Annotated in this window: 51 protein-coding genes and 1 tRNA gene (1 of these 52 running past the window's edge); 24 read left to right on the top strand and 28 right to left on the bottom strand. The window is 71.9% G+C overall.

Features of this window, described 5'->3' with window-relative positions; all coding sequences use genetic code 11:
- From KBI5_RS08550 to KBI5_RS08530, 5 genes are all read left to right on the top strand, one after another.
- Nucleotides 1-256: the end of a methyltransferase domain-containing protein gene (locus tag KBI5_RS08550; RefSeq protein ID WP_085014917.1), read on the top strand. 533 nt of this gene lie to the left of the window's left edge; only the last 256 of its 789 coding nucleotides appear in the window; the start codon falls outside the window, past its left edge; the stop codon is at nucleotides 254-256.
- Between the two features lie 182 nt (nucleotides 257-438).
- A complete protein-coding gene (aroA, locus tag KBI5_RS08545; protein WP_085014916.1) occupies nucleotides 439-1,779 on the top strand; it encodes a 3-phosphoshikimate 1-carboxyvinyltransferase in 1,341 nt (446 codons plus the stop codon).
- Between the two features lie 75 nt (nucleotides 1,780-1,854).
- Nucleotides 1,855-2,841, top strand: a complete 987-nt coding sequence (gene rsgA, locus KBI5_RS08540; protein WP_085014915.1) for a ribosome small subunit-dependent GTPase A — start codon at nucleotides 1,855-1,857, stop codon at nucleotides 2,839-2,841.
- Between the two features lie 101 nt (nucleotides 2,842-2,942).
- On the top strand, nucleotides 2,943-3,788 hold the full coding sequence (gene hisN / locus KBI5_RS08535; protein WP_035729794.1) for a histidinol-phosphatase: 846 nt from the start codon (nucleotides 2,943-2,945) through the stop codon (nucleotides 3,786-3,788).
- Entirely contained in the window at nucleotides 3,785-4,504 is a 720-nt protein-coding gene (locus KBI5_RS08530) for a glycerophosphodiester phosphodiesterase (RefSeq protein ID WP_011438149.1), read from the top strand. Before hisN ends, KBI5_RS08530 begins: the two co-directional genes overlap by 4 nt.
- 308 nt (nucleotides 4,505-4,812) lie before the next feature.
- On the opposite strand, the gene KBI5_RS08525 is transcribed toward KBI5_RS08530, so the two are convergent.
- The 4 genes from KBI5_RS08525 to KBI5_RS08510 all read right to left on the bottom strand — a co-directional run bounded on the left by KBI5_RS08525 (nucleotide 4,813) and on the right by KBI5_RS08510 (nucleotide 9,559).
- The gene (locus KBI5_RS08525) at nucleotides 4,813-5,010 is read right to left on the bottom strand and encodes a hypothetical protein (RefSeq protein ID WP_085014914.1); all 198 of its coding nucleotides are present in this window, start codon (nucleotides 5,008-5,010) and stop codon (nucleotides 4,813-4,815) included.
- 418 nt (nucleotides 5,011-5,428) lie between these two features.
- The gene (locus KBI5_RS08520; RefSeq protein ID WP_347272485.1) at nucleotides 5,429-6,442 is read right to left on the bottom strand and encodes an alpha/beta fold hydrolase; all 1,014 of its coding nucleotides are present in this window, start codon (nucleotides 6,440-6,442) and stop codon (nucleotides 5,429-5,431) included.
- A gap of 251 nt (nucleotides 6,443-6,693) precedes the next feature.
- Entirely contained in the window at nucleotides 6,694-8,124 is a 1,431-nt protein-coding gene (locus tag KBI5_RS08515; RefSeq protein WP_011438152.1) for a gamma-aminobutyraldehyde dehydrogenase, read from the bottom strand.
- Nucleotides 8,125-8,155: 31 nt separating this feature from the next.
- The gene (locus tag KBI5_RS08510; protein ID WP_085014912.1) at nucleotides 8,156-9,559 is read right to left on the bottom strand and encodes an aspartate aminotransferase family protein; all 1,404 of its coding nucleotides are present in this window, start codon (nucleotides 9,557-9,559) and stop codon (nucleotides 8,156-8,158) included.
- A gap of 195 nt (nucleotides 9,560-9,754) precedes the next feature.
- Between KBI5_RS08510 and KBI5_RS08505 the strand changes: the two genes are divergently transcribed.
- Together KBI5_RS08505 and KBI5_RS08500 are read left to right on the top strand one after the other, a co-directional pair.
- The gene (locus KBI5_RS08505; protein ID WP_085014911.1) at nucleotides 9,755-10,243 is read left to right on the top strand and encodes an Lrp/AsnC family transcriptional regulator; all 489 of its coding nucleotides are present in this window, start codon (nucleotides 9,755-9,757) and stop codon (nucleotides 10,241-10,243) included.
- Nucleotides 10,244-10,481: 238 nt separating this feature from the next.
- Nucleotides 10,482-10,748, top strand: a complete 267-nt coding sequence (locus tag KBI5_RS08500) for a hypothetical protein (protein WP_085014920.1) — start codon at nucleotides 10,482-10,484, stop codon at nucleotides 10,746-10,748.
- Nucleotides 10,749-11,030: 282 nt separating this feature from the next.
- On the opposite strand, the gene KBI5_RS08495 is transcribed toward KBI5_RS08500, so the two are convergent.
- Together KBI5_RS08495 and KBI5_RS08490 are read right to left on the bottom strand one after the other, a co-directional pair.
- A tRNA-Met gene (locus KBI5_RS08495) sits at nucleotides 11,031-11,107 on the bottom strand.
- Between the two features lie 78 nt (nucleotides 11,108-11,185).
- Nucleotides 11,186-14,242, bottom strand: coding sequence for a UPF0182 family protein (locus KBI5_RS08490; protein ID WP_085014910.1), 3,057 nt, complete (start codon nucleotides 14,240-14,242; stop codon nucleotides 11,186-11,188).
- Nucleotides 14,243-14,344: 102 nt separating this feature from the next.
- Between KBI5_RS08490 and KBI5_RS08485 the strand changes: the two genes are divergently transcribed.
- Nucleotides 14,345-14,851 (top strand): PPA1309 family protein, encoded by a 507-nt coding sequence (locus tag KBI5_RS08485; protein ID WP_011438157.1) that lies wholly within the window; start codon nucleotides 14,345-14,347, stop codon nucleotides 14,849-14,851.
- Between the two features lie 160 nt (nucleotides 14,852-15,011).
- Here the strand turns inward: KBI5_RS08485 and KBI5_RS08480 are convergent, their stop codons facing one another.
- From KBI5_RS08480 to KBI5_RS08470, 3 genes are all read right to left on the bottom strand, one after another.
- Nucleotides 15,012-16,049 (bottom strand): PDZ domain-containing protein, encoded by a 1,038-nt coding sequence (locus KBI5_RS08480; protein WP_023841368.1) that lies wholly within the window; start codon nucleotides 16,047-16,049, stop codon nucleotides 15,012-15,014.
- Nucleotides 16,050-16,367: 318 nt separating this feature from the next.
- Entirely contained in the window at nucleotides 16,368-16,643 is a 276-nt protein-coding gene (locus KBI5_RS08475) for a hypothetical protein (protein WP_011438159.1), read from the bottom strand.
- 60 nt (nucleotides 16,644-16,703) lie between these two features.
- Nucleotides 16,704-17,144: a molybdenum cofactor biosynthesis protein MoaE gene (locus KBI5_RS08470; protein WP_198537594.1), complete on the bottom strand. Its 441-nt coding sequence runs from the start codon at nucleotides 17,142-17,144 to the stop codon at nucleotides 16,704-16,706.
- 246 nt (nucleotides 17,145-17,390) lie between these two features.
- Here KBI5_RS08470 and KBI5_RS08465 point away from each other — a divergent pair, with 246 nt between their 5' ends.
- The 3 genes from KBI5_RS08465 to KBI5_RS08455 all read left to right on the top strand — a co-directional run bounded on the left by KBI5_RS08465 (nucleotide 17,391) and on the right by KBI5_RS08455 (nucleotide 22,015).
- Nucleotides 17,391-18,758, top strand: coding sequence for a zinc-dependent metalloprotease (locus KBI5_RS08465; protein ID WP_023841366.1), 1,368 nt, complete (start codon nucleotides 17,391-17,393; stop codon nucleotides 18,756-18,758).
- A 177-nt stretch (nucleotides 18,759-18,935) separates the two neighbouring features.
- The gene (locus KBI5_RS08460) at nucleotides 18,936-20,198 is read left to right on the top strand and encodes a ThiF family adenylyltransferase (RefSeq protein ID WP_085014908.1); all 1,263 of its coding nucleotides are present in this window, start codon (nucleotides 18,936-18,938) and stop codon (nucleotides 20,196-20,198) included.
- A 95-nt stretch (nucleotides 20,199-20,293) separates the two neighbouring features.
- On the top strand, nucleotides 20,294-22,015 hold the full coding sequence (locus KBI5_RS08455) for an AarF/ABC1/UbiB kinase family protein (RefSeq protein WP_085014907.1): 1,722 nt from the start codon (nucleotides 20,294-20,296) through the stop codon (nucleotides 22,013-22,015).
- A 27-nt stretch (nucleotides 22,016-22,042) separates the two neighbouring features.
- Here the strand turns inward: KBI5_RS08455 and KBI5_RS28685 are convergent, their stop codons facing one another.
- Nucleotides 22,043-22,996, bottom strand: a complete 954-nt coding sequence (locus tag KBI5_RS28685) for an alkaline phosphatase family protein (RefSeq protein ID WP_347272484.1) — start codon at nucleotides 22,994-22,996, stop codon at nucleotides 22,043-22,045.
- Nucleotides 22,997-23,039: 43 nt separating this feature from the next.
- Here KBI5_RS28685 and KBI5_RS28680 point away from each other — a divergent pair, with 43 nt between their 5' ends.
- Entirely contained in the window at nucleotides 23,040-23,174 is a 135-nt protein-coding gene (locus KBI5_RS28680; protein ID WP_023841362.1) for a hypothetical protein, read from the top strand.
- A 527-nt stretch (nucleotides 23,175-23,701) separates the two neighbouring features.
- On the opposite strand, the gene KBI5_RS08445 is transcribed toward KBI5_RS28680, so the two are convergent.
- The 3 genes from KBI5_RS08445 to KBI5_RS08435 form a co-directional block, all read right to left on the bottom strand.
- Nucleotides 23,702-23,992, bottom strand: coding sequence for a WhiB family transcriptional regulator (locus KBI5_RS08445; RefSeq protein WP_198537592.1), 291 nt, complete (start codon nucleotides 23,990-23,992; stop codon nucleotides 23,702-23,704).
- Nucleotides 23,993-24,102: 110 nt separating this feature from the next.
- Nucleotides 24,103-24,366: a hypothetical protein gene (locus tag KBI5_RS08440; protein ID WP_085014905.1), complete on the bottom strand. Its 264-nt coding sequence runs from the start codon at nucleotides 24,364-24,366 to the stop codon at nucleotides 24,103-24,105.
- Between the two features lie 168 nt (nucleotides 24,367-24,534).
- Nucleotides 24,535-26,748, bottom strand: coding sequence for an ATP-dependent DNA helicase UvrD2 (locus KBI5_RS08435; RefSeq protein WP_241882750.1), 2,214 nt, complete (start codon nucleotides 26,746-26,748; stop codon nucleotides 24,535-24,537).
- Between the two features lie 97 nt (nucleotides 26,749-26,845).
- Here KBI5_RS08435 and KBI5_RS08430 point away from each other — a divergent pair, with 97 nt between their 5' ends.
- Nucleotides 26,846-27,085, top strand: a complete 240-nt coding sequence (locus KBI5_RS08430; protein WP_011438167.1) for a mycoredoxin — start codon at nucleotides 26,846-26,848, stop codon at nucleotides 27,083-27,085.
- Between the two features lie 113 nt (nucleotides 27,086-27,198).
- Nucleotides 27,199-28,362, top strand: a complete 1,164-nt coding sequence (locus tag KBI5_RS08425; protein WP_085014903.1) for a GAF and ANTAR domain-containing protein — start codon at nucleotides 27,199-27,201, stop codon at nucleotides 28,360-28,362.
- Nucleotides 28,363-28,411: 49 nt separating this feature from the next.
- Here KBI5_RS08425 and KBI5_RS08420 read toward each other — a convergent pair whose 3' ends face one another.
- Together KBI5_RS08420 and KBI5_RS08415 are read right to left on the bottom strand one after the other, a co-directional pair.
- Nucleotides 28,412-29,758, bottom strand: a complete 1,347-nt coding sequence (locus tag KBI5_RS08420; RefSeq protein WP_085014902.1) for a pitrilysin family protein — start codon at nucleotides 29,756-29,758, stop codon at nucleotides 28,412-28,414.
- A complete protein-coding gene (locus KBI5_RS08415; protein WP_085014901.1) occupies nucleotides 29,755-31,056 on the bottom strand; it encodes a pitrilysin family protein in 1,302 nt (433 codons plus the stop codon). Before KBI5_RS08415 ends, KBI5_RS08420 begins: the two co-directional genes overlap by 4 nt.
- Nucleotides 31,057-31,262: 206 nt before the next feature.
- On the opposite strand from KBI5_RS08415, the gene KBI5_RS08410 reads away from it, so the two are divergent.
- On the top strand, nucleotides 31,263-32,651 hold the full coding sequence (locus KBI5_RS08410; protein ID WP_241882754.1) for a helix-turn-helix domain-containing protein: 1,389 nt from the start codon (nucleotides 31,263-31,265) through the stop codon (nucleotides 32,649-32,651).
- 28 nt (nucleotides 32,652-32,679) lie between these two features.
- Entirely contained in the window at nucleotides 32,680-33,471 is a 792-nt protein-coding gene (locus KBI5_RS08405; RefSeq protein ID WP_085014899.1) for an endonuclease/exonuclease/phosphatase family protein, read from the top strand.
- Here the strand turns inward: KBI5_RS08405 and KBI5_RS08400 are convergent.
- Both KBI5_RS08400 and KBI5_RS08395 read right to left on the bottom strand, forming a co-directional pair.
- A complete protein-coding gene (locus KBI5_RS08400) occupies nucleotides 33,429-36,848 on the bottom strand; it encodes an ATP-dependent DNA helicase (RefSeq protein WP_085014898.1) in 3,420 nt (1,139 codons plus the stop codon). The two genes, KBI5_RS08405 and KBI5_RS08400, sit on opposite strands and share 43 nt — an antisense overlap.
- The gene (locus KBI5_RS08395; RefSeq protein WP_085014897.1) at nucleotides 36,845-40,156 is read right to left on the bottom strand and encodes an ATP-dependent DNA helicase; all 3,312 of its coding nucleotides are present in this window, start codon (nucleotides 40,154-40,156) and stop codon (nucleotides 36,845-36,847) included. Before KBI5_RS08395 ends, KBI5_RS08400 begins: the two co-directional genes overlap by 4 nt.
- Before the next feature lie 181 nt (nucleotides 40,157-40,337).
- On the opposite strand from KBI5_RS08395, the gene KBI5_RS08390 reads away from it, so the two are divergent.
- The gene (locus KBI5_RS08390) at nucleotides 40,338-41,084 is read left to right on the top strand and encodes an SDR family oxidoreductase (protein WP_085014896.1); all 747 of its coding nucleotides are present in this window, start codon (nucleotides 40,338-40,340) and stop codon (nucleotides 41,082-41,084) included.
- A gap of 15 nt (nucleotides 41,085-41,099) precedes the next feature.
- On the opposite strand, the gene KBI5_RS08385 is transcribed toward KBI5_RS08390, so the two are convergent.
- Entirely contained in the window at nucleotides 41,100-41,486 is a 387-nt protein-coding gene (locus KBI5_RS08385; protein ID WP_085014895.1) for an MGMT family protein, read from the bottom strand.
- A gap of 80 nt (nucleotides 41,487-41,566) precedes the next feature.
- Nucleotides 41,567-42,739, bottom strand: coding sequence for an adenylyltransferase/sulfurtransferase MoeZ (moeZ, locus tag KBI5_RS08380; RefSeq protein ID WP_085014894.1), 1,173 nt, complete (start codon nucleotides 42,737-42,739; stop codon nucleotides 41,567-41,569).
- A gap of 221 nt (nucleotides 42,740-42,960) precedes the next feature.
- Between moeZ and KBI5_RS08375 the strand changes: the two genes are divergently transcribed.
- The gene (locus KBI5_RS08375) at nucleotides 42,961-43,134 is read left to right on the top strand and encodes a CsbD family protein (protein WP_085014893.1); all 174 of its coding nucleotides are present in this window, start codon (nucleotides 42,961-42,963) and stop codon (nucleotides 43,132-43,134) included.
- Nucleotides 43,135-43,247: 113 nt separating this feature from the next.
- Here KBI5_RS08375 and KBI5_RS08370 read toward each other — a convergent pair whose 3' ends face one another.
- Nucleotides 43,248-44,393, bottom strand: a complete 1,146-nt coding sequence (locus KBI5_RS08370) for a Ku protein (protein ID WP_085014892.1) — start codon at nucleotides 44,391-44,393, stop codon at nucleotides 43,248-43,250.
- A gap of 419 nt (nucleotides 44,394-44,812) precedes the next feature.
- Between KBI5_RS08370 and KBI5_RS08365 the strand changes: the two genes are divergently transcribed.
- From KBI5_RS08365 to KBI5_RS08355, 3 genes are all read left to right on the top strand, one after another.
- Nucleotides 44,813-45,016 carry a hypothetical protein gene (locus tag KBI5_RS08365; protein ID WP_023841356.1) on the top strand — a complete coding sequence of 68 codons (204 nt, stop codon included), beginning with the start codon at nucleotides 44,813-44,815 and terminating at the stop codon, nucleotides 45,014-45,016.
- Nucleotides 45,017-45,192: 176 nt separating this feature from the next.
- A complete protein-coding gene (locus KBI5_RS08360; protein WP_023841355.1) occupies nucleotides 45,193-45,882 on the top strand; it encodes a TetR/AcrR family transcriptional regulator in 690 nt (229 codons plus the stop codon).
- 188 nt (nucleotides 45,883-46,070) lie between these two features.
- Nucleotides 46,071-46,298: a DUF3107 domain-containing protein gene (locus tag KBI5_RS08355; protein ID WP_011438181.1), complete on the top strand. Its 228-nt coding sequence runs from the start codon at nucleotides 46,071-46,073 to the stop codon at nucleotides 46,296-46,298.
- A gap of 84 nt (nucleotides 46,299-46,382) precedes the next feature.
- Here KBI5_RS08355 and KBI5_RS08350 read toward each other — a convergent pair whose 3' ends face one another.
- Complete coding sequence (locus KBI5_RS08350) at nucleotides 46,383-47,048, bottom strand: ferritin-like fold-containing protein (RefSeq protein ID WP_116289872.1); 666 nt, start codon at nucleotides 47,046-47,048, stop codon at nucleotides 46,383-46,385.
- A gap of 228 nt (nucleotides 47,049-47,276) precedes the next feature.
- Here KBI5_RS08350 and KBI5_RS08345 point away from each other — a divergent pair, with 228 nt between their 5' ends.
- Complete coding sequence (locus KBI5_RS08345; RefSeq protein ID WP_241882749.1) at nucleotides 47,277-49,244, top strand: DEAD/DEAH box helicase; 1,968 nt, start codon at nucleotides 47,277-47,279, stop codon at nucleotides 49,242-49,244.
- A gap of 457 nt (nucleotides 49,245-49,701) precedes the next feature.
- Here KBI5_RS08345 and KBI5_RS08335 read toward each other — a convergent pair whose 3' ends face one another.
- A complete protein-coding gene (locus KBI5_RS08335; protein ID WP_085014889.1) occupies nucleotides 49,702-50,691 on the bottom strand; it encodes a ParA family protein in 990 nt (329 codons plus the stop codon).
- Nucleotides 50,692-50,866: 175 nt separating this feature from the next.
- Nucleotides 50,867-51,241 carry an antibiotic biosynthesis monooxygenase gene (locus KBI5_RS08330; protein WP_011438185.1) on the bottom strand — a complete coding sequence of 125 codons (375 nt, stop codon included), beginning with the start codon at nucleotides 51,239-51,241 and terminating at the stop codon, nucleotides 50,867-50,869.
- A 53-nt stretch (nucleotides 51,242-51,294) separates the two neighbouring features.
- Between KBI5_RS08330 and KBI5_RS08325 the strand changes: the two genes are divergently transcribed.
- Nucleotides 51,295-51,927, top strand: coding sequence for a hypothetical protein (locus KBI5_RS08325; protein WP_085014888.1), 633 nt, complete (start codon nucleotides 51,295-51,297; stop codon nucleotides 51,925-51,927).
- Here the strand turns inward: KBI5_RS08325 and KBI5_RS08320 are convergent.
- On the bottom strand, nucleotides 51,914-53,119 hold the full coding sequence (locus tag KBI5_RS08320) for an aminotransferase class I/II-fold pyridoxal phosphate-dependent enzyme (protein WP_085014887.1): 1,206 nt from the start codon (nucleotides 53,117-53,119) through the stop codon (nucleotides 51,914-51,916). The genes KBI5_RS08325 and KBI5_RS08320 overlap by 14 nt on opposite strands.
- 92 nt (nucleotides 53,120-53,211) lie before the next feature.
- Nucleotides 53,212-54,057 carry a PD-(D/E)XK nuclease family protein gene (locus tag KBI5_RS08315; RefSeq protein WP_085014886.1) on the bottom strand — a complete coding sequence of 282 codons (846 nt, stop codon included), beginning with the start codon at nucleotides 54,055-54,057 and terminating at the stop codon, nucleotides 53,212-53,214.
- 386 nt (nucleotides 54,058-54,443) lie between these two features.
- Here KBI5_RS08315 and KBI5_RS08310 point away from each other — a divergent pair, with 386 nt between their 5' ends.
- Entirely contained in the window at nucleotides 54,444-54,725 is a 282-nt protein-coding gene (locus KBI5_RS08310; protein ID WP_011438189.1) for a chorismate mutase, read from the top strand.
- A 68-nt stretch (nucleotides 54,726-54,793) separates the two neighbouring features.
- Here the strand turns inward: KBI5_RS08310 and KBI5_RS08305 are convergent, their stop codons facing one another.
- The 3 genes from KBI5_RS08305 to KBI5_RS08295 all read right to left on the bottom strand — a co-directional run.
- Complete coding sequence (locus tag KBI5_RS08305; RefSeq protein ID WP_085014885.1) at nucleotides 54,794-55,396, bottom strand: DUF1003 domain-containing protein; 603 nt, start codon at nucleotides 55,394-55,396, stop codon at nucleotides 54,794-54,796.
- The gene (locus KBI5_RS08300) at nucleotides 55,393-56,736 is read right to left on the bottom strand and encodes a CBS domain-containing protein (RefSeq protein ID WP_011438191.1); all 1,344 of its coding nucleotides are present in this window, start codon (nucleotides 56,734-56,736) and stop codon (nucleotides 55,393-55,395) included. The genes KBI5_RS08305 and KBI5_RS08300 overlap by 4 nt, the downstream gene beginning before the upstream one ends.
- A gap of 193 nt (nucleotides 56,737-56,929) precedes the next feature.
- Nucleotides 56,930-57,671 (bottom strand): TerD family protein (locus tag KBI5_RS08295; RefSeq protein ID WP_133056976.1); only part of this gene is annotated, 742 nt, incomplete at its 5' end.

Here is a 57,671-nt window from a genome sequence, read left to right as displayed (position 1 = left end):
CGTGCCGGCGGAAGACGGAACGATCACCCGGTGTTTCTGGCCCGAGGAACTTCGGGCACTGCTGACCAGCGCAGGGCTCGACGTGGACTGGATCCGCCCGCGCACCGTGCTCTCCGCGGAGGCGGTCAAGCGCGCGGTCGCCGAGGACGTCTCGTGCTTCCCCACCCTGGTACGCACGGAGGTGGAACTCTCCGCCGAGCGTGAGGGTGAGTCCATCGGCATCCATCTCATCGCCTCGGCCCGCCGGTCCGCCTAAGATCCGGCGCGGCGGTCGGTCCACGCGGGCCAGGGGGCGAGGCGTTCGAGGACGGCCGCGATTCCCAGAAGCCGGGCCTCGTCCCCGTGCCGGCCGGCGGGAATCAGGTGTCGGGAATCAGGTGTCGGCCGGCGCATGTCACGAGGACGCGGTTGACCCGGGCCGTCGTCCGGCATGCTGTCATGGTGAGCATCCTGACGGGTAGCGAAGCCACCGGAACGCAGTCCGATCCGTGGCCGGCTCCACTCGCACGGCAACCGGTCGAGGCCGTCGTCGCGGTGCCCGGCTCGAAGTCCGGCACAAACCGGGCACTCGTGCTCGCCGCGCTGGCGAACGGAACCTCCCGGCTGCGGGGTGCGCTGCGCTCCCGCGACACCCTGCTGATGGCCGGGGTGCTGAGGACGTTGGGTATCGAAGTATCCACCGAGGGTCCCGACTGGGTCGTCCACGGYCACCCGACACCGAGCGCCGCACCCACCGCGCGCGCGGAGTGCGGAAACGCGGGCACCGTGGCGCGCTTCACCCCGGCACTGGCCACGCTGACCCGCGGCGACGTCGTCTTTGACGGAGACGCGCGGATGCGCGAGCGTCCGCTCACCCCGCTGCTCGGCGCGCTGCGCGAGCTCGGCGCCGAGATCGACGGCGACCGAATGCCCTTCACCGTGCACGGCCGAGGGCGGCTGCGTGGCGGCGAGGTGATCGTGGATGCCTCCCACTCCAGCCAGCTTGTCTCGGGGCTGCTCCTCGCCTCCCCGCACTACGACACCGGGGTGACGGTCGTCCACCGCGGGTCCCGGCTGCCATCGGCTCCCTACCTGGACATGACCGTCGCGGATCTACGGGCCGCCGGTGCCACGGTCGAGGTCGACGCCGTGTGCTCCCCCGCGGCCGGCCCGGTGGCGGACACCCGGCGCTGGCGCGTCGAACCGGGCCGGCCGACCGCCGCGGACCGGACCATCGAACCGGACATGAACAGCGCGGCGGCCTTCCTCGCGGCGGCGGTCGCCACCGGCGGGCGGGTGATGATCCCGGACTGGCCGGAGTCGACCGAGCAGCCCGGCCGGCTGCTGCCCGATCTGCTGGTGGCGATGGGAGGCACGGCCCGGCGCACGTCGGCGGGCCTGGAGATCACCGGCGGCGGTGCCGTCCACGGGATCGACGTCGATCTGTCCGACTTCGGGGAGGCCGCTCCGATACTGACCGCCCTCGCCGTGCTCGCCGACTCGCCGTCACGGCTACGGGGCATCGCGCACCTGCGGCTGCAGGAGACCGACCGGCTGGCCGCCCTGGCCCTCGAACTCGGTCGCCTGGGCGCACGGATCACCGTCGCCGACGACGGGCTGGCGATCAGTCCGGCGCCCCTGCACGGCGCCCGGCTCGACCCGCACGCCGATCATCGGCTGGCGATGGCCTACGCGGTGGTCGGCCTCGTGGTGCCCGGGATCGTCATCGACGACATCGCGACGACCGGCAAGACGGTGCCGGACTTCCCCGAGATGTGGACGGCGATGCTGGACCAATGAGCGGCGCGACGCGACGCCCCCCGGGCCAGGCCGGCTGCCCCCCGGGTCCGACCGACGGCGCCGGCGGCTAGTCCGATGGCCCGCGAGCTGGACGAGGACGACGTCCGGGTCCGGCCGAGCCGGGGATCGCGCCCCCGGACCCGGGACCGGCCCGACCATGCCGAGGCGGTCGCGGCGGTGGTAGTGGGTGTCGACCGCGGCCGGTACACCTGCCGGCTCGACGCGATGGCCGACCGCCTGGTCGCGGCCGTGCGCGGTGGGTCGATGCGCCGGACCTCCGTGATAGTCGGTGACCGGGTGGCCCTCGTGGGAGATGTCTCCGGGGCGGCGGGCCTCTTGGCGCRCATCGTCCGCCGCGAGGAACGCACGAGCGTCCTGCGGCGCACCCCCGACGACAGCGATCCGGTGGAACGCCCGATCGTCGCGAACGCCGACGTCCTGGTCATCGTCTGCGCGGTCACCGATCCGCCGCCGCGGCCCGGCCTGATCGACCGATGCCTGGTCGCCGCCTACGACGGCGGGCTCTCCCCGGTCCTGTGCCTGACCAAGACGGATCTCGCGGATCCGGCAGCGCTGGTGGACCTGTACCGCCCACTCGGACTCTCCGTCGTGACCACGCGCCCCGGTGGGGACCTGCGCGCGCTGCTGGAGCTGCTGACCAATCGGGTCAGTGTGCTGTTCGGGCACAGCGGGGTCGGCAAGTCCACCCTGGTGAACCGGCTGGTGCCGGCGGCGGACCGGGCGATCGGCGAGGTCAACGCCGTGACCGGCCGCGGCCGGCACACCTCGTCGGCCGCTGTCGCACTGCGGCTGCCCCAGGGGGGCACTGTCGTGGACACCCCGGGTGTCCGGTCGTTCGGGCTCGGCGCGGTGTCCCCGGACCGCGTGCTGCGCGCCTTCGAGGACCTCGCCGCGGCCGCCGCGCACTGTCAGCCCGGATGCCAGCACCTGGCGCCGTCCCCCGACTGCGCCCTGGACTCGGCGGTGCGGGACGGCCATGCCGACGCCGCCCGGCTGGCGAGCCTGCGCCGGCTGCTCGGCACCCGCGGAGCCTCACCTTGATCGCAATAGATCGGGAGATTGGTCACACTAACCCCGCCACCTGGTGTCCGGCGCCCGGGACCACCGACGCGCGGTGGGGCTCGGCTCGTAGTCTCGCAGGCGTGACCCCGCCTAACCCCGCATCCGTGAGCATCGAACCGACCGCGGACTCCGACACCGTCGCCATCGCCGACGATCTGGCCCTCGCGCTCAGCCTCGCGGACGCCGCCGACCGGATCACTCTTTCCCGATTCCAGGCAGTAGACCTGCACGTCGAGTCGAAGCCGGACAACACCCCGGTCTCCGACGCCGACACCGCCGTCGAGTCCATGATCCGCAAACGGCTCGCCGTGGCCCGGCCGGGCGACGCCGTGCTCGGCGAGGAGGAGGGTCTCGTCGGATCGGGCGCCCGCCGGCGCTGGATCCTGGACCCCGTTGACGGCACCAAGAACTTCGTGCGCGGCGTGCCCGTCTGGGGCACCCTGCTCGGACTCGAGGTGGACGGCGAGATGGTCGTCGGGGTCGCGAGCGCCCCGGCGATGAGCCGACGGTGGTGGGGAGCCCGGGGCACCGGCGCCTTCACTCGCGACGCCACCGGCGACACCCGTGCCCTGAAGGTCTCCTCGGTCACCAGCCTGGGTGACGCCTTCTTGTCCTTCGCCTCCGTCGAGGGCTGGCAGACCGCCGACCGGCTGGAGGAGTTCCTCCACCTCGCCGGCCAGGTCTGGCGGACCCGCGCCTACGGCGACTTCTGGTCGCACATGATGGTCGCCGAGGGCGCCGTGGACCTCGCCTGCGAGCCCGAGGTGTCGCTCTGGGACATGGCCGCGCTCCAGGTCATCGTCGAGGAGGCCGGTGGCCGGTTCACCGACCTGGGCGGGCGCCGGGGGCCGGGACACGGCACGGTGCTCACCACCAACGGGCATCTCCACAACGTCGCGCTGCAGTCGTTCAACGGCTCTTCATGATCGGTTTTGCGCATCGTGGTTCTCCCGCCCCCGGCCAGCGGGAGAACTCCCTGCCCGCGTTCCGTCGCGCTCTGGCCGGCGGGGCGAGTGGGCTGGAGTCGGACGTCTGGCTCGCCGCCGACGGCGTTCCGGTCCTGCATCATGACGGTGTGTTCGGCCCGCCCGGGCGGCGTCGGCGGATTCCCGACCTGACCGCCGACCGCCTGCCGGGGTGGCTGCCAACCCTCGCGGAGTTCTACGCGCAGCTGGGTACGTCCTTCGAGTTCAGTCTTGATCTGAAGGGCCCGCCGGGCAGCTGGGCGGACGCGGCGGCGGCCGTCGTCACCGTCGCCCGCGAGGCCGGTGGCGGCGAGGCCGCGAGGCGGCTGTGGCTGTGCGGCGGGCTCACGGACCTCGCGAAATACCGACCGCTGGATGACGACGTCCGGCTGGTGAACTCGACGTCGATCCGCGACATCGTCACCGGCGGCGGAATGACCGCGTACGGCGATGAACTCCGGGCCGTCGGAGTCACCGCCCTCAACCTGCGCGCGCGTGAATGGACCCCACCACGGGCCGGCATCGTCGGTGTTCTCCACGACCTGGGTATCGCCGTGTTCGGGTGGGATGCGCAACGAACAACCACACTGACCCGGCTAGCCGGCTACGGGCTCGATGCGGTCTACAGTGACCATCTACGCCGGCTGGTACGCGTGACGGGTGCCACCCGGGCATAGCCAGCAGAGGTGCCCGGTGACGCGACTGTCGTAGGTGCGCCAAGGTCAGACGAATTGGGTAGTCAACCAGGCGAAGTCGTTGATTCAGTTGTGCGCAGCGTGACGCGACTCCGGCACACCGTCATATCACTGCTGGTTAGGATAGCGCCGTGCAAGCTATAGCCGGCGTCGCCCTCGATCACCAGGGAAAGATCGGTTCCCCGAACCTGCGGATTGACCACGAAAGGGATAACACTCACTCCCGCGCAGGCGGCCGACGATGGCGCATCGTGGCACTTTCTTGACACCGGGATGGCGGGAGGCTGCACTCAGTCCTCCTCGGCGACTTTCAGCATCTGCTCCGGAAACCCGGTGCGTTCCGCCACATGCTCGACGGAGTATCCCTGTCGTAGCAGGTCACGAGCCTGTTCCAGGGTCCAGCCCCGACYGGGGTCGACCCGACGGACAACTACCTCACTCGCCTGGCGCCGTTCCTGGGGCCAGCTGAGTCGTGCACGGCGTGCCAAGGGTCGACCTCCGAGATTTGAGAGGACTTTGGTGTTACGCCACCAAGGATAGGCCATATTGACGTCGGCCTGCCCGTTGAACTCCACGATAGCGGGTGCCGACCAGTTAATGCAGACCCGCGCCGGAAGACAGCGCATCACGCGAAGACTCTGGCCCGAACAGGCGGCACGCCAAGAGGTACGAGAGTCCTTGATCCTCGGCTGGCCGGATCCATCGGTGACCGGGAAGACCTTCCGCGAGAGCGGTTCAGCCGAGAACGGCACCGACGCATCTCGCCGGGTGACTTCCCGCAAGGCATGGCTATGGATGGCCAACCGGGTCGTGGATGCATAGCGGGTCCACTCCGATGCGACGGGTCACCTCGGTAAACGTATAACGGCGGATCCCGGCCCCGCGGTGGCCGGCAGCCGTGCCCGTTTATCGGCTCCGGGTGAGGCCACGACCGAGGCCACGACCCGCGGCTTCCGCCGGGGCCGAACGCGCGCCCGACGGCTGGGCGGCGGGCGCGGACACTTCCGTGGTCCTGGTCGAGCGGCCGTGCTCACGCAGCATCGTCCGCCACTGCTGCGGGGAGTGACTCGCCGGCCGGGTGGTCGCCAGAAAATCCTCGAGAACCGCCCGGAAGCGTTCGGGGTCAGTGTGATGGGGGAAATGCCCGGCACCGGAAAAGATCTCCAAGCGGCTCCCCGGCATCGCCTCGTGCGCCATCCACGCGTGCTCAACCGGGATGACGGCATCCCGGTCACCCCAGACGATCAGCGAGGGCATCCCGGCGGCGAGGTAGCACCGGTCCAGCATCGTGATGGACTGCCCACGCCCGTCCACCGCCGACCGTAGCGTGCGCAGGAACGCCGCCCGCGCGGTGGGTACGCCCAGCGAGTCGAAGACGTTCAGGAGATCGTCGGCGTCCCGCCCGAGATCGGTGTGCAGCAGGCGCAGCGCGTGCATTCCGGCCCAGCCGGCGACCCGCACCGGCGGCATGCCGATCAGGGAAAGCACCGCCCCGGCTCCGGGCACGGCCGCCGCCCGCAGCGCGGGATGCAGGTGCGGCCCGACCCCGCCGGTGGCGACCAGCACCAACCGCTCGCAGCGCTCCGGGAACTGGTAGGCGAACTGCATGGCCACCCCGCCGCCCAGCGAGTGTCCGACGACCGTGGCGCGCTCGACCCCGAGGATGGTGAGCAGGTCACGCATGCCGCACGCGTAGCCGGCCACCGAGTAGTCACCGCGCGGTTTGTCCGACTCGCCGTGTCCCAGCAGGTCGGGAGCGATGACGGTGTGCCGGCGGGCCAACTTCGGGATGATCGAGGCCCAGGTGCGCGCGTTGTCCCCGATGCCGTGGATGAGCAGCAGAACCGGCCCGCGCCCGGCCCGCAGATAGCACCGCCGGTACCCGTGGACCGTGACGAAGCGGGAGGTCAGCGGGCCCACCCGGGGCACGCCATGGGCACGGCCGCCTCCGGTGCTCGTCGTCCCGTCTGCCGATGCCACGACCGAGGCTGGATTCTTCCTCACTCGCCACCACCCACCCGCGACTCGCCGCCACCCACCTGCCCCCGCTCGAAGCACACCATCCTACTTCCACGGCCTACCCCGGGAGCCCGCCCGGGACTCGCACCCGGCTCCCCGCGCCCGACCGCTTCTGACCTGGTGGTCAGAACCTGATGGTCAGAACCTGGTGGTCAGAATTCGATGTTGCTCATCACATGCTTGATCCTGGTGTAGTCCTCCAGGCCGTAGACCGACAGATCCTTGCCGTACCCGCTCTTCTTGAACCCACCGTGYGGCATCTCCGCCACCAGCCGGATGTGCGTGTTGATCCATACGCAGCCGAAGTCCAGCCGGCGGGCGACCCGCAGGGCCCGGCCGTGATCGCGGGTCCAGACGCTGGAGGCCAGGCCGTATTCGACCCCGTTGGCCCAGGCGACCGCGGTGTCCTCCGAGTCAAACCGCTGCACCGTGATGATCGGGCCGAACACCTCGGACTGGATGAGCTCGTCGTCCTGGCGCAGACCCGAGACGACCGTGGCCGGGTAGAAGTAGCCCGCCCGGTCCAGCGGAGCACCGCCGGCGAGCACCTCGGCATGTTCAGGTGCCCGCTCCACGAAACCGCTCACCCGGGCCAGTTGGCCCGCGTTGTTGAGGGGCCCGTAGTCGACGTCGGGCTCCTCCGGCGATCCAGTCGCGGTCTTCCCGGCCGCCTCGGCCAGGGCGGCTGCGAGCTCGTCGTGGACGCCCGGCGCGGCCAGCACCCTGGTCGCCGCCGTGCAGTCCTGGCCGGCGTTGAAGTACGCGGCCTCGGCGATCTGCCGCGCCACCACCGCCGGATCCACGTCGTCGAAGACGATGACCGGCGCCTTGCCCCCGAGTTCGAGGTGCACCCTCTTCAAGGAGTCCGCCGCGGCCCGGGCGATCTCCATCCCGGCCCGCACGCTGCCGGTCACCGAGACCATCGCCGGGCCCGGATGGGCCACCAGCGCGCGTCCGGTGTCACGATCGCCACACACCACGTTGAGCACGCCGGGCGGGAGGAACTCCGCGGCGATCTCGGCAAGCAGCAGGCTGGACGCCGGGGTGGTGTCGGAGGGCTTGAGCACGACGGTGTTGCCCGCCGCGATCGCCGGCGCGACCTTCCAGACCGCCATCATCAGCGGGTAGTTCCAGGGCGTGACCTGGGCACAGACCCCGATGGGCTCGCGGCGGACATAACTGGTGTACCCCGCCAGGTACTCGCCGGCCGACCGGCCCTCGAGCAGCCGCGCGGCCCCGGCGAAGAACCGGATCTGGTCGGCGGACGGCCCGACCTCCTCGTCCACGGTGAGCCGCAGCGGTTTGCCGGTGTTCGCGCTCTCCACCGCCGCGACCTCGTCGGCCCGGTCCTCCAGCGCGTCGGCCACCCGCAGCAATGCCCGGGACCGCTGCGCGGGCGTGGTGTCCCGCCAGCCCTCGAACGCCGCGCTCGCGGCCGCCACGGCCGCGTCGACGTCGGCCGGCCCCGACCGGGGTGCCTGCGCCAGCAGGTCCGCCGTCGACGGGTTCAGGATGGACATTGTCTCGCCATCGACGGCCGGGGTGGAGACGCCACCGATGAGATTGGCGAAGATCGCATCCATGTCTCTGTCCCTCCTGGGGGATCGGGCCGGCTCAGCCGACGAGGTCCCGGGCCATCTGGTCGAGGCTGTCGAGGTAGCGGTCGACATCGGCGTCGGTGTGCTGCACCGACAACGTCCACTCCTCCTCGCGCCCGGGCGCCATGAGGACGTTGCGGTTGGCGTTGTAGAGCCAGGCCAGTTCGGGCAACTCGGCGTTCTGGTGCGCCATGAACGAGGTGTAGTCACGGATCGGGGCATCGGTGAAGTGCACGCATCCCTTCGAGCTGATGCCGACGGTGTAGCCGGGAATGCCGTGCCGGGTCAGGATCTCGTCGCAGCCGGCGGTCAACCGGCCACCCAGCCGATCGAGGTGGGTGTAGGCGTCGGGAGTGAGCACCTCGAACAGGCTCGCCCGGGCGGCGGCCATGGTCAGCGGGTTGCCGTTGTACGTGCCGACCTGTTTCACCCGGTCCGAGGCCACGGCCTCCATCRGTTCCGCCGTCGCGCCGATCGCCCCGGACGGCAGCCCGCCACCGAGCGCCTTGGCCAGGGTCACCAGGTCCGGACGCACGCCGAACCTCTCGGTGGCCCCACCGGCCGCCACGCACAGCCCCGTCTTGACCTCGTCGAAGATCAGGATAACCCCGTACCGGGAGGTGATCTCCCGGACCGCCGCCAGGTAACCGGGCTCCGGCAGGACGACGCCGAGGTTCATCATCGCCGGCTCCATGATCACACAGGCGGGCAGGCGTCCCTCGGCGGCGAGCGCGGCGATCCGCCGCTCCATCGCCGGAGCGTCGTTGAAGGGGACCGGCACCGTGAGGTCGACGACCACCCGGGGGATCCCGGCACCGTAACCCAACGAGTTCATGTTCTCGGCCGGACCGATGTCGTCGTACGGGGTCCCGATCGACACCATCACGTAGTCGTGGTGCCCGTGGTACGAACCGAAGATCTTGACGATCGTGTCGCGGCCGGTGACGCCGCGGGCGATGCGGATCGCGTCCATCGTCGCCTCGGAGCCGGAGTTGACGTAGCGCCACTGCGGCAGGCCGAAGCGGCGGGCCAACTCCTCGCTGACCACCACGCAGTCCTCGGTGGGCATCGCGAAGTGCGTACCGAGCGCCACCCGCTCGGTCACGGCCCGCACGATCGCCGGGTGGGCGTGCCCCTGCACCATCGAACCGAACCCATTGTGGAAGTCGGAGTATTCGTTGCCGTCGACGTCCCAGACCTTCGACCCGAGACCGCGGGTGAGGTAGATCGGCCAGGGATCACGCACCTGGTAGGACGACGGCACCCCGGAGGTCATCGACCGCACCGCCCGCGCATGCAGCGCCTCCGAGCCCCGGGTGCGGACGTCGAGGCGGGCGGACTCGCGCGCGGCCAGCTCCGCGACCCTGGCCCGCGGAACGACCCGGGTCACACCGCTCCCGGAGGCAGTCACATTCGACACTAGCCACGCATCCTTTCCACCGATCAGCCACTGAAAGCGTAGCCTGATCGGCAGCTTGACGATGGAATCCGTCGAAGATTGCGTGGATAAGGATCGCTTCCCAGTTCACTCATCGACGGCCATACGATGGCAGCAGGGGCAGGCCAGCGTGAACGGGCGTGGGGAACCGCCACGGAGGACCGAGGAGGACGCCGGGTGCAGTCGCGACGGTCGCCCGGCCAGYGACTTAGCTCCGATACCCTGCTGGACGATGTCAACAAGGCCATCATCGAGCAGCTGCAGCAGGACGGCCGGCGGTCCTACGCGGCCATGGCGGCGGYGGTCGGGCTCTCCGAGGCGGCCGTGCGCCAACGGGTGCAGCGTCTACTCGACGCCGGCATCATGCAGATCGTCGCCGTCACCGACCCGCTCCGGGTGGGCTTCCACCGGGAGGCGATGATCGGGGTGCGGGTCACCGGGGACACCCGCGTCGTCGCCGACACGATTGCCGCGCTGCCCGAGGTCGATTACGTCGTCCTGACGGCCGGATCCTTCGATCTCATCGTGGAGATCGTCGCCGAGAACGACGAGCACCTGCTCGAACTGATCAACGAGCAGATCCGCGCCCTGCCACAGGTCCTCGCCACCGAGACGTTCGTCTACCTGCGGCTGGTCAAGCAGACCTACACGTGGGGAGCACGCTGAAACGTCCGGACGCCGACAGCGCGGGCCRCCGGGCGCGGAGGGGAAGCCGGGCCGGGTCGAACATCGATAGGGCGCAGAACCTGCCGACGGGCCGACGGGCGCGGCGACGCGGGCGGGCATGCGGTTCGGGGGTGTCACCGTTTGTACCGCCGACGGGAACAACCAAGCGGCCACAACAAGAGTCCAACATATGCAACGAACGTCAAATATCTCGGCCCGGACACACGATGGGGTGAACATGGCGCTGGTCCACCATGACCCGCAGGACGGCATTATGGTTACCCGGATCGGGCAGGCGGAGATAACGGTACGTCCCGAGCCACCGGCGAGCGCCGGGAAGGCTCCGGTCATCCTGCTCCGGTTGGATGCGCCCATGCTCGACACCCTTGCCGCGGCCTACCTGGATCCGGACGAGGCCCGCCGGCTGGCCCAAGCGCTGATGCGGGCGGCCGAGGCGGTGCGTCCGKCAAGCCCGTGGCGAACCCCGGGAACCACCCCCCGCTGATCCCGGGACGGGCCCCGCCGCGGGAGAACCCGCCGCCGACGGCCGCCATGCCGGGGCGGCTCCCGGGCCACCACTGTGCGTCCCGGGCTCGGACGACCGCCAATCCGGGCCCCGCGCCGCCGGGCGTCGGCGCGCATCCCGGCCGGGCACCCGGGTCGCCAACCGGCGGAAGGAGCGGACGGATTCCGATGAAAACGGCCCGTGATACGGCCCGTGATAATGATGCATGCCTGCCTAAATGCGAAAGTACCCTCGGAAAAACTTTCCGAGGGTACTTTCGACTGGTAGCGGGGACAGGATTTGAACCTGTGACCTCTGGGTTATGAGCCCAGCGAGCTACCGAGCTGCTCCACCCCGCGTCGGTGTGTCTTCACTATACAGGGCCGCCATCGGCGGCTGTCAAATCGATGGCGGCCCCAATTTCGGAACTTTCGGGACTAGCCGGGCGCCGGGGCGGCCCGGGCCCCCGGTGGACCGGGAGTGTCGCCGCCGGCCACGGTCGCCGAAGGAGACGGAGCCGGTGGTTTGGCTGCCGGTGACGCGGGGACCGGTGACGCGGACACYGACGCACCGGCCCRTGTCGCCGTGGCAGCGGGCGGTGTCGCCGCCGGACTCGACAGAGTACGCAGGCGACCCAGCGCATCAGCCAGCTCGCTCTGGGCCTTCCCGTAGGCGGTGAAGTCCGGCGGGCTCTTGCGCAGGGCGTCCTGCCCCGCCTGGTAGGCGCGGTCGGCGTCGCCCACGGCGTCCTGCAGCGCGGTCTGCCCCGGCGGCGGGACGCCGGCCCCGCCCTGCCCGGATCCGGGAGCCGGCGTGCCGTCCTGACCGGCGTCCGTGGTCGTGGCCCCGATGCCGGCCCCGGCCGCCGCGGCACCGGCACCGGCACCGAAGACCTTGTCCAGGGCCTCACCCAGCGAGGCACCGAAACCGATGCGGTCGCCGAAGGCCGTGGCGACCCCCTGCAGGGTCGGGTAGCCGGTGCTCCCTCTGGCCTGGACGTAGTAGGGCTCGACGTAGAGCAGGCCGCCGGCCAGGGGCAGGGTCAGCAGGTTGCCCTCGATCGTGGTCGCTCCCCCGCTGCGCCATAGCGACAGCTGTTTGGCCACGTCGCCGTTGCCCTCGATGGCGTTCTGCACCTGGACCGGACCGTTGATCGTGTTCCCCGCCGGCAGTTTGAGCAGGGTGAACCGGCCGTAGTTGGCGGGGTCACTGGACACCGCCATGTACGCCGCGAGCTTCGAGGACCGGGCGGAGATCAACGGTGAGGTGAGGTTGTAGGACGGGTCTTTGCGCCCGGGAAGCTGGCTGTAGACGTAGAACGGCGGCTGGGGTTGCCCGCTTCCATCCGGCGAGTCGGACACATCCCAGAAGTCCTCCTGGGAGTAGAAGTCCCGCGGGTTGGAGATGTGGTACTGCCCGATCAGATCGCGCTGGACCTTGAACAGGTCCTCCGGATAACGCAAGTGTGCTCGGAGGGACGGCGGGATGTCACTCTTCGGCTTCACCGTGTCCGGGAACGCCTTCATCCAGGTCCGTAGCACCGGGTCGGACTCGTCCCAGGCGTAGAGGGTGACGGTGCCGTTGTAGGCGTCCACCGTCGCCTTCACCGAGTTACGGATGTAGTTGACCTGGTTCGAGGCCTGCCGGGTGCGGTTGCCACTCTGGGTGGTCACCGAGTCGGCGGTCACGTCACCCAGGGTGCGCCGGGCGGAGTAGGGATAGCCGTCGGAGGTTGTGTAACCATCGAGAATCCAGGTCACCCGGCCATTGACGATCGCCGGGTACGGGTCTCCGTCGAGGGTGAGCCAGGGCGCTGCCTTGCTCACCCGGTCCCGCGGGTTTCGCTCGTCCAGGATCCGGGAGTTCTTCGTGATGTCACCGGAGAGCAGGATGTTCTTCTCCCCGAACCGCAGCGCGAACAGCGCCCGACGGAAGGTCGAGCCGATCGAGACCCCACCGTCGCCCTGGTAGGTCGTGGTGACCTGGGTTTCTCCCGGCCCCGGCCCATCGATCTCCATCTGCCTGGTGCCGACGATGGAATACGACGGCGACATCTCCCCGAAGTAGACCCGGTTCTCCTTGATACCGAAGGTACCGTCCTGCGGGAAACCGCTCACGCCGTGATCGAAGTCGGGGCGCCCCACGTCGACGGTGTTCGACGGCGCCGCGACAAATCCCTTGCCGTGGGTATAGGTCAGGTGCTCGTTGATCCAGTTGCGCTGCTGCGTTCCCAGCCCGGCCTGGTTCAGCTCCCGCACCGATACCACGTAGTCCTGGGTCGTCGACTTCTTGTCCGCCCCTGTGACGGTGTACCGGTCGACGTCGAGCGTCGGCGGGAAACCATAGTAGCCGCGGAACTGCTGGAGCTGCTGGAACGTCCGGGAGAGTTTGCTGGGGTCGAGTAGACGGATGTTGGGGACCGTGCCGGTGTCGGCGGCGACCTGTTGGGCGGTGACGTCGGTGCTGGCGGCATAGTCCTGCGGCTCGACGTCCTGGATGCCGTAGGCGGCCCGGGTCGCCGCGATGTTGCGCGCGATGTAGGGCTCCTCGCGGGTCGCCTCGTTCGGCCGGACCTGGAACTGCTGGACGATCGCCGGGTAGATCCCGCCGATCACCACCGAGGACAGGACAAGGATGCCCGCGCCGAGCAGCGGCAGCGTCCAGCCCCGCTGGAAGATGTTGTAGATGAACAGCACCGCGCAGGCCAGCGAGATGAACAGCAGGATCAGCTTCGCCGGCAGCACGGCGTGCACATCGGTGTAGGACGCACCGGTCCCCACCCCGCGCGAGGAGAACACCGAGCCGAACCGGTCGAGGTAGTACGCCCACGCCTTAAGCAGGGCGAGCAGCCCGAGTAGCACCGAGATGTGCGCCTTCGCCGCCGGGGTCACCCGTTCCCCCGTGGTCTGCATCCGGATTCCGCCGAACAGGTAGTGGGTCAGCAGGGTGACGAGCAACGACAGCAGCACCGCGGTCAGCAGGAAGCCGAGCAGGAACCGCTGGAAGGGATAGCTGAACGCGTAATAGCTGATATCCCGGTGAAACTGCAGATCAGGGGTCCCGAAAGACTCGCCGTTCACCCACAGCAGCCACGTCCGCCACTGGCCGGCGGCGGACAGGCCCGCGGCCAGGCCGAACAGCGTCGTGACCGCGAGCAGGATCAGCAGCATATACGGCTCGATCACCGACCGGTAGCGTTCCAGGTTCTGCTGCTCGGTCGACAACGGCCGAAGCGGCGGCCGTAGCCGGTACGCAAGTACGATGTTGGTCCMGACGATGATCGCCATTACCACGCCGAAGAGGACGAACAGCAAAATCCGGGTGTAGAGGACAGTGGTGAACACCCTGCTGAAGTCGATCGAGCGGTAGAACAGCAGATCAGTGTATAGCCGGGTGAAGATGGCGATGATCGTAATCGCGAGGACGATGACAAGCAGCACCGGCACGAGCACCTTGGTGCGGGTCAGCACCGGGCGGCGACTGGTGGTTGCCACAGGTTCCTCCGTGCGTCGGTGATTCGGTGATTCGGGGCGCGTACCGCCCTAGTACGGCAACCTACGCCAGGGGCTCTGGGGGAGATCGGAGAGGATGGGTCGGTGAACAGCCCGAACATCACGGAGTTGACCTCCGTCGTACTCGAGGTCGAGCGGCACGTCGCCGATTCCGGGTGGGATCAGCCCAGCCAGGTCTACGCGCTGGCCGACACCGCCGACCTGCTGGCGCGAGAACCCGCGCTGGCCCCCCACATCGGCGACTCCCCGCCTGGGTCGCTGACCCCGGTCGAGCAGGAACCGCTGCCGGTGGGGCGGCTCGACGAGGTGCTGGCGGGGATCGGATGGCCGCCGGAGGTGCTCGGATGCGTGCTGGTCACCGAGCTTGTCGTCCTGCCGCCCAGCGCGGAGGAGGAGGCTCCRTACTCCGATCACGAGATCGAGTACTGGGCGGCGAACCATCCCGAACGCCAGGACGTCCGCCTCGCCGTCGGGGTCACCCGCAGCGGGCTGCACGCGTCCTGCCTGCGAGTCCGCGGGGACGACGAACTCGTCATCGATCCGGATCTGGCCGACAACCTCGTCGACGGACTGCTCGCGACCTTCCAGTGAGTCGACCCGGCGGGCGGCGGCGCACGGCAGCCGCCCGCCCTCTTCCGGCGCCACCGGGCACAACGGCGCCACCGGGCACAACGGCGCCACCGGGCACAACGGCGCCACCGGGCACGCGGATGGCGCATGGCACGCGGATGGGGCGCGCTTGGGGGCGCGCTCAGCAGGAGGGCACCGCCGCGGCCGGATTCGTCCGGAGGGCGTCGACGGCCTTCAGCGCGCCCGCCAGCGATTCCACCTTCACCAGGCGCGGACCGCCGGAGTCGATCGCGCGGGCGTCACCGCAGTTCCCCGCGGGGACCAGGAAGATCGATGCCCCGGACGCCCTGGCCCCGAGGATCTTCTGCTGGATACCGCCGATCGGTCCCACCTCACCGGCGGAGGTGATCGTCCCGGTGCCAGCAATGATCTTTCCTCCGGTCAACGCGCCGGGGGTGAGAAGGTCCACGATGCCCATCGCGAACATCAGCCCGGCACTCGGCCCGCCGACATCGGAGATGCGGATACGAACCGTGAACGGGTAGGTCCGCTTCTCCGTCGTGGTGACACCGATCATGGCACGAGCGGGGTCGTCGGTGGCGGCCCGGGTCGTGACGGTGGCCGTGGCCGTCTTTCCGTCGCGCCGATAGGTGACCGTCACAGGATGACCCGGAGCCACCTTCCCGATCTGCCGGCGCAGCTCCTCCTGGTTGGCCACGGCCATCCCACCGACCTGCACGATCACATCGCCCGGCATCAGCTTGCCGGTGGCCGGGGAGCCCGTGGGGACCCCGGCGACCGCGACCGAACGGCCGGTGGGCGCGATACCGAGCTGCGCGAGCGCTGCCGCGGTCGCCTGGTCCTGTGAGTCGAGCATCGCCTGCGCGTTCTCCTGCTGGATCTGCTCCTGACTCGAACCGGGCGGCCTGATCAGCTCGCTGGGGACCACCGCCCGGTCGGAGTCGGACCAGTCCCGCAGCGCGGTGACGAGGTTGAGCCGGGGCGTCTCCTCGACCGTGGTCAGTTCGAGCTTGCCGGCGGTCGGATAGGTCCGCCGGCCGTCCACGGTGATCAAGGACGTCCCGTCAACGCTGCCGAGGGTGTCGGTGACCGGCCCGGGGGCCAAGGTGACGAACGGTACCGGCATCCACAGCCCCGCGACCACGAGAACCAAGGCCAGTACCGACGCGACCACGAGGGTCTGGGTGCGCCGGACCATGCTCGCAGTCTATGTATCAGGGCTCACGACCCTCGTCCCGGCGTCCGGGAACCGAGGTTCGCCACGACGGTCCGGGGTTGCGGTGATCGACACCGAAAGGCATTCGGTGGCCCGAAAGGCGCGGCGGAAGGCCGTGGCAGAGTCCGGAAGGCCGCGCGGAAGGCCGCGCGGAAGGCCGCGCGGCGGGCCGGGAGGTGGGCCGGGAGGTGGGGAGTAAAGAACGAGATCGAAAGCACGGCCGAGGGACTCGAAGGACCACTCGGTCCTGAACCGCCGTCCGGCGGCCGGTGAGACGCCCCGGCCGCCGGACGGAAACGGTCAGATGGACTCGGGCGGCGGCGCCGTGTGTCTCGCGGACAACGGCGCCCCGGCCGAGGCGGACCGCCCGGGATGACCGGGATGACCGGGTTCGTCAAGGGCGGTAACGGTACGAACCTCGTGCTGGGCGGGGATCGGTCGGGCCAGCGCGGCCATACTGCGCCGATAGCCCTCAATCGTGATCATGGCTTCGGAGGTGCGGTCGGGACGGCTGCGTAGGGTGACCCACGCAAGAGTTATGAGCACGGCGACGGGGGGGATCAACAGGAACCACATGGGAGCCTCGACGTCGAGACGGGCAAGAAGATGACTTATTTCTATCGTAGGGTGCCCCGATCAGCAGGCGCCTACCCATTCCGCCGCGCCATCCGCAAAAATCTGGTGTTTCCAAATGGGAACCTGCTCCTTGATGTCATCGATCAGACGACGACAGGCGGCAAAAGCCTCCGCCCGGTGGGCCGCGCCGACCGCCACGATCACGGCGGTGTCCCCGACGGCGAGGTGACCGGTACGGTGGACCACCGCGACGGCCAGCACCGGTGCGGTCGCGGCGACGTCGCCGGCGACCCGGGCGATCTCCGTGCCGGCCCGGGGATGCGCCTGATACGTCAGGTCGGTCACCCCGCGGCCCTGGTCATGGCCCCGGACAGTGCCCACAAACAGGGCAATCCCCCCCACGCCAGGGGACCGCACAGCGGCCATGCACTCGTCCACCGACAGGGCGCCGTCCCGGATCTCCGCGAGCGTCACCCGCGCGACCGGGTCCGGGGCCGGCACGGACGGCACGGACGGCACGGACGGCACGGACGACGGAGGTGGCGCGGGCGGGGCGGACGACGGAGGTGGCGCGGGCGGGGCGGGCGCGATCGGCGGGGCCCCCGCCGGAGAACACGTCGGTTCCACAGCTACGACCGTAACGGTCGGGGCCAGCGCCGTTTCGCCCGTCGGGCAGAAAACGCATTACCGTGGGTTCATGTGCCAACCGTGCGTGCGACTGCCCGCCTCCCGAGGAGGCTACGGCCGATGAGTGGCAACTTCCCGTTCGGCTTCACGCCCGCTGGCGGCGGCGACGAGCCCCGGCCCCCCTTCGGTGGCGGCGCCCCGTTCTTTGCCGAGCTCGAACGGCTGCTGTCCTGGCATGGCGGTCCGGTCAACTGGGAGCTGGCCCGCCAGGTGGCCGTCAGGTCCCTCGGCGACACCGACTCCGCGGTGTCCACGGCCCAGCGGGAGCCGGTGAGCGAGGCGATACGGATCGCCGATGTCTGGCTCGACGCGGTGACCTCGCTGCCGGCCGGAGCCACGGCGGCGCAGGCCTGGTCGCGGCAGGAGTGGATCGAGAAGACCCTGCCGGTCTGGCAGACCCTCTGCGACCCGATCGCCACGAAGGTCGCCGAGGCGATGCGCACTGGGATCTCCAGCGGGCTGAACCACCTCGGTGGTGGCGGGATCGAGCTGCCGAGTGAGCTGCGCGGCGCGCTGCCCCCGGGGCTCGACCTCAGCGGGCTGATGGCCACCGGCGGCCCGATCATGCAGATGATGGACCGGGTCGGCGGGATGCTGTTCGGCGCCCAGGTGGGGCAGGCGATCGGCACCCTGGCCGCCGAGGTCGTCTCCTCCACTGAGGTCGGGCTGCCACTCGGACCGGTCGGGACCGCCGCCCTGATCCCGGCGGGTGTCGTCGCCTTCGGTCAGGGCCTGGAGATCCCCGAGGACGAGGTCCGCATCTACCTGGCGCTGCGGGAGGCCGCGTCCAGCCGGCTGTTCGCGCACGTCCCCTGGCTACGCGCCCACGTCCTGGGCGCGGTGGAGGAGTACGCCCGCGGCATCGCGGTGGATACCGAGGCCGTCGGACGGGTGATGCGGATGGTCGACCCGACGGCGTTGATGAACCCTGAACGGCTGTCGGAGGCGCTCGGCGAGGACGTGTTCAGCGACGCCACCACCCCCGAGCAGAAGGCCGCGCTCGCCCGTCTCGAACTGATCCTCGCGCTGATCGAGGGCTGGGTCGATCATGTGACGGACGCCGCGGCCACCGGTCATCTGCCGGCCGCGGGCAAACTGCGCGAGATGGTGCGGCGCCGTCGCGCCGAAGGCGGTCCGGGCGAGCAGACCTTCGCCACGCTGGTCGGTCTCTCCCTGCGGCCACGCAAGCTGCGGGAGGCCGCCGCCCTGTGGGAGGCGGTACGGGACGCCCGGGGTCACGAGGGTCGCGACGCGCTGTGGGCGCATCCCGATCTGCTGCCCACCGCGGCAGATCTCGCCGCCCCGGAGGCATTCGTGTCCGGCGCGTCGTCGAGCGCGCTCGACGACCCGATCGGTGAAATCGAGAAACTCCGCGGCGCCCCACCCGCCGATGGCGGATCCGACGGGCCGGACAACCCAGACAGGTAACCCGGACGGACCAGTGATGATCCACAGTTTCGTCCACAGCACGTCCACAGCGATCCACGGGTGTTCATCCTTCGCCGGTCGGACGTGCCACGCTGAGGATCCGCCGGTCGCCGTGACCGGCCCGTCCTGGTCCGATTCCCCGGCCTCAACCGGCCGGCGGGAACACCCGGAGGATCCATGCGCCCGATCCTCAAGCCGGGCCTGCRCCGGCTCTGGCACAACAGCTCCACCCTGCAGCTCGGTATCGACACCGCACGCGCCGTCATCCTCGCCGACCTGGCCCCGTCGGACGCCGCCCTGCTCGACGCCCTCGACGGCAGCCGCACGCTGGAGCAGCTGCGTCTCGATGGCACTCCCGCCGGCCGGGTCCTGCTCGACCTGCTCGCCGAGGCCGGTCTGCTGGACGACGCCACGGCGCCTCCCGGTGCGGCACCGCTGCCCGCGGTCGAGCATGACCGTCTGTCGCCCGACCTGGCGGCGCTGTCCCTGGTGTCGGAGGATCCGGCCGGTGCGCGCCGGGTCCTCGCCACCCGCCGGACGATGCGGGTCCTCGTGCGCGGCGCCGGTCGCGTCGGTGCTCAGGTCGCGGCCCTGCTCGCCGCGGCCGGGATCGGCCGGGTCGTCATCGACGATCCCGAGGTGACGACCGCCGCCGACGTCTCCCCGGGCGGCCTGCGCCTCGACGACGTGGGGCGTCCCCGGTCCCTGGCCACCGGCGCGGCGGTGACCCGGGCCAGCCGGCAGGGCGCCGGRCACCGTCGGCCCGACGAGGACCGGTTCGCCGCGGATCTGATCGTGCTGGCTCCGGTCGGTCTGCCGATGATCCACCCTGGGGAGTGCCTCGACCTGGAAAGCCGAGGCACCGCCCATCTCGTGGCCGGAGTGCGGGAGACCACGGGGATCGTCGGTCCGCTCGTCGTGCCGACCGTGACCGCGTGCCTGCACTGCCAGCACCTCCACCGGTACTCCCGGAACCCGGTCTGGCCGGTGCTCGCCATGCAGATGGTCCACCGCCCGGCCACCGGGCCGGACGCCTGCGAGATCACCCTGGCGGGTCTTGTCGCCGCGCTCACCGCCATGCAGGCCCTGGCCTTTCTGGACCTCGCCGCCTCGCCTCCACCCGACCTATCCGCCCTATCTGCCCCACCCGACCTGTCCGGCGTCACGGGACCCGCCCCGGGCCAACATCCCGACAACTCGGACCATCTGCCACCGACAGCAAGCAGCCATAATGAGACCTTCATTACATTGACTTCCCCGCGCACGGTCCTACCGGTGACCGCGGTCCTACCGGTGACCGCCGACGGCACGCTGGAGTTCACCGTTCCCGGCTGGCGGATTCRCCGACGCACCTGGCCGGTCCACCCCAACTGTCCCTGCCGCACCGCCCGATCGGCGGCCGCGTCGGCGGAGGCCTCTGCGCCGGTGGCACCCGCGTGACCGTTCCACCCCGCGGGCGGTCGCCGCGTCGGCGTCCTGGAGTCATTACGCCTGGCCGGCACCCGTGACGACGCGGAACAGGGCACGATGGAGCAGTGTCCGAGATCCCACGGCGGGCCGTCGTCCGCACCGCCAAGCTGGCCACGCTTCCCATCGGAATAGCCGGCCGAGCCACCCTCGGCGTCGGCAAACGCATCGGTGGTCGCCCCGCCGAGGCCGTCGCCTCCGAGCTCCAGCAGCGCACCGCCGCGCAGATCTTCCGGGTGCTCGGGGAGCTCAAGGGTGGCGCCATGAAACTGGGCCAGGCGCTGTCCGTCTTCGAGGCGGTGCTTCCCGACGACGTCGCCGGGCCCTACCGGGCGGCGCTGACCAGGCTGCAGGAGGCGGCGCCCCCGCTGCCGGCGGCAGTGGTGCACCGCGTGCTCGCCGAGGAGCTCGGAGCGGACTGGCGCTCGCTGTTCACGAGCTTCGACGACGTTCCGGCGGCGGCGGCCAGCATCGGCCAGGTGCATCGGGCGGTCTGGGCTGACGGCCGAGCCGTCGCGGTGAAGGTGCAGTATCCGGGAGCGGGTCCCGCTCTGCTCGCCGATCTCACCCAGCTCGGCCGGGCCGCTCGGCTGTTCGGCGCGGTCACTCCCGGATTGGACATCAAGCCGCTGGTCGAGGAGCTCAAGGCCCGGATCGCCGAGGAGCTCGACTATCGGTTGGAGGCCGCCTGGCAGGGGGCCTTCGCCGAGGCGTACGCGGACGACCCGGACGTCGTCATCCCCCGGCCGCTGGCCGGTTCTGGCCGGGTGCTCGTGAGCGAGTGGATCGAGGGAACACCTCTGTCCGTCATCATCGCGGACGGTACCCCGCAGCAGCGCGACACCGCCGGCCTGCTGCTCGTGCGGTTTCTCTATTCCTGCCCGGGTCGCGCCGGTCTGCTGCACGCTGATCCGCATCYCGGCAACTTCCGCCTGCTGTCCGACGGGCGGCTCGGCGTCCTGGACTTCGGTGCCGTGAACCGCCTGCCGGACGGCCTGCCGGCGCCGATCGGCCGGCTGGCTCGACAGACCCTGGCCGGGGACGCCGACGCCGTCGAGCAGGGACTGCGCCGCGAGGGCTTCATCCCGCCGTCGGCCGAAATCCGAGCCGAGGACCTGCTGGATTATCTGGCCCCGATGCTGGAGCCGATCGCGGTGGAGGAGTTCACCTTCTCCCGAGGCTGGCTGCGCAAGGAGGCCGCCAGGCTCGGAGACTGGCGGTCGGCGGCGGCACAGCTCGGTCGCCAGCTCAATCTGCCGCCGTCGTACCTGCTCATCCACCGGGTGACACTCGGCGCGATCGGCATCCTGTGCCAGCTGGGCAGCACCGGCCGCTTCCGGGACGAGATGGAGCGCTGGCAACCCGGGTTCGCCGAACCGGGGACGGCGACCGCCCGCGCGGCCGAGGACGCCAACCGGCCCGGTCGTCCCCTGCCCGCTCTCCCCGTCCAGGACGAGGCCGGAATCGTCCGGCCGCTGGACGGCCCGGTCGTTCTGGCCGGCGGGTTGCCCGGCCCGCGCAAACCCCGCAGACCAGGACGGACCGGCAGGACGACCAAGGCCCGCAAGGCCGGGAGGTCGGCGGCCGACACCGCTCCGGCGACTGCCGACGACCGGGCCACCGCCCCCGCGGCGCTGCCCCTGCAGGCCGAGCCGGCCGAACCGAGCCGGCCCTCTACCCCGGCGAACCGCTCCGCCGCGGCTCGACCCGGGTCGGGCCGCAAGGCCGCCCCGCGCCGGGCACCGGACGAGGAGTCGTTCTCCGACCCCGCAACCGTGACCGACGCTTGACGCTTATTGACGGGCTGGCCCGGCGGGTCAACCCCCCGGCTGCTCGACGATGTCAACGATGTCGACGCCGAGGTACAGGAAGCCGTATCCCTCGTCCCGGAAACGCACCCCGGCGGCGCGCAGCGCAGCCCCCCAGTCGCCCTGGCAGGTGGGATCCGCCRCCTCCGAGCCGTGGTCGGCGGTCAGCAGGATCGCGGTCTCGGCCAGCAGATCCCGCTCGGCGAGCAGGTCGAGGAAGGCGCACAACCGGGCGTCCGCGTCCCGCAGCGCGGCGCGGGCCTGCTCGGAGTACGGGCCGCCCCCGTGATGCCCGGTGTCGGTGATGGTGGTGTTCCACCACATCAGGTCCGGGGGCACCGCGTCCGCCGCCCAGAGCTGCTGGACCTGCGCGAGGCCGAGCGCGTCCACCCGGGTGGACCAGGCATAGTCGGCGTTCTCCCCTACCCAGCGGGCGGTGGCGTGCGGGTCGCCGTCGGCCGCAGGCAGGTAGTCCCCCATATCGCCGGCCCCGCCGTGGTTACCGGCGGCCCGCACGAGCCCGAAGGTCGAGTAGTCCGCACCCCGGTCGACCGGTTCGTTCACGCAGGCGCTGGTCGCCCCGGGTCGGTCGCGCGCGAGGGCCTCGAACAGCGTCTCCACCCCGTCCCGAAGCTGATCGCACGCGGAATGCCAGGTCCGCACGTCGTTGACGATGACCTGCTCGCCGGTCGCCCGGTCGAAGTACACGTTGTGCAGGATGCCGTGCCGGCCCGGCCCGACTCCGGTGAGCGCGGAGGTGTGGTTGGTCAACGTGACGCTGGGGAACTCGGCGATCGCGCCGCCGGTCAGGGCCGTCCCGGTGGCAAGCAGACGCGCGACCCCCGGCAGCTCGCCGGTGTGCGCGAGGTGCAGGACGTCGTTGCTGTTGGCCCCATCCCAGAGCAGGCCGACGACGTGCCGGGCCCCTGGCCCCACCAGATCGGTGAGCGGCGTCCCCTCCACATCCGCCATGGTCACGCCGGCGAGGGCCGCGAGGGTGGGTCCGATGTCGATGACCCGCGCCGGACAGGATCAGCGGAGCCCGGGACTGGCCGGCATCCAACGATCCGTGCTCACCCAGGTGGCCGCCGCGGTCGGGCCAGTAGTGCCGGGGGGTGTGTACGACGATCAGATCGGGTGAACGGCTGGGATCGGCGAAGGCGGACAGCAGTCGCCGTCCGGCGAACGGGTAGGAGTTGCGCTCGTTCGGTGGTGACGGGTCGGCGAGCGCCGCCGCGAGCGGCACGCCATGCATCGGATCCTCCGACCCGAGCGGATCACGCCCGAAGCGGAGCTCCCGGGGACCGTCCGGATCGGCCACCGGCAACCGCGACGAACCGATCGCGTTCGCCACGTAGAGCCAGCCGGAATCGACCCAGGCCACGAGATCCACGATCGCGGCCAGCTCGGGACTGGTGAGGACGGCAACGGCCAGAGAAAGATCGTCGGATGCGGCCAGTCCCGGCGCTCCGGCCGGACCCGCACCTGTGGACACCGGGTAGACACGCTCGCTGCTGGGCACGCCGGAACAGTACCGGGGCCGCAGGCACCACCGGAAGAAAAGCGCGGCAACACCGGTGGGCGGAACACCGACGATCCGGTGTCCCGCCCGTGCTGGTGCGGCGATGCCACCGCCGCCCCCGTGTGATCAACGGGTGGCACGGGGGCTCAGGCAGYGACCTCTTCTTCCTTGCGCTCCTTGCGCGGACGGCCGCGGRGCCGCTTACGCGGGACGACGCTGCCGGTCACCAGCAGTTCGCCGCCCCACACTCCCCAGGGCTCGGCACGGTCCAGCGCGGCGGACAGGCACGCCGCCCGGATGGGGCAGGTCCGGCAGACGGCCTTGGCGGTCTCCACGTCCGCCGGGGACTCAGCGAAGAACATGTCAGGATCTACGTCCCAGCAGGGCAGGACGAGACGATCCCGCTCGATCCGGGAAACGACCGAGGGGTCGAACACCGGTGTCACCTCCGAGACAGGTTGGTCTTCGGGTGGGATGAAGGAAGCGAAACGACAAAGGCCGCGGTCCCCATCGGGATCCGCGGCCTCGGATTCGGCTCCAGTCGGCGCTAGTCCAGGAGCGGATCGTGGGCGGATCCCCGGAAGGTGAGGTGACGGTGTGCATAGCCGGACGCCGGCGCCACGCCCCCCGCCGGGTTCGGGAACGCGGACTCCTGGGCCGACAGATCATCGGCTTGGACCGTGAGGACGGCGGCGGACGTGCCACGGCCTGCGGACGCACCGACGACGGCACTCATCAATGCCGCGCCGTGCCGGTTCTCCCACGGACGGGTGATCTCGGCGACAGCTCTGTCCATCACGATGCTGAACACGACGAAATCACCTCCTTCTCTGTGGGCTCGGGAGTCCGTGGGATCCGGAGTCCGTGGGACCCGGACGGGTGTCACTCCACATGCCCGCTTCAGGCGTCCTCGGTAACGGTAGAAGCTCGCCGCGCGAACCACAACATATTTTCTGTGTTGCGCCGCGAACACTTCCAGTTACGAAGCGTCGGGCGGCGTGTCGGACCCCAGTGACTCCACCACCGGCGGTGACCCGACCGGCGGTGACCCGACCGACGGCGTGCGCCCCGCGACGAGGGCGAGTACCTCCTCCCCGTAACGGTCGAGTTTGGCCTGTCCGATGCCGGGCAGCCGCACGAGCTCGGCCACCGTGCSCGGCCGGCTCTCGGCGATCGCCTGCAGCGCGGCGTCGGTGAAGACGACGAAGGCCGGTGCCCCCTGTTCCTTCGCCCGCGCCGAACGCCACACCCGCAGGCGCTCGAACAGCGCGGCGTCGACGTCGCCGGGGCAGCCCTCGCAGCGCCCGACCCGCGCGTGCACACCCGTCAACGACCGGCCGCACGTCCGGCACCGCACCGCCGACCTGCTCCGGGACCGACCCGGGCCGGTCTCCTCCGCCCCGGCCACGGGCCTCGTGCCCTCGCCTCGCCCCCCGTGGCGGACGCCGGCCGCGGACTCCCGGCGCATCGGACGCAGATCGTCGAGAAACCGGGACGGCCGCCTCGACCGCCGGCCGCCCTCCGCCCGGGACAGCGCCCAGGACAGGACGAGGTGCCTACGGGCCCTGGTCACCCCGACGTAGAGCAGGCGACGTTCCTCGGCGATCTGCTCGGCGGTCCTGGCATGGACGAGGGGAAGCGTGCCCTCGGTCAGCCCGACGAGGAACACCGCATCCCATTCCAGGCCCTTGGCGGTGTGCAGGGTCGACAGGGTCACCCCCTGCACCGTCGGCTGATGCTCGTGGGTCGCGCGGTCGCCGAGCTCGGCGACGAAGGCCTCGAGGTCGGCCTCGGGCGAACGGGCGGCGAGATCGCCGGCCAGCCGGTGCAGCGCGGCGAGGTTCTCCCATTGTTCCCGCTCGGCGCCCGAGCCCACCGTCGGCTGGTCCGCCCGCCAGCCGAGCGCCGCGAGGATGTCGGCGACAGCGGCCGTGAGTCCCTCCGGGCGGTCGGTGTCGGCGGAGCGCACCGCGGCCCGCAGCAACCTCATGGCCGCGACGACCTCGGTCCGCTCGAAGAACTTCTCCCCGCCCCGGAGCAGGTAGGCGATACCGGCCCCGCCGATCGCCGCCTCATACGCCTCGGACTGGGCATTCGTGCGGTACAGCACGGCGATCTCACTCGCCGGCACGCCCTGGTCGAGCAGCCGGCGGATCCGGGACGCCACCGCGGCGGCTTCCGCCGGCTCGCTGTCGCACTCCAGCCACACCGGGGCGGGACCGTCCGGGCGAGCAGCGACGAGGCGGGCCGCCGGGGCCGCCCGCATCAGGGTGTTCGCGAGTCCGACCACCTGGGGGGTGGACCGGTAGTCTCGGATCAGACGCACCACGGCCGCGTCCGGGAACCGGCGCGGGAATCCGAGCAGGTGCTCGGGCGACGCCCCGGTGAACGAATAGATCGTCTGATGGGGGTCCCCGACGACACAGAGGCTGTCGCGCTCCCCCAGCCAGGCGTCGAGGACACGCTGTTGCAGGTCGTTGACATCCTGATACTCGTCAACGACGAAATGGCGGTATCTGGCCCTCACCTCGGCCGCGACCCAGCTGTGCTCCTCGATCATCGCCGCGGTCAGCAGCAGCAGATCCTCCATGTCGATCACACCGGCGTCGCGCTTGACCTCCTCGTACGCGGCGTAGAGCCGGGCGACCGTCTCGGGGGGAGCGGCGGTCTCCCGCCCGCTCGCCGCCGCCATCCGGGCGTAGTCCGCCGGGGTCACAAGCGTCGTCTTCGCCCACTCGACCTCCGAGGTGAGGTCGCGCAGCTCGGCCCGGTCCGGCCGCAGGTGCAGGCGGGCGGCCGCCCGCACCACGTACGGGATCTTGCTCTTCTCCACCTTGGGCAGCGCGACCCCGGCGACCGACGGCCAGAAGTACAACAGTTGCTTGAGAGCCGCGGAATGGAACGTCCTGGCCTGCACTCCATCGACACCCATGGCCCGCAACCGGCCGCGCAGCTCTCCCGCGGCCCTGGCCGTGAAGGTCACCGCCAGGATCTGGCCCGGCCCGACCCCCCCCTGCGCGACCATGTGCGCGACTCGATGGGTGATGGTGCGTGTCTTACCTGTACCGGCGCCGGCGAGGATGCAGACCGGTCCGAGCGGGGCTCCGGCCGCGGCCCGCTGTTCGGGATCGAGCGCGGCGAGCAGATCGTTGCCCGATCGCACACGGGCGGCGAGGGCAGGCGGTCCGGACATCATCCGATACGGTAGTCCCCGCCGCGCGGCGGGAACCGACGGCGCCGCGGTGGGGTTACATGAACCGTTGTGTCACCAGCGGCTTGGAGGCCCTTTCGTGCTCACGATCTACACGACTTCCTGGTGTGGCTACTGTGTTCGGCTGAAGCGCCAACTCGACCATGCCGGCATCGAGTACACGACCGTTGATATCGAGCAGGACCCGACAGCAGAGCAACGTGTCCGCGATGCGAACAACGGGAACGCGACCGTGCCGACCGTGCTCTTTCCCGATGGCACTGTGATGACGAACCCGAGCCTTCGCCAAGTCACAGAGAAGGCCACTTCTGCCGCATAACGGATACGTAGAGCAACGACATCTCGGGAGTTCTTACCTTCCCACTGCACACGCGGCCGGCTCGTGGGACGGTGTCCGTTACTGCCCGTGAAGTTTGTGGGAGAGTTCGGCCTGTGTCGTCAGCACCTTCAGAACAGGCGTGGAGCACCGTCGATGCCGCGCTGCGGGCCGCCAGTGCCCTTCACCGGATGGAGACGGCCTGTTTCGTCGTGGTATCGACGACGACCGCGAGCTATCTCCGGGTAACAGGTCCCTCCCCTGGTCTCGACGAGGGAACGCACTATCCCCGGGGGGACAGCCTGGTCGCCCGCGTGCTCGACGGCACGCCCGCCACGGCGTCCGGTCTCGACCCGACGCACGCCGGATCCGACACGGCCGAATACCGCCAGCTCGGGATACGCAGCCATGTCACGATGCCGGTGGTCCGCACGGACGGTCGGCTGGTGGGCCTCCTCGTCGGCCTGGACCGTAGCAAGGTGATCGTATCGGCCGACATCCTGGCCCTGCTGCGCGGGGTGGCCGATGCACTCGCGGCCACCGGGGACGTTCCCGCGCCGAGCCCGCCGACGGTCTCCGCGAACGGTCCCCGGCCGCCCGGCGGCCCGCCCCCGCCGGGCCCACCGGCGACCCCGCGCCCACCGGGGCGGATACCCACCCCGCAGACCATCGCGCGGGCGGTCCGGCCCGGACCGCCGGGCCGGGCCGGGCCGGACCGGACCGGACCGCCGTCCGCGGCGGGCGGAACCGGGGCGGGAACCGGCCCCCGCCGGACCCCCTCGGACATGCGCCTTCGACGTACTCCCGCCGGGTGGGTCGTGGAGGGTCCCGGAGCCGAGATCCGGCCGGTCGGCGACCTCCTCTCGGCAATGGTGCTCGCCGATCTGCTGGCCGAGGATCTCGCCCCGCCCGGCCGGCCCCGCCGCCCCGATCGTGACCTGAGCGAGGTCGAGCAGCTCCGGCTGTCCGTCGTCCAGCTGGAACACGCGCTGGCCTCCCGCGTGATCGTGGAACAGGCCATCGGGGTCCTCGCCGAACGTAACCACATCCGCCCGCGGGAGGCCTTCGAGCGGCTGCGGCGCACCGCTCGCGGAATGGGACGCAGGGTGCACGATCTGGCTCGGCAGGTGGTCGATTCGGTTGGCGACCCACGCGCCGTGCTRCCGGGCGAGCTCGGTGGGCGGGGCGGCAATCCACCGGGCGGTGGACCACCGGCACCGGGCCCCGGCGGCGGCGCGCCCCGCCCCGCGCCCCCGCGTCCCACCTCCACCAGGCGCTGAGCACGCCCCGCCGGGAGCGGGACCCCCGGGAGCGGGACGGGCCCGGTGCTCAGGTCGCGACGATGCCCAGTGCCCCCACGGTCGCGGAAATCCTGGCCGCGTCCCCGACGAGCACCGTGATCAGCTTTGCCGGGGCAAGCAGGTCCGCGGACACCGCCTGGATGTCGCCCACGCCGACCTCGGCGAGGGCGCGCGGGTGATCACGCAGGTACTCGACCCCGATCCCGGCCCCGGCCAGCGCCGACAGCGTCGAGGCGAGACCGGCGGCGGTCGCGCTGCCCAGTGCCAACGTGCCAACGGCGTATTGGCGGGCGGCGTCGAGCTCCTCCTCGCTGGGCGGTAGAACCGCCATCCGCCCGAGCTCGTAGAAGATCTCCAGCAACGCGGGCCCGGTCACCTCGGTGGCGACGTCCGCGGCGACGGTGAACCGTRACCCTGCCTGGTAGTGATCGATCGAGCTGCGCGGGGAGTAGGTGTAGCCCTTGTCCTCGCGGATGTTGTTGACCAGCCGGGAACTGAAGTAACCACCGAATATGGTGCTCGCCAGCCGCTGCGCCGGGTATCCGGCCGCGGAACGGCCCAGGGCCGGTCCGCCCAGCCTGATGTTGGTCTGCACGGCACCCGGACGGTCGACGATGACGATCGGGCCGGTGGTGAGGGCTGGGACCGGCGGGACGGTCCGCGCGGGCCCGCCCGTCCAACCGCCGAGCGCGGCGGAGACCGCCGCGAGAGCACGCGGCGCCGGYACGTCCCCGACCAGGGTGAGGATCGCGCCGGCCGGGGAGATCAGTTCGGCGTGCAGGGCCCGTACGTCCTCGGGGCCGACCTGCCCGACGGTCTCCGGCTCGGCGATGCCGGTGGCGTAGGGGTGGTCACCGAAGAGCCGGCCGAGCAGCGCCTCCCGGGCGATGACCGCGGGCTGGCTACAGGCGATCGCCGTGTCCTCGACGATCCGGTCGCGTTCGCCGGTGACCTCGTCGTCCGGGTAGGTGGCGCTGAGGAGCACCTCGGCCATGATTCCCAACAAGGGTTCGAGGTTCACCGCAAGGGCGGAACCGACGATGGCCAGCCGGTCGGCGTCAACCCCCGTCGACAACGATCCGCCCAGGCGCTGGACCTCGGTGGCCAGGCCCACCCGGTCGAAGCGGTGTGATCCGGTGAACAGCGTCTCCGCGAGCACCTCGGCCCGGGCCTGGTGCACGGCGCCGACGCCGGCGAAGGGGATCCGCAGCCGCACCTCGACCAGGGGCACACTGGCCCGCTCCACCACCAGCACCCGCAGACCGTTGTCGAGAGTGTGGTCGGTGACGGCCGGCAACTCCGCCGGGACGGTCGGGCGCACGGCCGGGATGACCGCTGCCCGGGTGGTCGTCGAGCTCAGCGCGCTGCCGCTCATGAGGCGGCGCCGGCACGCAGCTCCAGGACCGAGCGGCCCTGGTCGAGAAGCGCCCGGGCGGCCGCGGCGACGGCCTGCCCGGTCACCGCGGACAGTTCCGCGGGCAGTTCGTTCACCAACTCGGGACGTCCCCGTTGCAGCTCATGCACGGCCATGGCGAGTGCCCGTCCCAGCGCGTCGTCGGACTCACGCAGCAGCGAGGAGGCCACCCGCGCCTGCACCCGCTCCAGCTCGCCGTCCGCCAGGCCCTCGCCCGCCAGCCGCGCCAGTTCCTCGTCGACGGCGRCGAGGACGGCGTCCGCGCTCGCGTCCTCGGACTGGCGGGCCTCCAGGGTCAGCAGCAGCGGGTCACGCTGCTCGAACGGATCCCCGAAGGTGCCAAGGTAGGTGCTCACACCGATGACCGAGCGATCCTTCTGCACCAGGCGGCGTTCGAGCCGGCTGGCGTCGCCGTCGCTGAGGATCTCGGTGAGCAGGTAGTAGGACAGGTAGGTGGACAGGTCTCCGATCGGGTCGGGCACCCGGTAGCCGACCGCCAGGGCGGCGCGCGGCGCGAGCGGGTCGGTCAGCACCGCCCGGCGCTCGGTACTCGGCACCGGCTCGGCGAAACTCACCCGCGTCGGCACCGAGCGGGCGGGGATGTCACCGAAGTACCGGTGGACGAAGGTGAGCGTCTCCTCCGGGTCGATGTCRCCGACGATGGTCAGCACGGCGTTGCCCGGTGCGTAGTACTTGTCGAAGAAGTCCTCGGCGTCGTCCAGGCTCGCGGCCTCGAGCTCGGAGAAATCCCCGTAGCCGTTGTGGGCGTTCGGAAAGGTGTCGAACGCGACCGGCGGCAGCTTGATCCAGGGAAATCCCCCGTAGGGGCGGTTCAGGACGTTGACCCGGATCTCCTCCTGCACCACGGCGATCTGGTTGTCCAGGTTCTGGCGGGTGATCTTCGGCGCCCGCATCCGGTCCGCCTCCAGGAACAGGGCCAGTTCGAGCGCCCCGGCCGGGAGCAGCTCGAAATAGTCCGTGTAGTCCGGGTGCGTCGATCCGTTGAAGATTCCGCCGGCGGCCTGGACGTGCTTCGGATGCTCGGCCTTACCGACGTTCTCGCTGCCCTGGAACATCAGGTGCTCGAACAGGTGAGCGAATCCGGTACGGCCCTCGGGCTCGGATCGAAACCCGACGTCGTAGTGCACCGAGACGGCCACCACCGGCGCGGTGTGGTCGGGGGCGAGCAGCACGCGCAGGCCGTTACCGAGCCGGGTCCGCTCGATCGGATAGGAGGATGCCGGCAGGGCCGACTTCACCGCGGTGGACGCGGCCGGGCCGGGTTCTCTAGGCAGGGACACAGTTGCCAACGCTACTGCCCGGCGGGCCGCGCCGGTGGCGAAGAGGACGCCCATCCCAAGTCATGGCCACGGGAGGCCGTGCCCCGACCCGCCCGGGACCGATTCCGCCGGYCGTCGGCGACGACGACCACGGGCGGCCCCGCCCAGACGACGAGGTGCGGGAGATTGCGACGGTCGGGCGGCAAACTGTCCTCATGGGACAGTTTCCAGCCGGGCTGAGCGAGATCCTCGCTGCCGAGTTCGACGCTCTGGGTGAAGAGATTATCGCCGCGATCGCCCGGGAGGTTCCCGCCTACGCGCGCCCGCTGGAGGGCAAGTTCGGCCATGGGGTGCGCCGCGGAGTCGACGAGGCGTTGTTCCGCTTCCTCAGCCTGGTCGAGGCCGGTCCCCACTGCACTGTCGACCTCGCCGCCAGCCGGGAGGTTTATGTCCGTCTCGGCCGCGGCGAGGTGTACGCGGGACGGTCGTTGGACAACCTGCTGAGCGCCTACCGGGTGGGCGCCCGCGTCTCCTGGCGGCGCCTCGGGGAGGCGGCGGCCCGCCGCGGCGGGCTGGACGGCCCGGCGCTGGTGTCCCTCGCCGAGATGATGTTCGCCTACATCGACGGCATCTCCGCGGCCTCCGCCGAGGGCTACGCCTCCGAGCAGTACACCGCGGCCGGTGAACTGGAGCGGCTGTGGGACCGGCTGGGCGAGATGCTGCTGTCCGGCGCGGCCGGCGGGGCGATCGCGCAGGTCGCCCGTTCCGGCAACGTGCGGCTGCCCGGCCGGCTGGCCGCCGTGCTCGTCCCCGCCCCGACCGGCTCCGCGGCCACCCACCCGGCTGACGGCGAAGCCGACCACGAGGGCAACCACGAGGCCGACCACGAGGCCGACCCCTGGGCAGGCTCGCTCCCCTCCCGGTTGCCCTCGGGCTGCCCCCGCGCCGTGCAGGGGGGAGACATCTGGGTGTTCGTCGGCTCAACCGAGCGGGCGGCCACCCGGGCGGCACTGGCGAAACAGCTCGCCGGGCTCGCCGCGGTGGTGGGACCGGCCGTGCCGTGGGGTCAGGCGGCGGCGAGCGCGGCGCGGGCGAGGTTCGCCTGCGATGCCCGCGGCGCCGGGCGGCTTCGCGGTATCGCCGCGGCCGACCCCCTGTTCACCGACGAACATCTCAGCGCCCTGCTGCTGGCCAGCGACCCCGGGCTCATCACCGACCTCGCGTCCCGCCGGCTCGCCCCCCTTGACGGGCTGCCCGACCGGACCAGGGAACGGCTGGCCGAGACCCTCCTGCACTGGCTGACCCTGCGGGGGCAGCGCGGGCTGATCGCCGAGCGGTTGCACATCCATCCGCAGACCGTCCGCTACCGGGTCAACCAGCTTCGCGAGCTGTTCGGACCATGTCTGGAGGACCCTGACACCCGCTTCGATCTCGAACTGGTGCTGCGCGCCGGGGGCGCCGAGGACGTGGCCACCGACCCGGTGAGCGCCGCGGTCCGCGAGGACACGGACGAGGGCCGGGGCCCGGGCTCCCGCCGTCCCGCGGCGGTGCGGGGTCGGCCACTCGGGCCGTGACGGACCCCGCATCCGATACGGTCCAGGCGTGCGGCTGGGCTCCTTCAACATCATGCACGGCCTGTCGCTCACGGATGGGACGGTCGAGCCCGCCCGCTTCGCCGCGGCCGTCTCCGCTCTCGGCGTGGACGTCCTCGGGCTCCAGGAGGTCGATCTCGACCAGCCACGATCGGGTGGGCTGGACCTCGCCGCGGAGGCGGCGGCGATGATCGGAGCCGGCGACGACGACTGGCGGTTCGTCCCCACCGTCTTCGGCACGCCCGGCGTGGGCTGGCGGCCGGCTGACGGGCAGCGCCGGGACGACGAGCCGGCGTACGGCATCGCTCTGATCAGCCGGCTGCCCGTCCGTGAGTGGCGAGTGATCGACCTCGGCCGGGCGCCGGTGCGGTCCCCGATCGCGATACCGGGGGGGCCGGGCAGGCGGGGACGTCTGATCATGCTCGACGACGAGCCGCGGGCCGCGATCGCCGCGCGGGTGGAGTCGGCCGGGGGCCCGCTGACGGTGGTCAACACCCATCTGTCGTTCGTGCCGGGCTGGAACGCCGTGCAGCTGTGCCGGCTGGCCCGCCGGCTCGCGGACGTCCCGGGGCCGCTGGTCCTGCTGGGCGATCTGAACCTGCCCGGCCGGCTACCGGCCGCGCTCACCCGCTGGCGCCGGTTGGCGGTGACGCCCACCTACCCCGCGCACTCCCCGCGGGTGCAGCTCGACCATGTGCTGGCCCGCGGGCCGGTAGGCAGGATCATCGCCGTGCAGGCCCGCCGCGTGCCCATCTCGGATCACCTGGCGCTGTCCGTCGACCTCGCCGACCCGCGGGCCTGACCCGCGGCGGGCCCGGTGCTCGGACTCGCGAGCAGGTCGGCGAGCTCCTCCTCGGACAACGTCGGGGGCCGGACAACGGCGCCGGTACGCACGTACAGGAAGGCGGCGTCGACCGCACTCAGGTCGACACCCCGCAGGCGGGCCCAGGCCAGCCGGTAGATCCCGAGCTGAAGATCGTCGGCATCGGACCGGCCGGTCTTCCAATCGACCACCTCCCATCGACCGCCGCCGAGGTCGTAGACAGCGTCGATGCGACCGCGCACGATCCGCCCGGCGAGGCGGAGCTCGAAGGGTGCCTCGATCGCGAACGGCCGCCGGGCACCGTACGCGGTACGCAGGAACGCCTGCTGCAGCGAGCGCAGATCGTCGTCGGTGAGCTCCGCGTCGGCCGCGCCGGGCAGATCCTCGGTGTCGATCAGTGCACGGTAGTCGAAAATCTCCTCGACCCAGGCGTGGAACCGGGTGCCGCGACGGGCCGCGGCCACCGGACGGCGCGGCAGCGGCCGGACCAGCTCACGGGCGAACGCCTCCGGRTCCGCGCGCAGCCGGACGATCTGGGACGCGGTGAGGCTCGCCGGCAGGGCGACATCGGTCCGCGCGAGGCGTGCCGCGCGTTCCTCGGCGAGCARCAGCCGGGCCTCCCGGTCGAGCTCGGCGAGCAGGGCGCGCTCGGCCGCCGTCATCCCGGCCGGACCGTCGACGAACGGTTCCCCGGCCGGACCGTCGACGAACGGTTCCCCGGCCGGTTCCGCCGACGCCCCCGGTACGCTCAACGCGGCCAGCCGCGCCATGACCCCCTCGGCCGCGGCGAGGCGCCGGGCGTACGGCTCCGGCTCGTAGGGGATCGGCCAGGCGAACCGTTCCGGCGTCGCCAGCGCCGGGTTGGTACGCTCCGCCGGCTCCGGCGCCCAGACGTCGACCAGCCCACCGCCGGTGYGGGCGTGCTCGGCGAGCTCGTCGAGGAACACCGAGGCACCGCGTGGGGTCTTCTGGGTGGGCCCCCACCAGTGCCCGCTCGCGAACAGCAGCGACTTCGCCCGGGTGACCGCAACGTAGGCGAGCCGGCGTTCCTCCCGCTCGGCGTACTGACGGGCATCGGCCCGGAAGGCGTCCAGGGCGGCCTTCTCGGCGCAGACCGTGAACGCCGGCAGATCGTCGGCATCGCCGCGCAGCGGGATCGGCAGCACGCCCGGCGAGGTGGTCCACTGGTCGCGCACGGTCAGGTCGGGGAACACCTTGCTGGTCAGGTTCGGGACGGCGACGACCTCCCATTCCAGGCCCTTGGAGCGATGCATCGTCATCAGGGCGATCGCGTCGGCCCCGGACGGGCCGGCGACGTCGAGACCCCGCTCGTGCTCCCGCGCCGCCCGGAGGAATCCGAGGAACGCGGGCAGGGAGTTCGTGCCGTCGGGATCGGTGAAGCCCGCGGCCACGTCCAGGAAGGCCGCGACGTTCTCCTGGCGCCGGGCCCGCACCGCCACCTCGGTCGCCGTGAGCTCCACGTCCAGCCCGATCGTCGCGACCACCCGGTGCAGCAGGTCGAGCAGGCCCTCGCCGACGTGCCCACGCAGCGCGGCGATCTCGGCGGCAAGCCGACGCACCCGGGCGCGCCCCGGCGCGGACATCTGCGGCCCGGGGTCGTCGAGGACGTCCGACAGGGCGACGACGTCGGCGGGGTCGACGTCGGCGACCGCCTCGGCAAGTGGATCGGACCGTCCCGGCAGGTCCGGATCGCCGACCGGGTCCGGGACCCGCGCCGCCTCACGCGCGTGGCGGCCGAGCGCGGCGAGATCCCGGGGGCCGAGCCGCACCCGCGGCCCCGTGAGCAGCCGGACGAGCGCGGCGTTCGCCGTCGGCGAGTCGAGCACCTCCAGCATGGCCACGATCTCGGCGACCTCCGGGACGATGAGCAGCCCGGTCAGCCCGACGACCTCGACGGGCAGCCCGGCCGCCTGCATCGCGGTAAACAGCGCGGGGATGTCGCCACGGGCCCGGACCAGCACGGCGATGTCGCCGGGAGCGGTGCCGGCGTCGACCACCCGGCGGAGTTGGCCGGCGATCCAGGCCACCTCGTCGGCCCAGCTGACGTGCAACGCGACCACCGCCTCGCCCTGGTCAGCCACGTCGGGCCGCGGGCGGAGCTCGACGACGCGGTGACGGGCCCGCAGCTGTGCGGCGACGGTGTTGGCGAGGCGGAGCAGCCGGCCGCCGCTGCGCTGGTTCACCGACAGTTCGTAGACGGCCGCGGGCGTGCCGTCGGCCCCGGGGAMGTGCGTGGGGAAGTGGTCGAGGTTCGCCACCGACGCCCCGCGCCAGCCGTAGATCGCCTGGCAGGGGTCGCCGACGGCGGTGACCGGATGCCCGCCGCCGAACAGGCCGGTGAGCATCCGCCGCTGGGCCACCGAGGTGTCCTGGTACTCGTCGAGCAGGACGACAGCGGCCCGCGCCCGCTCGGCCCGGCCGACCTCCGGCATGGTCTCGGCGAGCCTCGCGGCACAGGTGACCTGGTCACCAAAGTCCAGGACGTCGCGTTCCCGCCGGGCCGCCCGGTACTCCGCCACCAGGGCGGCCAGCTCCCGGCGCCCCCGGGCGGCGGCCGCGCACCGGCGTAGCTCCCGGCGGACGCCCCGGGTGCCCCGCCGCTGCTCGGCGCGCCGCAGCGCCGCGTCGATCTCGGCGAGCAGCGCGCCGTCGAACGCGACGAGGTCCGCCGGATCGACCAGGTGCTCGCTCATCTCGGCGTCCAGCGCGACGAGCTCGCCGACGAGCGCGCCCAGCGAACGTGTCAGCGCCTCCACCTTCCCGCCGTGGGAGCGGGCGACCCGGGCGGCGAGCTGGTAACGGGCCGCGCCGGAAATCAGCTGGAGGTCCGGCTCCAGCCCCAGCCGCAGGGCGTTGTCGACGACCAGCCGCCCGGCGAAGGCATGGTAGGTGGCGACGGTCGGCTCCCCGTCCACCTCGCCGTCCGCGGCCGGTCCACCCGGGCCCGCCCCGGCCGACGCCTTGCGCAACGCCAGCCGCACCCGACCGGACAGCTCCGCCGCCGCCTTCGTCGTAAAGGTCAGTCCGAGCACCTGGTCGGGCCGCACCTGCCCGGTGGCGACGAGCCAGACCACCCGCGCGGCCATCACCGAGGTCTTGCCGGATCCCGCGCCCGCGATGATGACCCCCGGTTCGAGCGGAGCGGTGGCCGCGGCGATCTGCTCGTCGGTATACGGGACCTCCAGCAGGTCGCGCAGGTCGTCCGGGTCGAGCCGGGGACCGGCGACGCCGCCCGCCGGGTCACCGTCGACGTCGCCGTCGAAACCGGGCAGGAACGGCTGGCGGGGAATCGTCACGTGGACACCCGCGCCCGGCTGCTCCACCCGCGGGTTCACTCGACCACCTGACGTCCCTCGGGCCGCGCGGGGCAGCTCGTCTGGAAGGTGCACAGCGTGCAGTGGTCGCCGGGCGTCGGCCGGAACGCCTCGGCGTCGATGGTGCGCACCGCCGCGTCGAGCACCTCGTCCATCCAGGTCACGCCGTCGGGAGGCAGCGCGCTCTGGGCCTGGACCTCCGGCGGGCCAGGCCGCTCCCCCGGCAGCCGCGGACCGGCCGCCGCAGCGCCGGCATCCCGCCGGAGCTGCACGAGCTCCGCCCCGCCGGGCACCGCCCGGGGCTGATCCGCCCCGGGCTGATCCGGCGCCGCGGCCGCGAGCACATCGTCGAGCGCGCCGGCCCGCACGGCGAGCTGATAGCTGCCCAACTGGGGGTGGGTGGCGAGCTCGGCGGGAGCGACCGCGGTCCGACCGGTCTTGAAGTCTATGACGTGGACCCGGCCGGCCTCGTCCAGTTCGAGCCGGTCGATGAATCCGCGCAGCTGGACGTCCCGCCCGGCGACCCGTAGGTCGCAGGAGAATCTGACCTCCGCGTCGATCACGCGCCGACCGCGCTCGGCGGCGTGCCAGTCCAGGAAGCGGGCGAGCGCCTCGCGGGCGGCCGCGCGCTCCTGATCGGAGCGCCAGCGGGCGTCGAAGTCCAACTGCCGCCACACCGTGTCCAGCCGGGCGTCGAGCGCGGCGAGGTCGGCCGGGGTCCGCCCGGTCGTGACCTCGTCCGCCAGGGCGTGCACCACCTTGCCGAATCCCTGCGCGGTCGAGGCCGGGGTGACCGCGTACGCCTCGTGCTCTAGGAACCACCGCAGGGAACAGGCGCCGATGCTCGACAGCGACGAGCCGGACAGCCGGATCGGCCCGGCCACCGGGACGACAGGAACATCCGACGTGGTGGGGTCGAGCAGCCCCCACCAGGTGTCCGGGTGCGCGGCCGGCACCAGGGGCCGGCCCGCCTGGTCCCGTGCGGCGGCGAGCGCGGCGAGGCGGGCCTGCGCGGCGGAGCGCATCACCGGGCTTGAGCCCGGTTCCGTCGCCAGCCGGCGCAGGGTCGCGACCAGGCCGACCAGGGTGAGCGGCCGGGCTGGGCGACCGGGCACGTGCTCCACCGCTACCCCCAGTTCCTCAAGGAAGCGGCTCGGCAGGCTGCCGTCGTCCTCGGGGCTGTTCACCGCGGTGACGACCAGCCGGCGCCGCGCCCTGGTCAGGGCGACGTAGAACAGCCGACGTTCATCGGCGAGCAGGTCCTGGCGGGTCAGCGGCGGGCGCAACCCGCCCCGGGACGGCGCGTCGAGCTGCTCCGCGCCGAGCAGCGAATGCCGCTCCCGCAGGTCGGGCCAGGTGCCATCCTGCACTCCGCAGACGACGACGACCTCCCATTCGAGCCCCTTGGCGCGATGGGCGGTCAGCAGCCGCACCCCGCGGCGGCGCACGGACTCCCCGGCCGGCTCGAGGACGTCCCCGGCGATCTGCTGGCGGGTGAGCTCCGCGACCAGGGACGCGACGCCACCGCCCGGCCCACGCCGCTGGCCCAGCCGGGTGACGGCATCGAAGAGCGCCACGACGGCGTCGAGGTCACGGTCGGCCGCGCGCCCGGCTGCGCCCCCGGCCGCCGAGACATGTCGCAGCCGCGCCGGCCACTCGCTCGCCGACCACAGCGCCCACAGAGCGTCCTGCGGGGCGCCCGAGGAGTCCCGCAACGCCTGACCGGCCGTCCGCAGCAGACCGCCGACCCGCCGGACCGGACCGGCCAGGTCGTCGGGGATCGTCGCCAGCCAGTGGTCGGGCTCGGCGACCGCCGCCCGCAACAGCTCCGCCGACGGCGCCGGATGCTCGGACCCCGCGTCGCGCTCGAAGGTGCGCAGAGCCCGGCCCAGCGCCCGCAGCCCGGCCGGCTCCGCTCCACCGAGCGGCGAGGTGAGCAGGGTGCGCGCCGCGTCGACGGTGAGCGCCCCGGCCGGATCCTCCGCGCAGCGCAGCGCCAGCAGGAGCAGGGCGGCGGYCGGCTCCTGGGCGACCGGCAGGTCGTCACCGTCGGCGCTGACCGGAACGCCGGCGGCGGCCAGCACGCGGCGCAACCGGCCGATCCGCTCGGCCGTGCGGACCAGGACCGCCATCGCGTCCCAGGCGACGCCGTTCTCCAGATGTTCGCGACGGAGCAGGTCGGCCACCGACTCGGCCTCCGCGCCGGTGCCCGGAAACGTGCGGGCCTGCACCTGGCCCGCCCCGGCGTCGGCGCGCCCGACGAGGTCGCGGTGTGCCCGGATCGCGGCCACCGGAAGCCCGGCGGCCGGGATCCGCCGGGCCACGTGCCGGCTCGCCGCCAGCGGGGCCGGGGCCATCCGCCGACAGCGCCGCAGCGCGACGATCGGCGCCGGCTCGCCGTCGAGGCGGGGGAACCGGGCCGGGAAGCCCAGCAGGCCGGCGACCTCGGCCCCCCGGAAGGCATAGATCGACTGGTCCGGGTCGCCCAGCACGACGAGGTTGCCACCACCACCGGCCACCGCCCCCAGCAGGCGTTCCTGAGCCGGATCGGTGTCCTGGTACTCGTCGACGAAGACGTGCCGGTAGCGCCCACGCAGCCAGGCGCCCCCCTCGGCACTCTCGGCGACGACCACGGCCCGGTGGACGAGATCGGTGTAGTCGACCGCCCCCTCGAATCCGAACACGTCGAGGTACATCTCGTAGAACTCGGCGAGGGCGGCCCAGTCCGGGCGGCCGGTACGCCGAGCGAGCTGCGCCAGCGCGACCGGTTCGAGCCCGACCTCGCGGGCGCGGGCCAGCAGCGCCCGCACCTCCTCGGTGAAACCGCGGGTGCGCAGGCAACCCACAAGCGGCTCGGGCCAGACCGGCCGGCCGTCCTCGCGGGAACCCTCGATGAGATCGCGCAGCCGACTGTCCTGCTCCGGGCCGGACAGCAGCCGGAGCCCGCCCGGCGGGGCCGGCCGCTCGTGCGCGCGCAGCAGCGCCAGGCACCAGGCGTGGAACGTCCACGCCCCGGGACCTCCGCCGGCCCCCCCCTCGGCACCGAGCCGTGCGGTGATCCGCTCCCGCAGCTCTCCGGCGGCTCGCCGGCTGAAGGTGAGGACCAGGATCGACCGCGGATCCGCCCCGGCTTCGATCCGCGCGGCGACCGCCTCGACGAGCGTGGCCGTCTTCCCGGTGCCGGGCCCGGCGAGCACCAGCAGCGGCCCGCCGCCGTGCTCGACCACCGCGCGCTGCGCCGCATCCAGGACGAGCGGACGCGGCGGCGCGACCGGGGCTGCGATCAGCCGGTAGCCGGGACGCGGGGCGGGGGCAGGAAGGACGACCACGGGCAAAGCACATCACGTGGGTCCGACAACCCAGCCAACCCCGCCGACTCCGCGGCGGGTCGGCGTCCGTAGCGCGGCGGCATCCGTAGCGCGGCGGCGATGGGACCGCGGTGTGGCGACGACCGGGACACTCGGGGGACCTCTCACGCGTGCGCGTCAGGACGTGGCAGTGTCCTTAGTCATGACCGAGTGCAGCGACAAGGTCGCGCTCCTGACCGGGGCGGGATCCGGTATCGGCGCCGCCTGCGCCCGCCGACTGGCGAGGGCGGGCGCCCGGGTCGTCGCCACCGACCTCGACACGCACACTGTCAAGGAGGTGGTGGCGACGATCGAGGACGCTGGCGGGGAGGCGCTCGCCCTGGAGGCGGACGTCACCGATCCCGATTCGCTCGAACGCGCCGTCCAGGTCACCGTCGGCACCTTCGGACGGCTGGACCTGGCGGTGAACAACGCGGGAGTGAGCGCGGGGCGCGAGCCGGTGGAGACCACCCCGGCGCAGGACTGGCAGCGGGTGCTGGACGTCAACCTCTCCGGCGTCTTCTACAGCATGCGGGCCGAGATCACGGCGATGCTGCGCGGCGACGGAGGCTCGATCGTCAACATGGCCTCGGTGCTCGGGGTGGTCGGGTTCGCCGGGTCGGCGCCCTACGTCGCCGCGAAGCACGGGGTCATCGGGCTGACCAAGACGGCCGCCCTGGACTACGCCACCCGCGGCATCCGAGTGAACGCGGTGGCGCCGGGCTTCGTGGACACCCCGCTGCTGCATGTCGACGGCCGGCCGCGGCGCGGAGCCGCGCTGTTCTCGCCGATCAACCGACTGGGCACGGTCGATGAGGTGGCCGAGGTCGTCGTCTTCCTGCTGTCCGACCGGGCCTCCCTGGTCACGGGCAGCGTCTATCTGGCCGACGGCGGCATGGCCGCCCGCTGACCGGGCCCGCGGCGGTCAGGCCGGAGAACCGTCCCACCGGGCCGCGGCGAGATCGACCTGGTCGCCTCCGGGGCGCAGCGGCGTCCGGTCGGCGACGAGCCGGCGCAGGGCCTCGACCGGTGCGGCCGGGTTCGGTTCCCCGGTCGCCCGGATCACCCGGTGCCAGGGCACCTCGTCGCCGAATCGGGACAGCACGGCTCCAACCGTGCGCCCCGACCCGGCGCCGACGTACTCGGCCACGTCGCCGTAGGTCATCACCTTGCCCGGCGGGATGCGCGACACCGCCTCCAGCACCTCAAGGGCGTGCGGACCCGGCGCGCCGCCGAGCGAGATCCGGGTACCGAGCCCGGCGGAGACGCTCGCCGGCGGCGCATCACGCCGGGCCCGCGGCCTGGGGCTCATCCAGGCTCCGTGGCTCATCCAGGCTCCGTGGGACTCGTCCAGGCTCCGGGGGACTCGTCCAGGCGCGGCTCATCCGGCGCTCAGTAGACCGGCAGCGACTTGTCGACCTGGATCGCCCACGCGGTCACGCCACCCTGGACGTGCACGGCCGAGGAGAAGCCGGCGCCCTTCAGCGTGGCGAGCGCGTCGGCCGAGCGCACCCCGGACTTGCAGTAGACGACCACCCGACGGTCCTGCGGCAGTTCGGAGAGATGCGCGGGCAGGTCCCCCTTGGGGATCAGGCGCGCGCCCGGGATCCGGACGATCTCCCACTCGGCCGGCTCACGGACGTCGACGAGCTCGATCGGCTCGCCGGCATCCAGCCAGCTCTTGAGCTCGCCCGCGGTGATCGTCGAGCCGGCGGCGGCCAACTGCGCCTCCTCCGAGACCGCCCCGCAGAACGCCTCGTAGTCGATCAGCTCGGTGATCGTCGGGTTCTTCCCGCACAACGGGCACTCCGGGTCCTTGCGGACCTTGATCGACCGATAGGTCATCTCCAGGGCGTCATACACCATCAGCCGACCGACCAGCGGATCACCGACCCCGGTCAGCACCTTGATGGCCTCGGTGGTCTGGATGGAGGCGATGGAGGCGCACARCACACCCAGCACCCCGCCCTCGGCGCAGGAGGGGACCATGCCGGGAGGCGGCGGCTCCGGGTAGAGGCAGCGGTAGCACGGTCCGTGCTCGGCCCAGAAGACGCTGGCCTGACCGTCGAAGCGGTAGATCGAACCCCAGACGTAGGGCTTGCCGAGCAGCACCGCGGCGTCGTTGACCAGGTAACGGGTGGCGAAGTTGTCCGTGCCGTCGACGATGAGGTCGTACCCGCTGAAGATCTCCATGACGTTGGAGGCGTCCAGCCGGGTCTCGTGCAGGACGACGTTCACGTACGGGTTGATGTTGCGAACCGAGTCGCGGGCCGACTCCGCCTTCGAGCGGCCGACGTCGGACTGGCCGTGGATGATCTGACGCTGCAGGTTCGACTCGTCAACGGTGTCGAACTCGACGATGCCTAGCGTCCCGACGCCGGCGGCGGCCAGGTACATCAGCGTCGGCGAGCCGAGGCCACCGGCACCGACCGCCAGCACCCTGGCGTTCTTCAGCCGCTTCTGGCCGTCCATRGCGACATCCGGAATGATCAGATGCCGAGAGTACCGGCGGATCTCGTCGACGGTCAGCCCCTCGGCGGGGTCGACCAGGGGCGGAAGGGACACGCTTGCTCCTCGCGTTCGGTGTCGTCCTTCGACGATGCCACAGCGCGACGCGGCGTCGCCGGATTTGGGCCATCCGCCGGGAGGTCCCTCATCACGGGTACACGTCGGGCATCGCGACGGCCGGCCCTCTGGTGCAGCGCACGGCGCCCCCGGAGTGTTCCCGCGGCTGCCACGGGTAGACCTCTTCCGACCCACCGCACATACAGTGAGGAGTGAGTGCAGTGTCCTTCACTGACAAGGTCAGGAACAAGATGCGGGAGCTCCGCGGGCGGACCAAGGAACAGGCCGGCAAGGCCACCGAGAACCGGGACCTGCAGGCGGAGGGCCGGGGAGAACGCGGCGTCGCCGACCTCAAGAACGCCGGGGAGAAGGCGAAGGAGGCCTTCCGTCACTGACCGCCCTCTGTCGTTGACCGCCCTCTGTCGTTGACCGCCTTCCGTCACTGACCGCCCGGTATCCACCGGCCCCCGCCACCACCTGCCCCCGGCTCCCGCGCCGGGACCGCTCCTCAGGCGGATCGCCGCGTCGGGGGCGTCTTCGAGGTCGGCGTCTTCGGGGCCGTCTTCGGGGCCGTCCTCGAGGAGGTGGCCTTGGCCGCGGAGGTCTTGGCCGCGGAGGTCTTGGCGGGCGGCGTCTTCGTGGCGGCGTTCGTCTTCGCGGTGCTCTTCGTCGAGGACGGCGTCTTCCGGGCGGTCGACCGCGTACCCGGGGCCGACGAGGCACCCTTGACCGAGGAGGTACGGCCGCCCCGCCGTCCATCGGACGCCTTGTCGTCGGACGCCTTGTCGTCGGACGCCTTGTCGTCGGTGACCCCGGCCGCCGCGGGTCCCGCGTCACCATCTGCCACAGCCGCACCACCTGCCACAGCCGCTTCGCCGGGCCGTCCAGCGCGGGCGGCGGCTATGCTCGCGCGCAGCGCCGCCATGAGGTCGCCGACCGCCTCGCTGGCCGGCCCGCCCGGCGAGGCCACAACCTCGCGGCCGGCGACCTTCGCATCGACCACGGCCTGCAGGGCCTCACGGTAGTTGTCGGTGTACCTGGTGGGGTCGAAGTCGGCTGCCAGGGTGTGGATGAGCGAGGCAGCCACCGACAGCTCCTGCGGGCGTACCGCGACGTCCTCCTCAAGGAACGGAAAGTCCGGTTGCCGCACCTCGTCCGGCCAGACCATGGTCTCCAGGACGAAGACGCCGCCGCGCACCCGGAGCGTCGCGAGCTGCTCGCGTTGCCGCAGGGCTATCTTCACCAACGCGACACGGCCCGATGCGGCCAGCGCGTCGCGAAGGAGAACGTAGGGTTTGGCGCCGGTGCGGTCGGGCTCGACGTAGTAGCTCTTCGCGAAGTAGATCGGGTCGACCTGCTCCAACGGGACGAACTCCAGCACGTCGATCGCCCGGGAGGTGGACAGCGGGAGATTCGCGAAGTCCTCGTCGGTGAGTACGACGGTCTCCCCATCCGGCAGCTCGTAGCCCTTGGCAATGTCGGCGTAGTTGACCTCGTCCCCGTCGGCCTCCGCCACTCTCCGGTATCGGATACGGGACCCATCCGACCGTCTAACCTGGTGAAACGCGACATCCCGWTCCTGGGTCGCCGAGTAGAGCCTCACCGGGATGGACACCAGGCCGAAGGAGATCACGCCCTTCCAGGTCGCACGCATGTTCGCCCCTCACGTCACGTACCCCTATGGTGTCCCACCGGAAGCCCACGAGTAAGCCAGACAGGCGAAAAGCTTGAACCTATCAACAGGTGAAGATCTCCAGGACGCCAGCCGCCCTGGAGACACACCGGAGAACGCCGACGACCGGCGGGGGATATATGTGCAGGAGGGCGGAACGTACCCAGGACGGGAAGCCTGGTGCGAGCGGGACACGGAGCCGGGAACGACGCGGGAGCGGGGAGTGGGATGAGTGACGGACGCCACCGCCACGTCCGTGACGAGGCCGGCCCGGCCGATGGCGCGTGAGGGCCACCCGTTCCGGGCACATCGCGATCCGGACCCCGGACAGGTTCGGATCGTCCATTTCCGGCGCCCGCCCCAGCGGGTCGCCATAACGATGAGCGCAGGAGGACGTCCCCATGGGAGCACCCACCGACCTTCCGGCATCCGATCTTCCGATCGAGGCGCCCGACGCCGACGCCGTCGAGCAGGCCCGGGAGATACGTCCGGCCGGCCCGGCGCCGCGCTGGCTACCTTCGGCGCCACCCGTCGAGGCCGACGAGTACGACGTCGTCGAGCAGAGCATCGTGGTCGAGACCGACGAGGACGACGACTACCGCTGACCCGACTACCAGCGACCCGACCACCAACGACCCGACCACCAACGACCCGGCGCCACCCCGCGCGAGCGACGAGCAGGCCGGCTGGTTTCGTTTCGACGAACGCCGGCCGGTCGGGCCCCGCGGGTACTGTTGACCGCATCAACCAGGAGGTGCGCCATCAGCCAGGAGGTGCGCCGGTGACCGCCGAGCCAGCCCCGCCCGACGCACGACCGGGCAGGGCTCCCCGGCTCCCCCGCACCGCGCGCCGCTTCCAGCTTCTGGGAGCCGCCCGCGAGGTCTTCGTCGCCCAGGGCTACCACGCAGCGGCGATGGACGAGATCGCCGAGCGGGCCGGCGTCAGCAAACCGGTGCTGTACCAGCACTTCCCCGGCAAGCTCGAGCTCTATCTCGCGCTGCTCGACGAGCACGCCACCCAGCTGGTGACGAGCGTCCAGGACGCGCTCGCCTCCACCTCGGACAACCACGCGCGCATCGCCCGGTCCATCCGAGCGTACTTCGACTTCGTCAACGACCCCTCTGGGGCACACCAGCTCGTGCTGGAGTCGGACCTGCGCAACGAGCCCGCGGTCCGCCAGCGCATCGAGACCGCCTTCGCCCAGTGCGTGCGGGCCATCGCCGCGACGATCGTCGCCGACACCGGGCTGCCCCAGGACGAGGCCGACCTGCTCGCGGTCGGGCTGGTTGGGCTGGCCGAGACGGCGTCGCGCTGGTGGCTGGTCCGCGGTGCCACCGTGGAAAAGGAACGGGCCATCGAGTCGATGGTGGAGCTGGCCTGGCGCGGCATCGGCGGCTACCCCCGCCAGGAGCACCGGGATGCCGCGCGCACGAACACGGAGCCGCACGAGGAGGTCCCCCCCGCCGGCTGACGTCGTCCGGCATATCGGGTGTAACGGGCGCGTCGGGCAAGCGTTTGCCGGGTGAGCGGATGTGCCCGGAGCGAACACACCGCCCCTGCCGCGGTGGAGAAGTCCCGGAAGCCATAGTGTGGGCGGTGATCCAAGATCGGCGGCGCTCGTCCGCCGACGGTAGGTCCGACGAAGGCGGAGGTCATCGGGTGGAGGTCAAGATCGGCGTCCGGCAGGTCAGTCGGGAGCTGGTGCTGGAGAGCAGCCAGTCCCCGGAGGCTGTCGCCGCGCTGGTGAATGAGGCGGTCAAGGCCGACAACGGGGTGCTGACCCTCGTCGACGACAAGGGCCGGCAGGTGATAATGCCGATCGCGTCGCTGGCCTATGTGGAGATCGCCGCGACCACGACTCGACGGGTGGGCTTCGGCGCCGTCTAGGTCCCGGCCGACCACCGGCAGCGGTCCRCCGGCCGGCCCGCCGGGGAGCCGACCGGCGTCGCCGCGCCGGTCGGCGGGCCCGGATCAGGCGGACAGGCCCAGTGCCGCCATCCGCCGGCCATGCGCCGCCATGATGCGGTTGAAGATCGCCGCCAGCGCCTCCAGGTCGCCAACCCCGACCAACAGCCCGGTGAGCGCGTCGCGATCGACCCCGACCCGCTGGGCCTGCGTGAGCGCCTCACCGACGAGCCGACGGGCCCACRGCGCCAGCCGCCCGGCCACCGTCGGGTTGGCGCTGATCGCCGCGCGCACCCGCTCGACCGCGAAGGCTGCGTGCCCGGTGTCGTCGAGCACCTTCAGAACCAGTTCGCGTGACGGTGACGGAAGCCGCGCCGCGATCTCGCGATAGAAGTCCGCCGCGATGTTGTCCCCCACGTAGGCCWTCACGAGGCTCTCCAGCCAGTCGGCCGGGGCGGTCGAGTTGTGGAAGGCGGTCAGTGGCGCRATGAACGGGGCCATCGCGAGCTCCCGGTCGACGCCGAGCCGGTCCAGCTCGTCGCTGATGGCCTGGAAATGGGCGAACTCGGCGGCGGCCATCTTCGCCAGGGCGATCTTGTCGGCAACGGTCGGTGACATCCGCGCGTCGGTGGCCATGCGCTCGAAGGCGGTCAGCTCGCCGTAGGCGAGCAGGCCCAGCAGATCCACGGTCGCCTGATCCACGGTCGCCTGGTCCACGGTCGCCTGGTCCACGGTCGGTGCGGGTCCGGCATCCGGGGACGGGGGCACCCGATTGTCAGAGTCACCTACCTGACCGGGGGCGGTGATGGCGATGGGTGTCGCCGGGCCGGTCGGGGTCCGTGTCGTCTGTGCCACAGGCGCGATTCTGACACCCGCCGCAGTCGCTGTCGGCAAACACTCCTGCCAAGGAGCCCCCACCCGGGGTTACACCGGCTATGCTGGGGGCAGCCAGGGGTCGTTATGTCACCTCGGCCGCCGTGTAGCAGGCGTCGCCTCGTCACCTGTGCACCCAGAGTTGCCATCGAGGGCACCGGGGCACATGGATTTTCGGGTCGCGGGCGCCGCGCGGCTCACCGCGAGCGGGTTCAGCGTAGACACCGCTCAGAGAAGACCAGGAGCGTCCCGCTGTCCGTCACAGCTGAAGTACCCACAGATGATCTGACTCCCTACGAGCCACAAACCACCCCCTCCACCCCCGGGTCCCCGGCGGCACCGACCTTCGCGGAGCTCGGCGTGCGCGCCGAGACCGTCTCGGCGCTGACCGAAGCGGGCATCGTGCACGCTTTCCCCATCCAGGAGTTGACGCTTCCACTCGCCCTGGCCCGCAACGACATCATCGGGCAGGCCCGCACCGGCACCGGCAAGACCCTCGCGTTCGGCGTCCCGGTGGTGCAGACGGTGCTGGCGGCCAAGGAGGGTGCCGACGGCCGTCCGCAGGCCCTCGTCGTGGTGCCCACCCGTGAGCTGTGCGTCCAGGTGACCGCGGACGTCACCCGCGCCGGCGCCCGCCGTGGCCTGCGGGTGCTGTCCGTCTACGGCGGGCGTGCCTACGAGCCGCAGCTGTCCGCGCTGCGCGCCGGGGTCGACATCGTCGTCGGCACGCCCGGCCGCCTGCTGGATCTCGCCCGCCAGCACGTGCTCGACCTGGCCGGCGTCGGCACCCTGGTGCTCGACGAGGCCGACGAGATGCTCGACCTCGGCTTCCTGCCGGACGTCGAGCGCATCATGTCGCAGCTGCCGACCGAGCGGCAGACGATGCTGTTCTCCGCGACCATGCCCGGCCCGGTCATCTCCCTGGCCCGGCGGTTCATGAAACGGCCCGTGCACGTCCGCGCGGAACAGCCGGATGAGGGGCGCACGGTCCCGACCACCCGTCAGCACGTCTTCCGCGCCCACGCGCTGGACAAGATGGAGGTGCTGGCCCGGGTCCTGCAGGCCGGCGGCCGGGGGCTCGCCATGGTGTTCGTGCGGACCAGGCGCACCGCGGACAAGGTCGCCGAGGACCTCGCCAAGCGCGGCTTCGCGGCCGCGGCGGTGCACGGCGACCTGGGCCAGGGCCAGCGCGAGCAGGCGCTGCGCGCCTTCCGCTCCGGCAAGGTCGACGTCCTGGTCGCCACCGACGTGGCCGCCCGGGGCATCGACATCAACGGTGTCACCCACGTGGTCAACTACCAGTGCCCCGAAGACGAGAACGTCTATCTGCACCGCATCGGCCGCACCGGTCGGGCGGGCGAGAGCGGGGTGGCCATCACCTTCGTCGACTGGGACGACCTGCCGCGGTGGACGCTCGTCAACAAGGCGCTCGCCCTGCCGTTCGATGGCCCGGTGGAAACCTATTCCACCTCCCCCCACCTGTACGAGGCGCTCGGCATCCCGGCGGGCGCGAAGGGCACCCTGCCGCACGCGGCGCGGACCCGCGCCGGGCTCGCGGCCGAGGACATCGAGGATCTCGGGCAGTCCGGTCGCGGCGGGCGCCGCGGCTCGCGGACCGGGCGTGACCAGGACCGTTCCGAGCCGGCGGCGGTGCCGACCCGGACTCGGGCCCGTCGGCGCACCCGCGGCGGTGGTGCGGCGGCCGCGGGTGCGGGGCTGGCCATCGCCGCGGACCCGGCGGACCCGGCGGACCCGGTCGACGAGGACGGCCGGAAGGCCGGCGCACCCGTGGTGGACGGTGCCGGGCAGACCGGGCTGGTCGAGTTCACCGGGACCGCCCCGCTCACCGACACGGACACCGACACGGACACCGACACCGCCCGCGTCGTCTCCGCCCTGGCCTCGGAGACGGGCGTCGAGGCCGAGGAGTTGCCGCGCCGCCGGCGCCGGCGGCGCGGCAACCGTGGCCGCGGCACGGGCACGATGCGGGAGGCCGGCGACGGCACCGAGGCCGACGCCGACGCCGGCGCGCCACCCCGAGCCGAGTCGGCCTGACACCCCGGCCCCCGGCCCCGCATACCCGCGGGGGTCGCCGGTCCGCGGGGGTCGTCAGCCCGCGGGCCGAAAATGCAGGCCCAGCCGGACCCAGCTCAGCCGCCGGCACGAGGGACAGCGCACCAAGGAGGGATGCCGGAGTCGGACCAGCGGTAGATGGACGCTCGGCGTCAGGACGCGCAGCGCGTGCCAGGCGCCGAGGGAGCTGGTCTGCCCGCATCGGGAGCAGTTGACGGTCAGGCTGGTGTTCGGCGGTGTCACGGGGCGGACGCCGCTGTACAACGCACGCTTTCCATGCGCGTCGCGACCCACCGTTGATCTCGCGCGAACCGGAGTGACCAGGGGAGACCGGGCGCCACGMGGACGCAGCCGGTCGAACCCGGCCGTCGCCCGGTCCTGCGCCTGCCTCCCGCCCGGCACCCGGCCGGGTGTCCGCCCGAGCTCGTTCACCGTCGGCTCACACCCGCACCTCTCCGGTGCAGGTCGGTTCGCCGACCTGCACCGGAGGGCGGGAATGGTYCCGCATGCCCGCGGGTTGGCCGTCCCCCTCCCGAGGGCGTTGCCGCCGACCGGGCGAGGTGGCCCCCRGGCCGTCAACGGTTTCGGCGGCCTGTCCAACCGCGGTTCCGGCAGGGTCAGCGATGCCGGCGATGCCAGCGATGTCAGCGATGCCGGCAGCCGTGCCCACCCCCGCAACCCCGGCGATGGCACGGGCATGCGACCGGTAGGCCTCGGCCCCCTTGGAGCGCCGCGCGGTCGTCAGGATGGACCGCCCCGTTCCCGGCGCCTCGGCGAAGCGCACCGAACGGGCTACCGGCGGCGCCAGCACCGCGATGTCGTACCGGGCGGAGACGTCGGCGAGCACCGCCCGGCAGTGCGCCGTGCGACCGTCGAACAGGGTCGGCAGCACGCCGCGGACCCGCAGGCCGGGATTGGTCAGCCGCTGCACGTCGTGCACCGTGTCCAACAGCTGGCCGACGCCGCGGTGGGACAACGTCTCGCACTGCAGCGGCACGATGACCTCGTCCGCCGCCGTCAACCCGTTGATGGTGAGCACGCCCAGGGAGGGCGGGCAGTCGATGAGGATGAAGTCGTACTCGTCGACGATCTCGGCGAGGGCAAGCCGCAGCRCGTGCTCCCGCCCGGTGCGTGACAGCAGTACCGCCTCGCAACCCGCCAGCTCGATGGTCGCGGGCAGCAGATCGGTGCCGTCCGGTGTCCTGGTGATGATGATGCCGGCGGACAACCGTCCCAACAGGACGTCGTGCACCGACAGTTCGAGGGCATCCGGATCCAGCCCGAGCGAAAAGGTCAGACATGCCTGTGGGTCGAGATCGACCAGCAGGACCCGACGGTCCAGCTCGCACAGCGCGGCACCGAGACTCGACACGGAGGTCGTCTTGGCAACGCCGCCCTTCTGATTCGCAACAGCGAGTACTCGGGCCACACCGATCAGTGTGGGGGCGTGACCGATCCGTCACAACACTTGACGGGCGAAAATCTCGACGCGCCCCCGAGGCCACTCCGCAATCACCCTAAGTCGGACACCGACCAGCCATCCGCAACCCCGGTGGATCCGGGGGTACCACTCGTCTCATCCGGTGTGCGCCGCCGGGCGCGGGTCAGTTCGAGGCGGGGGCGGCGGTCTGCACCACCTCGAACGACCACAGCGTGGCCGCGGTGGCCGCGGGGGCACCCTGCCCCCCCGCCGGGGCCCCGTGGCCCGCCGGAGCGCCCTGACCGGCCGCGGTCTGCTCCGCGGCCTGCCGGTGGCCCTCACCGAACGCCTGCGAGGACTGCCACTTCTGGAAGTCCTCCTCGCTACGCCAACGGGTGTAGACGAGGTAGGTGTCCGTGCCCTCGATCGGGCGCAGYAGCTCGAACCATTCAAACCCGTCGGCCTGCTCCACCATCCCGGCGCGGCCGGCGAACCGCTTCTCCAGGGTGTCTCGCAGCTCTGCGGGCACGGTCAACACGTTGATCTTGACAACGCTCATGTCTTCAACCGTAGTGCGCGGGATCCATCACCGCACCGCTAGAGTCCCCCGACGTGCCAGGTCTTCCCCGTGTCGCCGTCCTCGGTCTCGATGCCGCCGGAGCCGCCGCGACAATCACACTCGCCGACGGTGGGCTGACCGTCACCGCATTCTCCGAGGGCCCCGCGCCGCCGCCGTCCCTCGCCGAACTCGCCACGCACAATCTGACTGATCGTGTCGTCGCCGTGACTCCCGCTACGTTGCGCCTGGTCGGAGCCGCCGCGCTCGGTCCGCCTTTTGAGGTGTATGGCGCTCCCCACCCGGATGGCGAAGCCCACCCGCTCGGCGTTTTCGAGGCCGTGGTGCTCACCGGCCCGGCGGCGCGGCTAGGTCCGGCCGGGACGGGCTCGGCCCGTTTCGGCGAGGTCTTCGATCTCGAGGTTCCCTGGCTGTTCCATGTCGCGGGTCCCGCGCGGCTCGCGGCCGCCCAGGCCCGGTGGATCGGGGAATACCTGCGCGGGCGGTACGCGCCGCCGTCGCCCGATGAGATGGCCGCTCGCCCGCGACTGGCCGGCCGATCGCTGCGCGGCGGGACACACGGTCAACTGACAGCGCTGGACCGGGAGCTGCACGCGGGGCATACCCGGGCGGCCGAAGCCGGCTACCCGATGCCCCAGCCGCCTGGGACAGGCCTCAACCCGGGGTAGCCGGGGTGAGACGGGCAAGCCGCCGCGCCGCGGCCTCCAGGGTCGTGAGCTTCTTGGGGAAGYCGAACCGGATGATGTGGCGGCCGTCCGCCGGGTCCGCGAAGAACGACGAGCCGGGAACGGTGGCGACCCCGATCCCGGTGACCAGCCGGCGAGCGAAGGCCACGTCGTCACCGGCCGGGTCGAGCGCGCGGGTGTCGCACATCACGTAGTACGCCCCGTCCGGTTCCCGGAAGGTGAAGCCGGTCCGGGCGAGGGCCGCGCAGAGCAGGTCCCGCCGTTCCCGGTACTGCCGGGCGAGATCGACGTAGTACGTCTGCGGCAGGTTCATCGCCGCCACCCCGCCGGCCTGCAACGGTGCCGCCGCCCCGACGGTGAGGAAGTCGTGCACCTTGCGGATCGCCGAGGTGTAGGCGGCGGGCGCGATCGTCCAGCCGACCCGCCAGCCGGTCACCGCGTAGGTCTTGGACAGCGCATTGATGGTAACGGTGCGGTCCTCCAACCCGGGAACGGTGGCCGGCGGGATGTGGCCGCCCGGGCCCAGGTAATGGATGTGCTCGTAGATCTCGTCGGTGAACACGAGCGCGTCGTGGCGCTGGCAGAGCTCGGCGACGAGGTCCAGCTCGGCGCGGCGCAGCACCTTGCCGGTCGGGTTGTGCGGGGTGTTCAACACGATGGCGMGGGTGCGGTCGGAGAACGCCGCACGCAGCTCCGCCTCGTCGATCGTCCAGTCCGGGGCATGCAGGCGGACGAGCTTCGGCCGGGCGCCGGAGAGGATCGCGTCCGGGCCGTAGTTCTCGTAGAACGGCTCGAACATGATCACTTCGTCGCCGGGGTCGACCAGCGCAAGCATCGCCGCGATCATCGCCTCGGTGGAGCCGCAGGTCACACAGATCTCGGTGTCGGGGTCGACCGACCAGCCCGGGTAGGTTCCGGCCACCTTCGCGGCAACGGCGGCGCGGAACTCCGCGGCTCCCCACGTGATGGCGTACTGGTTCACGTCCGCGTCGATGGCGGCCTTGGCCGCCTCCTTGAGCTGCGGCGGGCAGGCGAAGTCGGGGAAGCCCTGCGCGAGGTTCACGGCGTCGTGCGCGAGAGCGAGCCGGGTCATCTCCCGGATCACCGATTCGGTGAAGGTCGCGGCCTTCGCGGAGACCCGCGGCCGGGCGGGCGTGGCGGTCTGGTCGGGCACCGTCTCATGATGACGCCTCTCCCGGCCCGGTGTCCGGCRCCCCGGTGTCCGGGCCGACCCGCCGGTCGCCGGCGCCCTGGTACGCCGATGCCTCAGTCCTCGTCGCCCTCGTCGCCGAGGGCGTCCCAGGGCTGGCGTTCGGGGCCGGCCGCCTGCCCCTCGGGGCAGTGGCTGCGGAAATCGCACCACGAGCACAGGGGGCCGGGGCTCGGCGGAAACGCCCGTTGCGGATCCTCACCCGCCCGCAGGGCCTCCGTCGCGCGCACGGCGTCCGCCGCGACCGACTCCGCCCGCCGCACGTGCCGGGCGATGCTCGCCTCGGTGTGCTCGGCGGCCGCGACCCGCCCACTGGRCACGTGGTGCAGCTCGACCCGCCGGCATGGTTGGCGCAGCATCCGCCCGGCGGCCAGGGCGTAGAGCGCGAGCGCCGGGGACGATCGCGCATCGTCGTCGGTGACCGGCCGGCGTCCGGTCTTGTAGTCGACGACGACCAGCTCCCCGTCCCGGTCGTCGAGACGGTCCACCCGTCCGGAGAAGGCCAGCGCCTCGGTACGGGCCGCGACCGAGCGCTCGACCCCGCGCGGCTCGGCCGCCGGATCGAGGTGCGCGACATAGTCATGCGCCATCCGCGCGCCGCGCTCGCGCCACCGGTACGACTGCTCACCGTCCCGGAAACCCTCGTCGACCCACAGCAACCGCAACAGCGCCGCGGCCCGCCGTGGGACCCGTTGCTCGATCGGCCCCTCCCACCAGCGTCGCAGCGCGTTGTGCACGCTGACGCCGAAGGAGGTGTGCGCCCAGGGCGGCCCCTTGGGCGGCCGCGGCCGGTCCAGATACGTCATCCGGTACCGGCGGGGGCAGTCCTCGAAGGCCGCCAGCCGCGACGGCGTGCAGGAAAAAAGCCGACGGGGCAGGCCGGTGAGCTCCAGTTGCGCCATCACTCACTCTATAGTCTCTACCGGCCTCGCCTCGGTTACCGGACGCCCGCTCGGGCGGCGCCGCCCGAGTCAAGGCGAGGGGTTAATCAAGGCGAGGGATTAGTCGGGGTGGGGGTTACCCAAGAACCAGGGTGGAGGGTACCCAAGAGATCAGGCTCCTGGACGAATCGGCGCGCGGCTGGCATGCTCTTGCCATGCAGTGCAGTCGACTCACGTGCCGCCGACTCGCATGTCACGGCACGTCGCTACGGCTGTTTTATGGGGACCGGGCACGGTCCCCGCTCCGCCGCTGATCTCACGCGGCACAAGCGCCAGACCCAGGCCCGGTCCGCCTCCGGGTTGTCTCGGCCTGGGGTGCGCCGGGCCTCCGACCGAAAGGCCCACTTGTGGAGAACGTCGTCGACGCCCCCAGCACCGCGCCGGCCATCGCCTCGATCGACGAGGGACGACAGCTCATCGATGACATCGATGCTCAGCTGCGTGATCTCGTCGCGACCCGGCGGGATCTGTCCCAGCAGATCCAGGCGCTGCGCTCGGCCGAGGGCGGGCCTCGCATCCAGCACGCCCGGGAGAACGAAATCATCGCGATCTGGGCGGACAAGCTGGGGCCTCGTGGGGTCGAGATCGCGATGGCGGTGCTGACGCTCTGCCGCGGTACCGTGCGGTAGGCACCCGGGTATCCGCCGGTGCGGCGCGCGGCCGCCGTTCGCACCAGCCCGCCGCACCGGCCCGATCATCACGGCGGACGTAACGAACGCTCGCCCCCCCGCCGCCGTCGGCGTTCCCGGTCGCGGTCCTTCGCCCGGTCACCGTCCGGCCCCTCCAGCTCCGCGAGCAACCCCCGCAGCTCCGAACGCAGAAAGTCCCGGGTGGCGAGCTCGCCGATCGTGATGCGCATCGCGGCCAGTTCGCGGGCGAGGTATTCGGTGTCCTCGCGGTTACGGATGGTCTGCTCGCGGTCCTGGGCGAGGTTCGCGCGGTCCCGGTCATCCTGGCGGTTCTGCGCCAGCAGGATGAGCGGTGCCGCGTACGCGGCCTGCAGCGACAGGACCAACGTCAGAAAGATGAACGGGAAATTGTCGAACCGGACGGACTGCGGGGCGATGATGTTGTAAGCGACCCACAGCACAATCACGACGCTCTGCGCAACGAGGTACCGGGCCGTGCCGATGAAACGCGCCGCCCGCTCCGCGATCCGCCCGAAGGCGTCCGGCTCGTAGGCGGAGCGCAGGGCGGACCGCCGGGACAGCCGCGGCTGATCGAGGCGGGCGCCTCGCGGCCGGCGGCGTCCCAGACGTCCCAGACGTCCCAGGCCTCCCAGACGTCCCAGACGTCTCATGAGGCGGCCGGGGAGCTGCCCGCCTCACCGCGGGAGCCTGGTTCCACGTCGCCCGCGGCGGGCGGAGTCAGTGCCCCGGGGGTCGCCCGCGCATCCACGTCCGCGTCGAGCTGTCGCTCCCGCCAGTTCGCGGGAAGCAGGTGGTCGAGCACGTCGTCGACGGTGACGACGCCGACGAGCCGGCCGGCGCGGTCGAGAACCGGTGCCGCCACCAGGTTGTAGGACGCCAGATGACGGGTGACCTCGGCCAGCGGGGTCTCCGGCCGCAGCGAGGCGATGTCGACGTCGATCACGCCACCGACCAGGGTCGCCGGCGGCTCACGCAGCAGCCGCTGGAAGTGGGCGAGACCGAGGTAGCGGCCGGTGGGCGTCTCGTAGGGCGGACGCACCACGTAGACCTGCGCGGCGAGCGCCGGGGAAAGCTCGGGTTCGCGGATGCGGGCCAGCGCCTCGGCGACCGTCGCGTTCGGGGCGAGCACGACCGGCTCGCTGGTCATCATGCCGCCGGCCGTGTCGTCGGCGTAGAGCAGCAGACGGCGCACGCCGGCGGCCTCGTCGGGCTCCATCAGCCGCAGGAGACGCTCCGCGTCGTCGGCGGGCAGCTCGCCCAGCAGGTCCGCCGCGTCGTCGGGGCCCATCGCCTCCAGCACGTCGGCGGCCCGCTCGTCGGCGAGTCCCCCGAGCAGCTCGACCTGCTCGTCCTCCGGCAGCTCCTCGAGGACGTCGGCAAGCCGCTCGTCGTCAAGGGCGGCGGCGACCTCCGCGCGCCGTTTCTCGGACAGGTCATGCAGCAGCGACGCGAGGTCGGCGGGCCGCAGCTTCTCGAACGCAGCGAGCAGGTTCGCGGCCCCCTGCCCCTCCTCGGGCAGCGAGAAGCCGGTGACCTCGTCCCAGGCAACCGTCTTCACCTCGCCGCGCCGGCCCCGGCCGACCCGCACCGCCACCTGGTCGAGCACCCAGTCGCCGCCGCGGACCAGTTCGATCGCGGCGTCGACGACGGTCACCTCGACACCGGACGAGATGAGCGTCACCCGCCGGTCGAGCAGCTCGCCGAGCACCCGGGTCTCGTTCGGGCGCTGTTGGAAACGCCGCCAGCTCAGCCGGGCCGAGGACAGCACCACCGCGCCTGACTCCACCCCGGTGACCCGGCTCATCGGCACGAAGATCGGTCGGCGTTGGACCTCGACGGCCAGGCCCAGGACGCGGGGCGGCTCATGCCCGAGTCGCAGCGTCGCGATCACATCGCGCACCCTGCCGACCTGGTCGCCGTTCGGGTCCAGGACGAGCAGGCCCGCCAGCCGGCGGCAGTAGACGCGGGACGGGGCCGGGCGGGAGACCATGCCCATCACCGGGCGATGCCTGCGAAGTGCAACACACCGGCCCACGACGGCGCTGCAGACCTGTTCACGGCCGGAGGTTACCCGGCCCGGGACATCCCACAACCCGGAGAGGTCGGCCGGATCAACACCGTCGCGCGGGCCGCCGGCAAACCGCCCGGCGTTCCGGGGCCGGGGATCGGCCTACCGGCACTGCCTACAGGTACTGCCTCGACGGATTGACCATGGCGCGGACGGTCTTGCCGTCATGGAACTCCCCGATCGCCGTCATCGACCAGGTGGGAGCCCCGCGGTCGCGCTGCACCCGGCACATCACCAGTCCGGTGGACGGCTTGGAGTCGGACAGGTCGAACCGGACAAGCTCCTGCCCGGTGAGATCGTCATACAACCGGCAGTAGGCGTTACGCACCTCGACGAAGGTCTGTCCCTGGAAACTGTTGACCGTGAAGATCAGGGTGACGACGTTCCCCGGCAGGGCACCGAGATCGACCAAGATTGTCTCGTCGTCCCCTTCGCCATGGCCGGTCAGGTTGTCCCCGGAGTGGCGCACGGCTCCCCGGGCGCCTTTCTTGGACATGAACCAGACCTTGTCGACGTCCTTGCCGCGCTCGTCGAACAGGATGCAGGACGCGTCGAGGTCGATCGACTTCCCGTGCTGGGCCGGATCCCACCCAAGGCCCATCCGGACCCGGGTGAGCGGCGGCGCGCCGGTCTTCACCAGCGAGACGCTCTGCCCCTTGGCTAGCGATACCCGCCCCTTGTCCAGGTTCACCCGGCCACCCTGCTGACCGGGCGCTCCCGGCGCGGGAGGCGGCGGACCCCACTGCTGACCACCCGGCTGCGACCCCCACTGCGGGCCCCCCGCCGGGGTCGGCGCGGGCGGCGGACCCCACTGCGGCTGAGCGGGCGGGGGCGGCGGCGGACCCCACTGCTGACCG

Origin of the sequence: Frankia sp. KB5 (assembly GCF_002099325.1) — a bacterium.
Taxonomy (GTDB): Bacteria; Actinomycetota; Actinomycetes; order Frankiales; family Frankiaceae; genus Frankia; species Frankia casuarinae.
Note: the sequence above shows the minus strand (reverse complement) of the source record. Positions and strands in the feature narration are given on the sequence as shown.

Excerpts from the sequence above, each read along its gene's own strand:
- KBI5_RS08530 (WP_011438149.1), top strand. The coding sequence starts at position 3,785 with ATGATCGGTTTTGCGCATCGTGGTTCTCCCGCCCCCGGCCAGCGGGAG.
- KBI5_RS08480 (WP_023841368.1), bottom strand. The coding sequence starts at position 16,049 with ATGGTCCGGCGCACCCAGACCCTCGTGGTCGCGTCGGTACTGGCCTTG.
- KBI5_RS08475 (WP_011438159.1), bottom strand. The coding sequence starts at position 16,643 with ATGTGGTTCCTGTTGATCCCCCCCGTCGCCGTGCTCATAACTCTTGCG.
- KBI5_RS08465 (WP_023841366.1), top strand. The coding sequence starts at position 17,391 with ATGAGTGGCAACTTCCCGTTCGGCTTCACGCCCGCTGGCGGCGGCGAC.
- KBI5_RS28680 (WP_023841362.1), top strand. The coding sequence starts at position 23,040 with ATGTCGATGACCCGCGCCGGACAGGATCAGCGGAGCCCGGGACTGGCC.
- KBI5_RS08390 (WP_085014896.1), top strand. The coding sequence starts at position 40,338 with ATGACCGAGTGCAGCGACAAGGTCGCGCTCCTGACCGGGGCGGGATCC.
- KBI5_RS08385 (WP_085014895.1), bottom strand. The coding sequence starts at position 41,486 with ATGAGCCCCAGGCCGCGGGCCCGGCGTGATGCGCCGCCGGCGAGCGTC.
- KBI5_RS08365 (WP_023841356.1), top strand. The coding sequence starts at position 44,813 with ATGGGAGCACCCACCGACCTTCCGGCATCCGATCTTCCGATCGAGGCG.
- KBI5_RS08345 (WP_241882749.1), top strand. The coding sequence starts at position 47,277 with ATGTCACCTCGGCCGCCGTGTAGCAGGCGTCGCCTCGTCACCTGTGCA.
- KBI5_RS08305 (WP_085014885.1), bottom strand. The coding sequence starts at position 55,396 with ATGAGACGTCTGGGACGTCTGGGAGGCCTGGGACGTCTGGGACGTCTG.
- KBI5_RS08300 (WP_011438191.1), bottom strand. The coding sequence starts at position 56,736 with ATGGTCTCCCGCCCGGCCCCGTCCCGCGTCTACTGCCGCCGGCTGGCG.